This is a genomic window from Pseudomonas sp. SWRI22 (assembly GCF_014268395.2).
Classification (GTDB): domain Bacteria; phylum Pseudomonadota; class Gammaproteobacteria; order Pseudomonadales; family Pseudomonadaceae; genus Aquipseudomonas; species Aquipseudomonas paracarnis.
On record NZ_JABWQK020000003.1, the window covers coordinates 168,462 to 225,925 of the forward strand.

51 protein-coding genes and 1 pseudogene (2 of these 52 cut by a window edge) are annotated in these 57,464 nt (G+C 60.2%); 23 read left to right on the top strand and 29 right to left on the bottom strand.

From position 1 onward, the window contains the following. The 6 genes from HU730_RS23730 to betI form a co-directional block, all read right to left on the bottom strand. Nucleotides 1-233: the 5' portion of an alpha/beta hydrolase gene (locus tag HU730_RS23730; RefSeq protein WP_096143754.1), read on the bottom strand. 658 nt of this gene lie to the left of the window's left edge; the window shows 233 of its 891 coding nt (coding positions 1-233); its start codon is at nt 231-233; the stop codon falls past the left edge of the window. A 264-nt stretch (nt 234-497) separates the two neighbouring features. Next, complete coding sequence (locus HU730_RS23735) at nt 498-1,814, bottom strand: TldD/PmbA family protein (RefSeq protein WP_186527449.1); 1,317 nt, start codon at nt 1,812-1,814, stop codon at nt 498-500. Beyond that, nucleotides 1,814-3,256 carry a TldD/PmbA family protein gene (locus tag HU730_RS23740; RefSeq protein WP_186527448.1) on the bottom strand — a complete coding sequence of 481 codons (1,443 nt, stop codon included), beginning with the start codon at nt 3,254-3,256 and terminating at the stop codon, nt 1,814-1,816. The genes HU730_RS23735 and HU730_RS23740 overlap by 1 nt, the downstream gene beginning before the upstream one ends. Nucleotides 3,257-3,484: 228 nt before the next feature. Further along, nucleotides 3,485-5,188, bottom strand: a complete 1,704-nt coding sequence (betA, locus tag HU730_RS23745) for a choline dehydrogenase (RefSeq protein ID WP_054898187.1) — start codon at nt 5,186-5,188, stop codon at nt 3,485-3,487. A gap of 194 nt (nt 5,189-5,382) precedes the next feature. After that, nucleotides 5,383-6,855, bottom strand: a complete 1,473-nt coding sequence (gene betB, locus HU730_RS23750; RefSeq protein WP_120247525.1) for a betaine-aldehyde dehydrogenase — start codon at nt 6,853-6,855, stop codon at nt 5,383-5,385. Between the two features lie 110 nt (nt 6,856-6,965). Beyond that, on the bottom strand, nt 6,966-7,559 hold the full coding sequence (gene betI / locus HU730_RS23755; protein WP_003194919.1) for a transcriptional regulator BetI: 594 nt from the start codon (nt 7,557-7,559) through the stop codon (nt 6,966-6,968). Nucleotides 7,560-7,948: 389 nt separating this feature from the next. Here betI and HU730_RS23760 point away from each other — a divergent pair, with 389 nt between their 5' ends. Beyond that, nucleotides 7,949-9,883, top strand: a complete 1,935-nt coding sequence (locus HU730_RS23760; protein ID WP_230633881.1) for a BCCT family transporter — start codon at nt 7,949-7,951, stop codon at nt 9,881-9,883. A 156-nt stretch (nt 9,884-10,039) separates the two neighbouring features. Here HU730_RS23760 and choV read toward each other — a convergent pair whose 3' ends face one another. From choV to HU730_RS23775, 3 genes are all read right to left on the bottom strand, one after another. Continuing rightward, on the bottom strand, nt 10,040-11,218 hold the full coding sequence (gene choV, locus HU730_RS23765) for a choline ABC transporter ATP-binding protein (protein ID WP_054922367.1): 1,179 nt from the start codon (nt 11,216-11,218) through the stop codon (nt 10,040-10,042). Further along, on the bottom strand, nt 11,215-12,060 hold the full coding sequence (gene choW / locus HU730_RS23770) for a choline ABC transporter permease subunit (protein ID WP_003194913.1): 846 nt from the start codon (nt 12,058-12,060) through the stop codon (nt 11,215-11,217). The genes choV and choW overlap by 4 nt, the downstream gene beginning before the upstream one ends. A gap of 69 nt (nt 12,061-12,129) precedes the next feature. Then, a complete protein-coding gene (locus HU730_RS23775; RefSeq protein ID WP_034128893.1) occupies nt 12,130-13,077 on the bottom strand; it encodes a choline ABC transporter substrate-binding protein in 948 nt (315 codons plus the stop codon). Between the two features lie 416 nt (nt 13,078-13,493). Between HU730_RS23775 and HU730_RS23780 the strand changes: the two genes are divergently transcribed. Continuing rightward, nucleotides 13,494-14,870, top strand: a complete 1,377-nt coding sequence (locus HU730_RS23780; RefSeq protein ID WP_014720257.1) for an L-serine ammonia-lyase — start codon at nt 13,494-13,496, stop codon at nt 14,868-14,870. 523 nt (nt 14,871-15,393) lie between these two features. Further along, nucleotides 15,394-16,497, top strand: a complete 1,104-nt coding sequence (locus tag HU730_RS23785) for a GlxA family transcriptional regulator (protein WP_034128892.1) — start codon at nt 15,394-15,396, stop codon at nt 16,495-16,497. A gap of 88 nt (nt 16,498-16,585) precedes the next feature. On the opposite strand, the gene HU730_RS23790 is transcribed toward HU730_RS23785, so the two are convergent. The 5 genes from HU730_RS23790 to HU730_RS23810 all read right to left on the bottom strand — a co-directional run bounded on the left by HU730_RS23790 (nt 16,586) and on the right by HU730_RS23810 (nt 20,695). After that, complete coding sequence (locus tag HU730_RS23790; RefSeq protein ID WP_034128891.1) at nt 16,586-16,849, bottom strand: hypothetical protein; 264 nt, start codon at nt 16,847-16,849, stop codon at nt 16,586-16,588. Between the two features lie 225 nt (nt 16,850-17,074). Next, the gene (locus tag HU730_RS23795; RefSeq protein ID WP_186527447.1) at nt 17,075-17,566 is read right to left on the bottom strand and encodes a thioesterase family protein; all 492 of its coding nucleotides are present in this window, start codon (nt 17,564-17,566) and stop codon (nt 17,075-17,077) included. Nucleotides 17,567-17,667: 101 nt separating this feature from the next. Further along, nucleotides 17,668-18,633, bottom strand: a complete 966-nt coding sequence (locus HU730_RS23800) for an L-carnitine dehydrogenase (RefSeq protein ID WP_034128889.1) — start codon at nt 18,631-18,633, stop codon at nt 17,668-17,670. 143 nt (nt 18,634-18,776) lie between these two features. Continuing rightward, a complete protein-coding gene (locus HU730_RS23805; RefSeq protein WP_034128888.1) occupies nt 18,777-19,664 on the bottom strand; it encodes a 3-keto-5-aminohexanoate cleavage protein in 888 nt (295 codons plus the stop codon). An 86-nt stretch (nt 19,665-19,750) separates the two neighbouring features. Next, nucleotides 19,751-20,695 carry a choline ABC transporter substrate-binding protein gene (locus tag HU730_RS23810; protein ID WP_034128887.1) on the bottom strand — a complete coding sequence of 315 codons (945 nt, stop codon included), beginning with the start codon at nt 20,693-20,695 and terminating at the stop codon, nt 19,751-19,753. A gap of 194 nt (nt 20,696-20,889) precedes the next feature. Between HU730_RS23810 and HU730_RS23815 the strand changes: the two genes are divergently transcribed. From HU730_RS23815 to HU730_RS23825, 3 genes are all read left to right on the top strand, one after another. Next, nucleotides 20,890-21,834 (top strand): GlxA family transcriptional regulator, encoded by a 945-nt coding sequence (locus HU730_RS23815; RefSeq protein WP_034128886.1) that lies wholly within the window; start codon nt 20,890-20,892, stop codon nt 21,832-21,834. Between the two features lie 68 nt (nt 21,835-21,902). After that, entirely contained in the window at nt 21,903-23,087 is a 1,185-nt protein-coding gene (locus HU730_RS23820; protein ID WP_096143760.1) for an AAA family ATPase, read from the top strand. Nucleotides 23,088-23,275: 188 nt separating this feature from the next. Next, nucleotides 23,276-23,704: a hypothetical protein gene (locus HU730_RS23825; RefSeq protein ID WP_072445575.1), complete on the top strand. Its 429-nt coding sequence runs from the start codon at nt 23,276-23,278 to the stop codon at nt 23,702-23,704. Between the two features lie 7 nt (nt 23,705-23,711). Here the strand turns inward: HU730_RS23825 and HU730_RS23830 are convergent, their stop codons facing one another. The 3 genes from HU730_RS23830 to HU730_RS23840 form a co-directional block, all read right to left on the bottom strand. Next, nucleotides 23,712-24,128 carry a DUF3010 family protein gene (locus HU730_RS23830; RefSeq protein ID WP_096143761.1) on the bottom strand — a complete coding sequence of 139 codons (417 nt, stop codon included), beginning with the start codon at nt 24,126-24,128 and terminating at the stop codon, nt 23,712-23,714. Beyond that, a complete protein-coding gene (locus HU730_RS23835; RefSeq protein ID WP_060763971.1) occupies nt 24,125-24,766 on the bottom strand; it encodes a hypothetical protein in 642 nt (213 codons plus the stop codon). Before HU730_RS23835 ends, HU730_RS23830 begins: the two co-directional genes overlap by 4 nt. A gap of 71 nt (nt 24,767-24,837) precedes the next feature. Continuing rightward, the gene (locus HU730_RS23840) at nt 24,838-25,242 is read right to left on the bottom strand and encodes a lysozyme inhibitor LprI family protein (protein WP_034128881.1); all 405 of its coding nucleotides are present in this window, start codon (nt 25,240-25,242) and stop codon (nt 24,838-24,840) included. A 218-nt stretch (nt 25,243-25,460) separates the two neighbouring features. On the opposite strand from HU730_RS23840, the gene HU730_RS23845 reads away from it, so the two are divergent. From HU730_RS23845 to HU730_RS23870, 6 genes are all read left to right on the top strand, one after another. After that, nucleotides 25,461-26,438 carry a dipeptidase gene (locus HU730_RS23845; protein WP_032879065.1) on the top strand — a complete coding sequence of 326 codons (978 nt, stop codon included), beginning with the start codon at nt 25,461-25,463 and terminating at the stop codon, nt 26,436-26,438. 78 nt (nt 26,439-26,516) lie between these two features. Beyond that, a complete protein-coding gene (locus tag HU730_RS23850) occupies nt 26,517-27,047 on the top strand; it encodes a DUF5943 domain-containing protein (protein WP_008033249.1) in 531 nt (176 codons plus the stop codon). 15 nt (nt 27,048-27,062) lie between these two features. Next, nucleotides 27,063-29,123 (top strand): dimethylglycine demethylation protein DgcA, encoded by a 2,061-nt coding sequence (gene dgcA, locus HU730_RS23855; RefSeq protein WP_014720244.1) that lies wholly within the window; start codon nt 27,063-27,065, stop codon nt 29,121-29,123. Nucleotides 29,124-29,260: 137 nt separating this feature from the next. Then, nucleotides 29,261-31,204, top strand: a complete 1,944-nt coding sequence (dgcB, locus tag HU730_RS23860; RefSeq protein WP_186527446.1) for a dimethylglycine demethylation protein DgcB — start codon at nt 29,261-29,263, stop codon at nt 31,202-31,204. Continuing rightward, the gene (locus HU730_RS23865; protein WP_186527445.1) at nt 31,204-32,424 is read left to right on the top strand and encodes an electron transfer flavoprotein subunit alpha/FixB family protein; all 1,221 of its coding nucleotides are present in this window, start codon (nt 31,204-31,206) and stop codon (nt 32,422-32,424) included. Before dgcB ends, HU730_RS23865 begins: the two co-directional genes overlap by 1 nt. 10 nt (nt 32,425-32,434) lie before the next feature. Next, a complete protein-coding gene (locus HU730_RS23870; RefSeq protein ID WP_034129070.1) occupies nt 32,435-33,205 on the top strand; it encodes an electron transfer flavoprotein subunit beta in 771 nt (256 codons plus the stop codon). Between the two features lie 843 nt (nt 33,206-34,048). Here the strand turns inward: HU730_RS23870 and gbcA are convergent. Continuing rightward, the gene (gene gbcA, locus HU730_RS23875) at nt 34,049-35,344 is read right to left on the bottom strand and encodes a glycine-betaine demethylase subunit GbcA (RefSeq protein ID WP_014720238.1); all 1,296 of its coding nucleotides are present in this window, start codon (nt 35,342-35,344) and stop codon (nt 34,049-34,051) included. 282 nt (nt 35,345-35,626) lie between these two features. On the opposite strand from gbcA, the gene gbcB reads away from it, so the two are divergent. Next, nucleotides 35,627-36,727, top strand: a complete 1,101-nt coding sequence (gbcB, locus tag HU730_RS23880; RefSeq protein WP_014720237.1) for a glycine-betaine demethylase subunit GbcB — start codon at nt 35,627-35,629, stop codon at nt 36,725-36,727. 1,028 nt (nt 36,728-37,755) lie between these two features. Here gbcB and HU730_RS23885 read toward each other — a convergent pair. The 3 genes from HU730_RS23885 to HU730_RS23895 all read right to left on the bottom strand — a co-directional run bounded on the left by HU730_RS23885 (nt 37,756) and on the right by HU730_RS23895 (nt 39,855). After that, nucleotides 37,756-38,289, bottom strand: coding sequence for a hypothetical protein (locus HU730_RS23885; protein ID WP_003194866.1), 534 nt, complete (start codon nt 38,287-38,289; stop codon nt 37,756-37,758). A 131-nt stretch (nt 38,290-38,420) separates the two neighbouring features. Next, complete coding sequence (locus HU730_RS23890) at nt 38,421-38,621, bottom strand: hypothetical protein (protein WP_034129068.1); 201 nt, start codon at nt 38,619-38,621, stop codon at nt 38,421-38,423. 193 nt (nt 38,622-38,814) lie between these two features. Next, entirely contained in the window at nt 38,815-39,855 is a 1,041-nt protein-coding gene (locus HU730_RS23895) for a low specificity L-threonine aldolase (RefSeq protein WP_003194862.1), read from the bottom strand. A gap of 90 nt (nt 39,856-39,945) precedes the next feature. Here HU730_RS23895 and HU730_RS23900 point away from each other — a divergent pair, with 90 nt between their 5' ends. The 9 genes and pseudogenes from HU730_RS23900 to fdhA all read left to right on the top strand — a co-directional run bounded on the left by HU730_RS23900 (nt 39,946) and on the right by fdhA (nt 49,924). Then, the gene (locus HU730_RS23900; RefSeq protein WP_054896755.1) at nt 39,946-40,674 is read left to right on the top strand and encodes a TraX family protein; all 729 of its coding nucleotides are present in this window, start codon (nt 39,946-39,948) and stop codon (nt 40,672-40,674) included. A 17-nt stretch (nt 40,675-40,691) separates the two neighbouring features. Further along, nucleotides 40,692-40,781: pseudogene (locus tag HU730_RS26855) on the top strand (outer membrane lipoprotein carrier protein LolA); the annotation flags it as partial. 151 nt (nt 40,782-40,932) lie between these two features. Continuing rightward, nucleotides 40,933-42,186 (top strand): serine hydroxymethyltransferase, encoded by a 1,254-nt coding sequence (glyA, locus tag HU730_RS23905; RefSeq protein WP_003194857.1) that lies wholly within the window; start codon nt 40,933-40,935, stop codon nt 42,184-42,186. 22 nt (nt 42,187-42,208) lie between these two features. Continuing rightward, nucleotides 42,209-43,459 carry a sarcosine oxidase subunit beta gene (locus HU730_RS23910; RefSeq protein WP_003176546.1) on the top strand — a complete coding sequence of 417 codons (1,251 nt, stop codon included), beginning with the start codon at nt 42,209-42,211 and terminating at the stop codon, nt 43,457-43,459. 15 nt (nt 43,460-43,474) lie between these two features. Then, nucleotides 43,475-43,777, top strand: a complete 303-nt coding sequence (locus tag HU730_RS23915; protein ID WP_003194855.1) for a sarcosine oxidase subunit delta — start codon at nt 43,475-43,477, stop codon at nt 43,775-43,777. Beyond that, nucleotides 43,774-46,791 carry a sarcosine oxidase subunit alpha gene (locus HU730_RS23920; RefSeq protein ID WP_060763979.1) on the top strand — a complete coding sequence of 1,006 codons (3,018 nt, stop codon included), beginning with the start codon at nt 43,774-43,776 and terminating at the stop codon, nt 46,789-46,791. Before HU730_RS23915 ends, HU730_RS23920 begins: the two co-directional genes overlap by 4 nt. Nucleotides 46,792-46,927: 136 nt before the next feature. Then, a complete protein-coding gene (gene soxG / locus HU730_RS23925) occupies nt 46,928-47,560 on the top strand; it encodes a sarcosine oxidase subunit gamma family protein (protein WP_014720232.1) in 633 nt (210 codons plus the stop codon). A 125-nt stretch (nt 47,561-47,685) separates the two neighbouring features. Further along, nucleotides 47,686-48,543, top strand: coding sequence for a formyltetrahydrofolate deformylase (purU, locus tag HU730_RS23930; protein ID WP_034128876.1), 858 nt, complete (start codon nt 47,686-47,688; stop codon nt 48,541-48,543). Nucleotides 48,544-48,724: 181 nt separating this feature from the next. After that, nucleotides 48,725-49,924: a formaldehyde dehydrogenase, glutathione-independent gene (gene fdhA, locus HU730_RS23935; RefSeq protein ID WP_014720230.1), complete on the top strand. Its 1,200-nt coding sequence runs from the start codon at nt 48,725-48,727 to the stop codon at nt 49,922-49,924. Between the two features lie 57 nt (nt 49,925-49,981). Here the strand turns inward: fdhA and HU730_RS23940 are convergent, their stop codons facing one another. From HU730_RS23940 to HU730_RS23970, 7 genes are all read right to left on the bottom strand, one after another. Then, nucleotides 49,982-51,199, bottom strand: coding sequence for an HlyD family efflux transporter periplasmic adaptor subunit (locus tag HU730_RS23940; RefSeq protein ID WP_186527635.1), 1,218 nt, complete (start codon nt 51,197-51,199; stop codon nt 49,982-49,984). Between the two features lie 40 nt (nt 51,200-51,239). Next, complete coding sequence (locus HU730_RS23945) at nt 51,240-52,649, bottom strand: TolC family protein (protein ID WP_233101204.1); 1,410 nt, start codon at nt 52,647-52,649, stop codon at nt 51,240-51,242. A 4-nt stretch (nt 52,650-52,653) separates the two neighbouring features. Then, nucleotides 52,654-53,853, bottom strand: a complete 1,200-nt coding sequence (locus HU730_RS23950; protein WP_186527636.1) for an ABC transporter permease — start codon at nt 53,851-53,853, stop codon at nt 52,654-52,656. Beyond that, nucleotides 53,853-54,563, bottom strand: coding sequence for an ABC transporter ATP-binding protein (locus HU730_RS23955; RefSeq protein ID WP_186527613.1), 711 nt, complete (start codon nt 54,561-54,563; stop codon nt 53,853-53,855). Before HU730_RS23955 ends, HU730_RS23950 begins: the two co-directional genes overlap by 1 nt. A 163-nt stretch (nt 54,564-54,726) precedes the next feature. After that, nucleotides 54,727-55,206 (bottom strand): hypothetical protein, encoded by a 480-nt coding sequence (locus HU730_RS23960; RefSeq protein WP_034128872.1) that lies wholly within the window; start codon nt 55,204-55,206, stop codon nt 54,727-54,729. Nucleotides 55,207-55,435: 229 nt separating this feature from the next. Further along, entirely contained in the window at nt 55,436-55,798 is a 363-nt protein-coding gene (locus HU730_RS23965; protein WP_034128871.1) for a hypothetical protein, read from the bottom strand. A gap of 325 nt (nt 55,799-56,123) precedes the next feature. Continuing rightward, nucleotides 56,124-56,582 carry an anti-sigma factor gene (locus HU730_RS23970; RefSeq protein WP_034128870.1) on the bottom strand — a complete coding sequence of 153 codons (459 nt, stop codon included), beginning with the start codon at nt 56,580-56,582 and terminating at the stop codon, nt 56,124-56,126. Between the two features lie 136 nt (nt 56,583-56,718). On the opposite strand from HU730_RS23970, the gene HU730_RS23975 reads away from it, so the two are divergent. Beyond that, nucleotides 56,719-57,291, top strand: coding sequence for a DUF2780 domain-containing protein (locus HU730_RS23975; RefSeq protein WP_054920759.1), 573 nt, complete (start codon nt 56,719-56,721; stop codon nt 57,289-57,291). Here the strand turns inward: HU730_RS23975 and HU730_RS23980 are convergent. Further along, a protein-coding gene (locus tag HU730_RS23980; protein WP_034128868.1) for an acyltransferase crosses the window boundary here: on the bottom strand, nt 57,288-57,464 show its final stretch. It continues 708 nt past the right edge of the window; 177 of the gene's 885 nt are visible here — the last part of the coding sequence; the start codon falls outside the window, past its right edge — the gene reads right to left on this strand; it ends in the stop codon at nt 57,288-57,290. The two genes, HU730_RS23975 and HU730_RS23980, sit on opposite strands and share 4 nt — an antisense overlap.

Genomic DNA, 57,464 nt, shown 5'->3' on the forward strand with positions numbered 1-57,464 from the left:
ACCAGTTCGAGGTCGGTGTTGTGCTCGCGTGACAAGCCAGAGAATGGCAAGTCGAACAGCAGCACATTGAAGTGCTCGGCCAGGCATTTGCTGGTGCGGGCAAAGGAGCGCGTGGTGGACAACGCGCCATTGACCATCAGTACGGTTTTTCTATGCGGGTCGTTACCCAGTTGCTCTACGTGAACGTTGTAGTGCTTGTACAGTTTTTCTATGACGAAACTTCCATGGTTCATGTCAACGCTCCAGCTTGCCTTTCCCGGGCAAGGTTATGCTCTCGTGGGCAGGGGTGGCGAGAAGCCATTAACCGTTATAACGAGGAATAAGCAGAGCGACAACATGCCGAACGGCCAAAGTAGGCGGGATAGAAGTTTCGTCGCAGCGCAGGTTATTGAACTGTAGGAGCGAGCTTGCTCGCGAAAAACGACAACGATAACGCAGCGCTGACAGCCAGCCCGCGGTGTCTGTACGTTCTTCGCGAGCAAGCTCGCTCCTACAGTTTATAAAGTCAGCGTCAAACGGTTTACCAAAGCGCCTGGCAACAGGTTGGAAGCGGTGTTGCGCCGGTCATAGGTACTGGCCGACAACAGCAGCTCCCGATCAGCGGTCAGCGCTTCCAATTGCGAACCGAGCAACTGATAGACACTGTCATCAAAGCGCATGGTGCTGACCGGCGCCTTGATCTCGCCGTTTTCCACCCAGAAGGTCGCAAAGCGCGTCATGCCGGTCAGGCGCGCTGCCGGCAGGTCGGAGTAGTTCAGGTACCAGAGGTTGCTGATATACAGACCGGTGCCCAACTGCTTGAGAATATCGGCCTGGGCCAGGCTGCCGGCCGCCATTTGCAGGGCGCTGGGCGACTCGTCGCTGCTGGCGCCGTTGGTGCTCAAGCCGTATTCGGCGGCGCTGCGCGAGTTGACCAACTGGCCCTCGGCTTTGCCTGCGTTGATCAGGGTGACATCCTCACGCGGGTAGCCTTCAGTGGAAAACGCCTGGCTCAGGGAGCCGCTGATCTGCTCATCCACCGTCACCAGCGGGCTCAATGACTGATCACCCGCGTACAGGCGTTGCAACGAACTGCCTTTGCTCGCGATGGCCTGGGCCGAAAAACCACCCCAGGTGATGATGCTGATGATTTCTTCCAGCGCTGCCGGCGCCAGGTAGGCACGGTACTGGCCTGGCGCCAGGTTGTGCAGCGGGCGACCGAGAAACGCCAGTTGCTCACGGGCCTGTTGGAAACGGGCGGCGAATTCGGCGCTGTTCCAGGTGTGCCCGGCGTAGCTGGCTTTTACCGCTTCGCCATTGGCGTGGAACAGGCTGAAGTCGAAATTGAAGCTGTTAGCCCGGTGCCAGCCGAACGCCCCCGATGAGCTGGCGAAACCACGGCTGATCGGGCCGGCGGCGTAGAAGCCAACCAGGTCCACGCCATCGGCGGCCTGGCTGATGTCGTCCAGCACTTGGGCCAGTTCCGGCAGCGGGCGCAGCTGTTCGTTATGGCTGTGCCAGGCGTCGGGGTTCAGCAGCAGGTACGGGTCAGGCGGCAACAGCGGCAAGGTCTCGCGCAGTTGTTGCAGGCCATTCGCCAGGCGCTGGCGATCCAACTGCGCCTCGCCGGAAAGGGTGATACCCAGGTCGGCGTGGCGCCCATCGTTGATCAGCTTGAGGTTCAGGCTGGCCTGCTGTACCTGGCCCGCCTGGCGTACCTGCGCGTGGTTGAAGCGCACGAACTCGGACGCTTCATCCGCGTAGCCGAGTTGAAAGTGTTCTTGATCGGTGACCGCCTGCTTGAGCCAATCCACCAGAGCCTTGAAGTGGTTCATCAGGCATCTCCCCCAAATACATCGACATTGCTGAATACACAGGCCGGCGACGCATGGCCGACACGGATCACCTGGTTGGGTTCGCCCTTGCCGCAGTTCGGCGTGCCCAAGACCTTGAAGGTGCTGGCGTCGCCTACCGCGCTGAGCTTGCGCCAGAACTGCGCGGAAATCGCGCGGTAGTTGGGGTTCTTCACCACGCTCTTGAGTTCGCCGTTTTCGATCAACTGGCCCCACTCGCAGCCGAACTGGAACTTGTTGCGCGCATCGTCGATGGACCACGAACGGTTGGTCGACATCAGGATGCCGCTCTCAATGCCGCCCACCAATTGCGCGAGGCTTTTATCCCCAGGTTCGATATTCAGGTTGGCCATGCGGTCGATGGGCGCACGGTTCCAGCTGCAGGCGCGGCTGTTGGCGACGCCTGGCAGGTTGGCGCGAAATTGCGATAAGGCCCCGCCCAAGGGCTTGAGCAGCAGGCCTTCGCGAATCAGAAATTGCTTGCTGGCAGGCGTGCCGTCGTCGTCATGAGCGTAGCTGGCAAGCTGTTCGGGGATGTCCGGGTCGAAGGTGACGTTGAGCAGCGGTGAGCCATATTGCAGGTGGCCGAAGTCGCTGGCTTTCACAAAACTGGTGCCGGCGTAATTGCGCTCGTCACCAAGGATGCGATCCAGCTCCAGCGGATGGCCGATCGACTCGTGGATCTGCAGGATCATTTGGTCGGGCATCAGCAGCAGGTCACGCGGGCCGTGGGGCGTATTCGGTGCGAGCAGCAATTGCAGGGCTTCGTCGGCCACCTTGCGGGCGGCGCCCACCAGGCCAAAACGCTGGATCACCCCGGCACTGCCTTGCTGGCCGAAGTTGGTACCGCCCAGGGTACGGGTCTGGCTGTCGTTGCCGTCGAAGGCGGTCACACTCAGGCCCGGAAAGACAAAACGCTGGGCCTGACGCAGTTGCGCGCCGGCGCTGTTGAGATAGATCTGTTCAACCCGCGTGGTCCCCAGGCTGACTTCCCAGCTCACCAGGCGCTCATCCTTGGGCACGGCGGCGGACTCATCGCCGAGCAACTGGTAGCAGTCGCTCAGGGATGGGAAGGGCTGGTCGAGGTCGGGCGACAGGTAGTCGGCGACGTCGCTGGACACTGGCTGCTGGTGCAGGTCGAGCAGGGCGTGAGGCTTGATCAACCGGGCTTGCTGTTCAGCGCGCTCAAGGGCGGCTTGCAGGCCGGCAAGGGAAATGTCGTTGGTCGCGGCGTAGGCTTCCACGCCGTTGAGACGCACGGTAAGCATGGCGCCTTCGTCATGGCCCAGGTGAGGCGGCTCGGCGACGTTCTTGCGTACTGACAGGTACTGACCGGATTCGCGCACGTAGCGCAGGGAGAAAAATTCGGCGGTGGTGCGCAGGGCACCGAAGTGTTTCTTGAGCGTGGCGTGGTGTTCGAACATGGGGCCTTCCTTGTGGGCGGCTCGGCGCGGGCAGGCGAACAGAGTAGGCCTGGGCGGGGAGCTGATCAAGGGAGGTTTTGTTGTGTGATCGTTCCCACGCTCTGCGTGGGAATGCCACCCTGGACGCTCTGCGTCCGCTCTTGAACGGCGTGACGCAGAGCATCACAGGATGCGTTCCCACGCGGAGCGTGGGAACGATCAAAGCTCCCTCGCCACAAGGTGTTTCGGTTACTGCGCCAATGGCCCTACTTCACGCATAGGCTTGCCACGCACCGGCGCATCGCCTGCTACGTAGTAGTCAGCGGTGCTGCGCGGCAGTGGCTTGCGGCCACGGATCTTGTCGGCGATTTTCTCGGCGATCATGATCGTTGGCGCGTTCAGGTTGCCGGTGGTGATGATCGGCATGATCGAGGCATCGACCACACGCAAGCCCTGCATGCCATGCACGCGGCCTTCGCCATCGACTACGGCCATCTCGTCGGTGCCCATCTTGCACGAGCAGGACGGGTGGAACGCGGTCTCGGCGTGCTCGCGGATGAACTTGTCCAACTGCTCATCGGTTTGCACTTCAATGCCGGGGCTGATTTCGCGGCCACGGTACGGGTCCAGTGCCGGCTGCTGCATGATTTCACGGGTCAGGCGGATGCCATCGCGGAACTCCTGCCAGTCCTGCTCGGTGGCCATGTAGTTGAAGAGGATGCTCGGGTAGTCCCGTGGGTTCTTCGACTTCAGCTGGATACGGCCACGGCTTGGCGAACGCATGGAGCCCATGTGCGCCTGGAAACCGTGCTCTTTCACACCGTTGCTGCCGTTGTAGTTAATCGCCACCGGCAGGAAGTGGTACTGGATGTTTGGCCACTCGAACTCTTCACGGGTACGGATAAAACCGCCCGCTTCGAACTGGTTGCTGGCGCCGATGCCGGTGCCGTTGAACAGCCATTCGGCACCAATTGCCGGCTGGTTGTACCAGAGCAGCGAGGGGTACAGCGACACTGGCTGGGTGCACGCGTATTGCAGGTACAGCTCAAGGTGGTCCTGCAGGTTTTCACCCACACCCGGCAGGTCGTGGACCACCGGGATGTCGAGGCTTTCCAGCAGTTTGGCCGGGCCGACACCGGAGCGTTGCAGCAGTTGCGGCGAAGCGATTGCGCCGCTGCACACCAGTACTTCTTTGCGCGCACGGGCTTCAACGCGCTCTTCGGCGGCGCCGATCAGGTAACGCACGCCCACTGCACGCTTGCCTTCGAACAGCACTTTGTCGGTGAGGGCATGGGTGACGATGGTCAGGGTCGAACGCTTTTTAGCTGTGTCCAGGTAACCGCGTGCGGTGCTGGCGCGACGGCCGTTCGGCGTGACGGTACGGTCCATCGGGCCGAAGCCTTCTTGCTGGTAGCCGTTCAAATCTTCGGTACGTGGGTAACCGGCCTGTACGCCCGCTTCAACCATGGCGTGGAACAGCGGGTTGTTGCCCGCTTTCGGCGTGGTCACGCTGACCGGGCCGTCACCACCGTGCCAATCGTTGGGGCCGATGTCGCGGGTTTCGGCTTTGCGGAAATACGGCAGGCAGTCCAGGTAGGTCCAGTCTTCCAGGCCCGGCAGCTTCGACCAGTTGTCGTAGTCCATGGCGTTGCCGCGGATGTAGCACATGCCGTTGATCAGGGAAGAACCACCCAGGCCCTTGCCGCGCCCGCATTCCATCCGGCGGCCGTCCATGTGTGGCTCTGGATCGGTTTCGTAGGCCCAGTTGTAGCGGCGGCCTTGCAGCGGGAAAGCCAGGGCAGCTGGCATCTGGGTGCGGAAGTCGAGGCGGTAGTCCGGGCCACCGGCTTCCAGCAGCAAAACGGTGACGCCTTCGTCTTCGGTCAGACGGGTCGCCAGGGTGTTACCGGCAGAGCCGGCACCCACAATGATGTAATCGTATTCTTGGGACATGAATGTACCCTCGTAAAATGGGTTCAGGCTGCTTTTGTGGCGAGGGAGCTTGCTCCCGTTCGACTGCGCAGCAGTCGCAAAATCAGCGCTCGAGTTCTGTCTGAAAGAACTACTGGGTCTGGAATGGGGCTGCTTCGCAGCCCAGCGGGAGCAAGCTCCCTCGCCACAGAGGAGCATTCCAGGCCCATAAGGTGTTAGAACACCGAGGCGTAATCGCCCAACTCAACCTGTACCGATTTGATACGCGTGAAGTTGTTCAGCGAGCTGATCCCGTTCTCACGGCCCACACCCGACTGCTTGTAGCCGCCAACCGGCATCTTCGCGTCGGACTCGCCCCAGGCGTTGATCCAGCAGATACCGGCTTCCAATTGGTGAATCACGCGGTGGGCGCGGTTCAGGTCCTTGGTCACCAGGCCAGCGGCCAGGCCGAAGTCGGTGTCGTTGGCGCGGCGGATCACTTCTTCTTCGGTCTCGTAGGTGAGGATGCTCATCACCGGGCCGAAGATTTCTTCACGCACGATCACCATGTCATCGGTGCAGTCGGTGAACACGGTCGGGGCCACGAAGGCGCCTTTGGCGAAGTCACCGTCGGTCAGGCGGTCGCCGCCGCACAGCAGGCGGGCGCCTTGCTCTTTGCCTTTGGCGATGTAGCCCAGCACGCTTTCCATGTGGGCAAAGCTGACCAGCGGGCCGAAGTTGGTGTTTTCGTCTTCCGGGTTGCCGATGCGAATACGCGCCACACGCTCGACGATCTTGGCTTCGAACGCGGCTTGCAGGTGCTTGGGCACGAACACGCGGGTGCCGTTGGTGCAGACCTGACCGGAGCTGTAGAAGTTGGCCATCATGGCGGTGTCGGCGGCGCGGTCGAGGTCGGCGTCGTCGAAAATGATCAGCGGGGACTTGCCGCCCAGCTCCATGGTCACGTCCTTGAGCGAGGAGCTCGACGCGCTGGCCATGACTTTCTTGCCGGTGTCGGTGCCGCCGGTGAAGGAGACTTTCTCAATGCGCGGGTGCTCGGTCAGCCAGGTGCCGACTTCACGGCCGCTGCCGGTCAGTACGTTGAACACGCCCGCTGGAACGCCAGCCTCGGTGTAGATCTCGGCCAGTTTCAGGGTGGTCAGCGAGGTGACTTCGCTTGGCTTGAAGATCATCGCGTTACCGGCAGCCAGGGCCGGTGCGGATTTCCACAGGGCGATCTGGATCGGGTAGTTCCACGCGCCGATACCGGCAACCACGCCCAGCGGCTCGCGGCGGGTGTAGACAAACGAGGTGTCGCGCAGTGGGATCTGCTCGCCTTCGATGGCAGGTACCAGGCCGGCGTAGTATTCCAGCACGTCAGCGCCGGTGACGATGTCGACGTACTTGGTTTCGGAGAAGGCTTTACCGGTGTCCAGGGTTTCCAGGGCGGCCAGTTCATCGTTGCGCTCGCGCAGGATGTCCACGGCACGGCGCAGGATGCGCGAACGCTCCATGGCGGTCATGGCGGCCCAGATTTTCTGGCCTTTTTCAGCGCTGACCACGGCACGTTCAACGTCGTCTTTGGTGGCGCGTTGCACTTGGGCGAGAACTTCACCGTTAGCCGGGTTGATGGCTTCGAAGGTGGCATCGCTGCCAGCGTCGCTGTAGCCGCCGTCAATGTAGAGTTTTTGCAGGTCGAAACGGGCCATAAAGTCCTCGCAAGTGCATAAGTGGTTGGCGTTACCCGCCGAACAGTGGGCCATGGGGGTGTGGCAATACTGAGCGGCGGACGTTCAGGGGTTGAGCGGTTATGTGTGCTCTAACTCACCTGCTTGGCCAATTGGAAATCCATGTATTCGTAAGCGATCCGTTGCGCCTGCTCCGTGTCGAAAGCGTCTCCCGACAGGGCGCCGCGCAACCACAAACCGTCGATCAGGGCCGCCAGGCCTCGGGCTGCTTTGCGTGCGTGCGGCAGCGGCAGCACTCGGCGGAACTGGCAGCACAGGTTGGAATACAGACGTTGATCGTTGATCCGCTGCAACCTGTGCAATGACGGGTGGTGCATGCTGGTGGCCCAGAAGGCCAGCCAGGTTTTCATTGCCGGGCCGTTGACCTGGCTGGCGTCGAAGTTGCCTTCGATGATCACCTGAAGGTGCGCCCGTGGGCTGTCATCCTTCAAGGCACGCCTGCGTTCTTGCACGTTCTCGATCAGCGCATTCATCAGGTAGCGCATCGTCGCTGCGATCAGGCCGTTCTTGTCCTGAAAGTAGTGGCTGATGATGCCGTTCGAGACGCCGGCCAGACGGGCGATCAGCGCAATGCTGGCATCTCCCATCCCGACCCGATCGATGGCCGTCAACGTGGCTTCGATCAACTGCTGGCGGCGTATGGGTTGCATACCGACCTTGGGCATGTAGCACCTCTCCTTAGGCCTGCCGATGGGCGATCCACGTCCGTCGGCTTGAGGGCCAGTCTATTTTGTTTTGATTGAACGTTCAATCAACAAAGAATAAGATCTGCGACAAATGGTCGCTGCCTACAGATGTTTCCTACCTGCGAGCTGCAACCTTCGACACCTGCAAAAACCCTTGAAACAGGCCACTTCATAGCCTGATCACCGCTTCGGCGGGCTCAAGAATTTTGGGGTGTCTTTATAACACCCGTCCGTCGACTGCCGAAAAATCGATGTCCCGGGATAACCGTTGCCTTGTGTTTCTCTCTCGCACTGCCTGGAGCATCTGCGCCATGAGTTCTGCCTCTCTTATAAAGACCCCACCGGAAAAGGTCCGGGTCAACGGTTGGGTGTTCTACACCTCCACCGCGCTGATTTTATTGTTGACCGCCATTCTGATCGTCGCCCCGCAGGAGGCCGGGCGCATGCTCGGCGTAGCACAGGCCTGGCTGTCGAAAAGCTTTGGCTGGTACTACATGGTGGTCATCGCCGCCTACCTGGTGTTTGTGGTCGGCCTGGCGTTTTCGTCCTATGGGAAACTTAAGCTGGGTGCGAAGGACGATACCCCAGACTTCAGCTACGGCGCCTGGGCCGGCATGTTGTTCTCGTCGGGTATCGGCATCTCGCTGTTGTATTTCGGTGCGTCCGAGCCGTTGGACCATTACTTCAACCCGCCCGAAGGCGCTGCCGCCAGCAATGGCGCGGCACGCCAGGCGCTGCAACTGACCTTCCTGCACTGGGGCCTTCACGGCTGGGCGATCTATGCGCTGGTCGGCCTGGCCGTGGCGTACTTTGCGTACCGTCACAACCAACCGCTGGCACTGCGTTCGGCGCTGTACCCGCTGGTGGGCGAGCGTTGGGTGAAGGGCGCGGCGGGGCATGCGGTAGACGGTTTCGGAATGTTCGTGACCCTGCTGGGGCTGGTGACCAACCTGGGGATCGGCTCGATGCAAGTGTCGTCGGGGCTGGAAAACCTGTTCGGCATGGAGCACAGCAATACCAATTTGCTGATCGTGATCATCGTGATGAGCACCGTGGCGACCATTGCCGCCGTGTCGGGTGTGGAAAACGGTATTCGTCGTCTGTCCAACCTCAACATCGTGCTGTTCAGCGGTTTGCTGATCTTCGTGCTGCTGTTCGGCCCCACCTTGCACCTGCTCAATGGCCTGGTGCAGAACACCGGTGATTACCTCAACGGTATCGTGCTGAAAACCTTCGACCTGTATGTGTACGAAGGCGACGGTGCCAAGACCGAACGCTGGATGGGCCTGTGGACCTTGTTCTACTGGGCCTGGTGGATTTCCTGGGCGCCATTTGTGGGCATGTTCATCGCGCGTATTTCCCGTGGTCGCACCGTGCGCGAACTGGTGGCTGGCGTATTGCTGATCCCGCTGGGCTTTACCCTGGCGTGGCTGTCGATCTTCGGCAACTCGGCCCTGGACCTGGTGCTTAACCACGGGGCGGTGGAGTTGGGCAAGACGGCGCTGGAGCAACCGTCCATGGCCATCTACCAACTGCTTGAGCATTACCCGGCGTCGAAAGTGGTGATCGGCGTGTCGATCTTCGTGGGCTTCGTGCTGTTCCTGACGCCTGCGGATTCCGGCGCGGTGATGATGGCCAACCTTTCCTGCAAAGGCGGCAATGTGGATGAAGATGCGCCGCACTGGTTGCGTATCTTCTGGTCGGCGGTGATCACCCTGGTGACCATCGGCCTGCTGTTTGCCGGCAACTTCGAAGCCATGCAAACCATGGTGGTGTTGGCGGGGCTGCCGTTCTCTGTGGTGCTGGTGTTCTTTATGTTCGGTTTGCACAAGGCCATGCGCCAGGACGTGGCCACCGAACAGGAGCAAGCGCAATTGGCCGAACGCGGGCGTCGTGGTTTCAGCGAGCGCTTGACGGCGCTGGACCTGCAACCGAGCCAGGCCACCGTGCAGCGCTTTATGGACAAGCACGTAACGCCGGCGTTGGAAGAAGCCGCGAGTGCGTTGCGTGATCAGGGCCTGGAAGTGCAGACCCTGCTGGGCAAATCCAAGCGCTGCATCGGCGTGCGGATCGAGATGGACGAGGGCAACCCGTTTGTCTACGAAGTGAGCCTGGATGGCTACTCGGCGGCACCGGCTGACCTGCCTGAAGAAGAGCGCACCCGTTACTATCGTGCCGAGGTGTACCTGCACAACGGGCCGCAGGAGTATGACCTGATGGGCTTCACCCAGGAGCAGATCACCCGGGATGTGCTCGATCAGTTTGAAAGCCATCGGCAGCTCCTTGGCCGGGTCTATAGCTGATAGTTGAAGCCTGGTGGTGTCTTCCCTGACATGATCGTTCCCACGCTCTGCGTGGGAACACCGCCATGGACGCTCCGCGTCCCGCTCTTGAAGTCGTGACGCGGAGCGTCACAGGGTGCATTCCCACGCAGAGCGTGGGAACGATCCAGGGTTGCCTTAACCCAGGTTCTTGCCCAGCAGGGCGTGGTAGAGCTCACTGTCTCCCAAAATCCCTACCACCTTGTTGTTGTCATGCAGCACCAGCTTGTTGCCTGTCTGGTAGCGAATCTGCAGTGCATCGCGCATGCCGATGTTCGAGTCCACCAACGTCGGTACGCGGCCCAAGCCTTCCACGGCTTGCCCTGGCGCCCAGTTCTGCAGGTTCATCGTCACGCCATTCTGGCGTGCGCCCTGGATGGTGTTGCCTTCAGCCAGGTCCAGCCAGGAGTCGCCACCCGGATCAAGGCACACCGAACCATTCACACGCGTGCAGTTATCCAGGGTGCGCATCAGGCTGCGCCCGCACAGCACGTTCAACGGGTTGGTATGGGCGACAAAGGTGCGCACATAGTCGTCCGCCGGGTTCAGCACGATCTCTTCCGGCACGCTGTACTGGATGATCTTGCCGTCTTTCATGATCGCGATACGGCTGCCGAGCTTGAGTGCTTCATCCAGGTCGTGGCTGACGAACACGATGGTCTTGCTCAATTTGCGTTGCAGTTCCAGTAGCTCATCTTGCAAGCCTTGGCGGATCAGCGGGTCGAGGGCAGAGAAGGGTTCGTCCATCAGCAGGATATCGGCGTCCATCGCCAGGGCGCGAGCCAGGCCGACGCGCTGCTGCATACCGCCGGACAACTCGTCGGGCTTCTTGTTGCGCCATTGGCTCAGGCCCACCAGTTCGAGTTTCTCGTCCACCAGTGTGCGTCGTTCTTTCTCTGGGCGGCCCTGCATCTCCAGGCCGAAGCTGATGTTCTCGCGCACCGTCAGCCAAGGCATCAGGGCGAACTTCTGGAACACCATGGCGATGCGTTTGGTGCGCATCATTTTCAGCTCTGCGGGGGTGCAGGAGGCGATGTCGATCTGACGCCCTTCATGCTCCACAAACAGCTGGCCACGGCTGACGGTATTGAGGCCGTTGATGCAGCGCAGCAAGCTGGATTTGCCTGAGCCCGAGAGGCCCATCAGCACACAGATCTCGCCTTTCTCGATATCCAGGCTGGCGTTCTCGACGCCGACGATCTGCCCGGTCTTCTTCAGGATTTCGTTACGGCTCATGCCCTGGTCCAGCAGCTTGAGCGCTTCGCGTGGGTCTTTGGAAAAGATCACGTCGACTTTGTCGAATCGGATAATGCTCATGCATCACCCCCTACTTTAGCGTCGGGTTGTTTGCAGATACGGTCGAGCATGATGGCGAGCAACACAATGGCCAGGCCCGCTTCAAAGCCCAGCGCAATATCGGCAGTGTTGAGTGCGTTGACCACTGGCTTGCCGAGGCCGTCGGCGCCTACCAGGGCGGCGATCACCACCATCGACAACGACAGCATGATGCATTGGGTAATGCCGGCGGCGATGCTCGGCATGGCGTGGGGCAGTTCAATGCGTGAGAGCAACTGGCGGCGCGAGCAGCCAAAGGCCTTGCCGGCGTCCATCAGCTCTTGCGGCACATCGCGGATACCCAGGTAGGTCAGGCGGATCGGCGCGGCAATCGCGAACACCACCGTGGAAATCAGCCCAGGCACCACACCCAGCCCGAAGAGGGTCAGGGTAGGGATGAGGTAGACGAAGGTCGGCACGGTCTGCATCAGATCGAGTACCGGCCGCATCATGGTGTAGAACATCGGCTTATGCGCGGCAACAATGCCCAGCGGCACACCGATGACCACGCAGACCAGGGTGGCGAACAGCACCTGCGCGAGGGTTTCCATGGTTTCCTGCCAGTACCCCAGGTTGAGGATCAGCAGGAAGGAGGCGATGACAAAAACAGTCAGTCCCCATTTACGTTGAATAAAGTGAGCCAGCAGCGCAATCAGACCGATCAATGCCAGTGGATTGAACCAGGTCAGCGCAAACGTCACGCCGTGGATCATCGTTTCCAGTGTCGATGCGATTGCGTCGAAGTAGTTGGCACCGTGTTGGGTCAACCAGTCGACGAAGGCAGCGATGTACTGGCCTAGTGGGATTTTCTGTTCAGTCAGCATGGTAGTGAATGTCCACATGCGAAGGGGAAAACATCCCAGGCCAGCGCACCGGCCTGGGGTCAGCGGGTGCTATTTGGCGAGGTAAGCTTTAACGGCATCGAGCCCTGGTTTGCCATCAACGGTGGTGACACCGGCGAGCCAGGTGTCGAGCACTTGCGGGTTCTTCTGCAGCCAGGCCTTGGCGGCAGCATCGGCCTTCATCTTGTCGTCCAGGACGTTACCCATCAGGGTGCTTTCCATGTCGAGGGTGAACACCAGGTTTTTCAGCAACTGACCAACGTTGCTGCATTCCTGGGTGTAGCCTTTGCGGGTGTTGGTGTAGATGGTGGCCTGGCCGTAGTTGGGGCCGAACGAGTCGTCACCGCCGGTCAGGTACTTCATCTTGAAGCGAGTGTTCATCGGGTGCGGTTCCCAGCCGAGGAACACGATGGCCTGGTTGCGCTTGGAGGCGCGTTCGACCTGGGAGAGCATGCCGGCTTCGCTGGATTCGACCACCTTGAAACCGGCGGTTTTCAGGCCGAAGGCATCTTTGTCGATCAGCGTCTGGATGGTGCGGTTGCCATCGTTGCCCGGCTCGATGCCGTAGATCTTGCCGCCCAGCTCATCCTTGAATTTGGCGATGTCGGCGAAGTCTTTCAGACCCTTCTCATACAGCGCCTCTGGGACCGCCAGGGTGTACTTGGCGTTCTCCAGGTTGGCGCGCACGGTTTCCACGGTGCCGGCATCACGGTACTGCTTGATGTCGTTTTCCATGGTCGGCATCCAGTTGCCGAGGAAGATATCCATGTTCTTGCCGTCGGCCAGGGACTTGTAAGTCACAGGTACCGAAATCATCGTGGTGCGCGGCTTGTAGCCCAGGCCCTTGAGGATCTCGCTGGTGGTCGCGGTGGTGACGGTGATGTCGGTCCAGCCGACATCGGAGAAGTTGACGGTCTTGCACTGTTCCGGTTCTGCGGCGTGTGCCACGACTGGCAGACTCAGCATGGCGGCCAACAACAACGAGGGTGAACCTTTCATGTGGGTAGACTCCTGTGTCTTTTCTGGCGGCATTCGCCGCGCTTTATAAGTGTTGCGGTTGGAGCGTGCGACAACAGCTCTGGCGCGGTGCCTTGCAAACGAGTCGAGACTGATCATGTACCAGTGAAAATCTGACGCCTACAGGGGGCGTCGTATCCAGTACAGGGAGGGTCGCATCCAGTACCGATGACGTCGCTTACAGGTTTTTCCGAAGGTAAAACTGCTGTTTTTACCCTTCTGCACCGCAAAAAACGGCCAAAACTGGCGTTCGCAAGCGAGCGCCGCTGGTGAGCATGAGTGCGTCGGTGTGAGACGCCGTGATGACGAATAAAAGCTTGATGATGCCGCCATCTGGGCGATCTGAGCGTAGCACCTCGTTCAAGCCCGGCCCGTGCTTATCGAGGAGTTCCACGTTAATGGCTATCAGCGTTTTCGACCTGTTCAAGATCGGCATCGGGCCTTCGAGTTCCCACACCGTGGGGCCCATGCGCGCCGCGGCGTTGTTCGTTCAAGGGTTGCGTGAGCGTGGGTGGCTGGAACAGGTGCAGCGTGTCGAAGTGCAACTGTACGGCTCGTTGTCGGCCACCGGCATCGGCCACGGCAGCGACACCGCCACCATCATGGGCCTGATGGGCGAGTGGCCAGACGCAATCGACCCCACGCAAATCGGCGCCCGTATCCACACCCTGCGCGAAACCGACACGCTGCTGCTGGACGGGCGTTTGCCGGTGCCCTTTGTGTGGGCGCGGGATATGCGCCTGCTCGATGAGAACCTGCCGTTCCATCCCAATGCCATGACCCTGGTGGTGTTTGGCGAAAACGGCGAGTTGCACCGCGACACCTATTACTCGGTGGGCGGCGGTTTTGTGGTGGATGAAGCCCAGGCCCAAAGCGGTGTGGCGGACATGGACCGCACCGAGCTGCCTTATGACTTTTCCAGTGCCGTGGAGCTGTTGCAGTTGTGCAAGACCCACAACCTGCGCGTTGCCGAACTGATGCTGGCGAATGAAAAAACCTGGCGCAGCGAAGAAGAAATCCGCAGCGGCCTGATGAAGCTCTGGCGCGCCATGCAAGATTGCGTGGAGCAGGGCCTCAAGCACGAAGGCATCCTGCCCGGCGGCTTGAACGTGCGCCGTCGCGCTGCCAAGTTGCACCGCAGCTTGCAGGAGCTGAACAAGCCCAATGTGATCGGCTCGACCTTGAGCGCCATGGAATGGGTCAACCTGTTCGCCCTGGCGGTCAACGAAGAAAACGCCGCCGGTGGGCGCATGGTCACGGCGCCCACCAACGGTGCGGCGGGAATCATCCCGGCGGTGTTGCACTACTTCATGAAGTTCAGTGAAGAAGTCACCGAAGCCAACGTGGTTGACTACCTGCTGGGCGCGGCGGCGGTGGGCATCCTGTGTAAAAAGAACGCCTCGATCTCCGGTGCCGAAGTCGGTTGCCAGGGCGAGGTCGGTTCCGCGTGTGCCATGGCCGCAGCCGGGCTGGCGGAGATCCTTGGTGCCACGCCGGAGCAACTGTGCAACGCCGCCGAAATCGGCCTGGAACATAACCTCGGCCTGACCTGCGACCCGGTGGGCGGCCTGGTGCAAGTGCCGTGTATCGAGCGCAATGCAATTGCGGCGGTGAAGGCGATCAACGCGGCGCAAATGGCGTTGCGGGGCGATGGCCAGCACTTCATCTCGTTGGACCGGGTGATCCGCACCATGCGTGATACCGGGGCCGATATGCATGACAAGTACAAAGAGACATCACGCGGTGGGTTGGCGGTGAGTGCGGTTGAATGTTGAGTCAGTGACATGGTTGTTCCCACGCTCCGCGTGGGAATGCCGCCCTGGACGCTCCGCCCATGGGTGACGCAGAGCGTGACAGGATGCATGCCCACGCAGAGCGTGGGAACGAGCTGAAGAGGAGCATCATTGCTCACAAAGTGAACACCCCAGCCAAAATCGCCACCTTTTAGCGCGTCGCAAATAGATAAGTAGCTTCCGAACGAATTCCTACACGATCACACGCCTGATGTGCTTTGGGTGACAGACTCCTCCTACGCCCGCAAAGCGCCTTCCCACAAGTGCTACCGATCTGCTCACCCCCCTTGAACCCCGCCCGTTATGCGTCATATCCCGCACTTCACGCGTGGGCTCATATAGACGCATAAACAGGTCGTTTTCAGGAGTTCTTGAATAGCCATTCAATTTTAGGCATGGCATTTGCTCTATCAATTACAAAGCCTCTCCTTTTCAGGACGAGCGCAATAACAAGAGCCTCGCCTGAGGCCGCCACCCGCTTTGTGTGATGTGAGGAGATACCGCGATGACGTCGACCAACTCCGGGGCCCAACCCCAGAACCGTGCGCCTCAATCCATCGGCTTTTTGCTGCTGGACAATTTCACGCTGATTTCCCTGGCGTCAGCCGTGGAGCCACTGCGCATGGCCAACCAGCTGTCCGGCCGCGAGCTGTATCGCTGGACAACCCTGAGTGTCGACGGCAACCAGGTGTGGGCCAGCGATGGCCTGCAAATCACACCCGATGCCTCCATGCACAAAGCACCCGTGCTGGACACGGTCATCGTGTGCGGCGGCGTGGGTATCCAGCGCACCGTCACCCGTGAACATGTGTCGTGGCTGCAAAGCCAGGCACGCCAGTCTCGTCGCCTCGGCGCAGTGTGCACCGGCAGCTGGGCCCTGGCCTGCGCCGGCTTGCTCGACGGCTTTGATTGCAGCGTGCACTGGGAATGCCTGGCGTCGATGCAGGAAGCCTTCCCGCGGGTGGCCATGAGCACGCGCCTGTTCACCCTCGACCGCAACCGCTTCACCAGCTCCGGTGGTACCGCGCCCCTGGACATGATGTTGCACCTGATCAGCCGCGACCACGGCCGTGAATTGTCGGCCGCCATCTCCGAGATGTTCGTGTACGAACGCATCCGCAACGAACAGGATCACCAGCGTGTGCCGCTCAAGCACATGCTTGGCACCAACCAGCCGAAGCTGCAGGAAATCGTCGCGCTGATGGAAGCCAACCTCGAAGAGCCAATCGATTTGGACGAACTGGCGGTGTATGTCGCCGTGTCGCGCCGGCAGTTGGAGCGGCTGTTCCAGAAATACCTGCACTGCTCGCCGTCGCGCTACTACCTCAAGCTGCGCCTGATTCGTGCGCGGCAGTTGCTCAAGCAAACGCCGATGTCGATCATCGAAGTCGCCTCGGTGTGCGGGTTTGTGTCTACGCCGCACTTTTCCAAGTGCTACCGCGAATATTTCGGCATTCCGCCACGGGATGAACGTGTCGGCTCCAACACCACCCAGCAAGTGGCGATGATGCCGATTCCGCAGGCATTGGTGTTGTCACCGTTGTCGGGGCCGATGTCGGCGTTGAGCCAGGCCAGGAACGAGTCGACGTTTGCCAGTGTAAGGCTCTAAACCGAGTCGTCTGCATCGCAGGCAAGCCAGCTCCCACCTTGGAATGCGTTCTCCTGTGGGCGCTGGCTTGCCTGCGATAGCGGTATTTTCAGGCGCCGGAGTTCTGTTTGAATTGCATCAGCGCCGGCAACAACTGCTTGTCGATCGCCTGGCGCACCGCCGGCAAAATGGTCGCCTTGCCGGTGTACATTTGCTCCACCATTCCCTTGAGCGCCTTGGCCCGCGCTTCGCTCAAACCGCGCACTGCACATTCACACGCCTGCTCGGCGCTGGCGCCGCTGGACACTTCAAAACCCAGCGAGCGCAGTTGGCTCAGCAGGTCATCCTGATCAATCAAATCCGCGTGCATCATGACGTTTATCCTGGTGTAGGGAACAGGGATTGACCTGGATTCTGGTAGGCCCTTGCTGGGTGGGCAAGAGCAGAATCGAGCGATGGCTTGGATGGCTATGAACAGGTCGTTTTCGGGTCACTTGGCAATACGGTTAATAGGCACACTGAACCCAGGCACGCAGCTTGACGGTTTGGTCACCCTCCAGATGCACAGCTCACACAAGGCCCCTCTGCCCCGATCCAGTCACGGCTGGCTCGGGGCTTTTTTTGCCGGTAAACCGATGACACGGCCAAGCAGGGCAGGCCTTGGCAGCTCGGCCTGGGCAGCGCTGATCGCGGCAAGCCGTTGCAGCGTGGCCTCGGTGAACAGCGTGGCCTGCGGCCCGGCCAGGTCGACGTGCAACAGCATCTGTTCATTGCCGGCCAGTTCCTCGTCGTCTCCCACCCGGTGCAGGCTGTGATAAAGGTGCAGGCGCTTGGCGTCATGGGCGATCAGTTGGGTATGCACCTCAACCTCGGCCCCGAGCTTGACCTCATGCAGGTAGTTCAGGTGCAGCTCCAGGGTGAACAGCGAGTGGCCACTGGCTTCGCGGTTTTCGCTGTCCAGCCCCAGCGCGTCCATCAGCGCATCGGTGGCGTAGCTGAAGATCAGCAGATAGAACGCGTCACGCAGATGGCCGTTGTAGTCGACCCAGTCGGGCAGGATTTTCGTGGTGTAGGTGGTCAGTGCGGGCATGGCATGAATCCAATTCAGTGTGCGGTCAAATGTGCTGGCCGGCCTGCGATAGCAACGGTGAGGCCAACACCGCCATCGCAGGCAAGCCAGCTCCCACAGGGTTATTCGGCGAAGTTCATGCCGTGCTTGGCCTTGGTTGTTTTTACGGCCTCCAGCACCGCCAGCAGGCAGTCATCACGATAGCGCTCCAGCGCCGAGATGCTGTGGTTACCCAACTGCTCAGCGGTGCCATCGACCACATCATCAATCAGCTTTTCAGTCAATTCAGGCGCCGGTAGATAAGTCCATGGCAGCTGCAACGCCGGGCCGAACTGTGCCATGAAGTGGCGCATGCCGGCGTCGCCGCCCGCCAGTGTGTAAGTGAGGAAAGTGCCCATGAACGACCAGCGCAACCCGGCACCAAAACGAATGGCGTCGTCGATTTCGCCGGTGGTCGCCACCCCGTCATTGACCAGGTGCAGCGCCTCACGCCACAGCGCTTCCAGTAGGCGGTCGGCAATAAACCCCGGCACTTCCTTGCGCACATGCAAAGGACGCATGCCCAGGGATTCATACACCGAGATCGCCGCCTGGATTGCCTCTGGCGCGGTGTTTTTGCCGCCCACCACTTCTACCAGTGGCAACAGGTAGACCGGGTTGAAGGGGTGGCCGACCACGCAGCGTTCCGGGTGGGTAGAGCTTTCATAGAATTCGCTGGGCAATAGCCCTGAGGTGCTGGAGCCGATCAATGCGTTCGGCTTGGCCGCGGCGCTGATCTGGCTGTGCAATTGCAGCTTCAGCTCCAGGCGTTCCGGGGCGCTTTCCTGGATGAAGTCGGCGTCTTTTACGCAGTCTTCGATGGTAGTGACAAAGCGCAGGCGGTCCTGGGAGGCACCTGCCGCCAGGCCCTGTTGTTCAAGGGCGGGCCAGGCGTTGGCGACGCGTTTACGCAAGGCCGCCTCGGCACCGGGCGCGGGGTCCCAGGCCACCACATCCAGACCATGGGCAAGGGCACGGGACACCCAGCCGCTGCCGATGACACCGCTGCCCAACGCGGCGAATGTTTTGATTTCGGTGATAAAGCGCATGGCATATTCCTAAAGTGTTCGATGATCCTTTGTGGGAAGCCGGGCTTGCCCGCGATGGCGGCATTGCAGGCTACAAAGATGTGGCAGATTTACTGGCCTCATCGCGGGCAAGCCCGGCTCCCACAGGAGTGGTGGTGTCTGTGTTAGCCGCGTTGGGTCAGGCCCATCTTGATGCGGCCTTCGGCTGGGGTCAGGACCCTTGCGCCTAACCGGCTGAGAATTTCACTGGCGCGTTCCACCAACTGCCCATTGGTGGCGAGCACGCCCTTGTCCAGCCACAGGTTGTCCTCCAGGCCCACCCGTACGTTGCCGCCCAGCAGCACCGCCTGCGCGGCCATTGGCATTTGCATGCGGCCAATGCCGAAGCCGGCCCACACCGCGTCGGCGGGCAGGTTATCGACCATGGCTTTCATGGTGGTGGTGTCGGCCGGTGCCCCCCAGGGAATGCCCAGGCACAGTTGGAACAGCGGGTTATCCAGCAGCCCTTCCTTGATCATCTGCTTGGCGAACCACAGGTGGCCGGTGTCGAAAATTTCCAGCTCGGCCTTTACGCCCAGTTCCTGGATACGTTTGGCGCCGGCACGCAGCTGCGCCGGGGTGGACACGTAAATGGTGTCGCCATCGCCGAAGTTCAGCGTGCCGCAGTCCAGGGTGCAGATTTCCGGCAGCAGTTCTTCGACGTGGGCCAGGCGGGTCAGCGGGCCCACCAGGTCGGTATTGGGCCCGAACTCCATGGGATTCTCGCCGCCACCGATCTCCAGGTCGCCACCCATGCCGGCGGTGAGGTTGACGATGATGTCGATGTCGGCCTCGCGGATGCGCTCCATCACTTCGCGGTACAGCGCAACGTCGCGACTGAACTTGCCGGTCTCGGGGTCGCGTACGTGGCAATGCACGACCGTGGCGCCGGCCTTGGCGGCTTCCACGGCAGCGGCGGCGATTTGCTTGGGAGTGACCGGCACGTGGGGGCTTCTGGCGGTCGTGTCGCCAGCACCGGTGAGTGCGCAGGTGATGATGACGTCGTGGTTCATGGGGCGGTTCCTTACAGGCGGGTGATTTCAAGGCGCAGGGCGCCGTTCGCAACCTTCAGGGGTTGCGAAGCGGTGATCTGGATGGGTTATTTCGTGGTCAATTGCAGGTTGGCGGCAGCCGGTTTGCCGTCGAAGGTGGTCACACCCTCCAGCCAGCGCGCCTGGTCTTGCGGGTGATCCTTGAGCCACTGCTTGGCGGATTCGATGGCATCCTTGTGGTCCAGCAGCGGTTGCATCATGCGGCTCTCGTCGGCGGCGGTGAACGTCAGGTTGGTCAGCAGCTTATGCACGTTGGGGCACTGCTCGGCGTAGGCCGGCGCGGTCACGGTCCACACGGTGGCCATGCCTTCGTTCGGGCCCAGGGCGTCTTCGCTGCCGGTGAGGTAAGTCATCGCCACATTGACGTTCATCGGGTGCGGTGCCCAACCAAAGAACACCACGGCTTCCTTGCGGCGCACGGCACGGTCTACGGCCGCCAACATGCCGGCTTCGCTGGACTCCACCAACTGGAACTTGCCCAGGCCGAACTGGTTTTTGGCGATCATCGCCTTGATCTGCGTATTGGCCCCCGAGCCCGGCTCGATGCCATAAATCTTGCCGCCCAGCTCTTTTTCGAACCTGGCGATGTCAGCAAAGGTTTTCAGGCCCTTGTCGGCCAGATAAGTCGGCACCGCCAGGGTGGCGCGGGCGTCTTCCAGGCTGGGTTTTTCGAGGACCTTGACTTGCTTGGCGTCGACGAACGGCGTGATGGTCTGGGTCATCAGCGGGTTCCAGTAACCCAGAAACAGGTCCAGGCGCTGGTCGCGGATGCCGGCAAAGATGATTTGCTGCGAGGCGCTGGTTTGTTTGGTCTTGTAGCCGAGGCCATCGAGCAGCACCTGGGCCATGGCGCTGGTGGCGATGACGTCGGTCCAGTTGACCACGCCCATGCGTACGTTCTGGCATGAAGCGGCATCCGCTGCCAGGGCGTTAGTGCTCAAAATGGCGCTGGCGCTGAGTGCAAGTACGCAGCGGCTGATCAGTCGGTTCATGGGTGGAGCCCTCGGCAGTCGTTATTGTGGGTGCCGGCGTCTTTGTGCACCGTGGGATCACGTTACGCAGCTTGGCGCCCCGCAAAGCGCACGGCGGCGACCCACTCTTGCACTGCAGCGACCTGGGCTCTTGAATGGCCGGTTGAACTGGCGTATCACAGTGAGCACGCTGCCCGTACGACGAGAGCGCCACCATGTCCCAGGATGTCTATTTCTTGCTGATGCCGGGGTTCTCGGCCCTCGGTTTTATCTCCGCGCTGGAACCGTTACGCGTGGCCAATCGCTTTCGCGGCGAGCTGTACCGCTGGCACATCTTGAGTGCCGATGGCGGCGCGGTACTGGCGAGCAACGGCATGTCGGTCAACGCCGATGCCGCGCTGGAACCGTTGAAAAAAGGCGCGACCTTACTGGTGGTGGCCGGCTTCGAACCCCTGCAGTTCGCCACGCCCGCCCTGGAGCATTGGCTGCGCCGCCTCGACCATGAGGGTGTGACCCTCGGTGCCATCGACACCGGCGCCTGCGTGCTGGCCGAGGCGGGCCTGCTTGACGGCCACCGCCTGACCTTGCACTGGGAAGCCATCGACGCCTTCAAGGAGGCCTATCCGCACCTAAGCGTGACCCAGGAACTGTTCGAAATCGACCGGCGCCGCATCACCTGCGCCGGCGGCACCGCGTCCATCGACTTGATGCTCGATCTCATCGCCCAGGCCCACGGCCCGGCACTGGCGATCCAGGTTTCCGAGCAATTCGTACTCGGCCGCATCCGCCCGCGCAAGGACCACCAGCGCATGCAGATCGCCACGCGCTACGGCATCAATAACAAGAAACTGGTGCACGTGATCGGCGAAATGGAACAGCACACCGAACCGCCCCTGAGCACCTTGGCCCTGGCCGAAACGATCAAGGTCACCCGGCGCCAACTGGAGCGGCTGTTTCGCCTGCACCTGAACGATACGCCGAGCAATTTCTACCTGGGCCTGCGCCTGGAAAAAGCCCGCAAACTGCTGCGCCAGAGCGACATGAGCGTACTGGAAGTGAGTATTGCGTGCGGGTTTGAGTCACCGTCGTATTTCACCAGGAGCTATCGCGCAAGGTTTGCCAAATGCCCGCGGGAGGATCGGCGGCGGGAGGTGGTTTGACGGACAATTATAGTAAATTATACTCTTGGCTATAATTTATAGTCCTTTCCATAATTGAGTATAAAACCATGTCCAAGCACAGCGGCTTTGTGTTTCGCCGCCCCACCCTGGCAAGCAGTATTGCCGATGGCCTGGTGGGGGCCGGTATTCAGGATTTCACCTCCGGCCTGTTTCTCGCGGCGCCCCGACGCACGGGCAAAAGCACTTTTTTGCGCGAAGACCTGATTCCGGAATGTCAGCTGCGGGGCTGGCTGGCGGTGTATGTCGACCTGTGGGCCGACAAGGAAAAAGACCCCGCCGAGCTGATCGCAGGTGCCATTGCGGGGGCGTTGGTGCCGTTTGAAAAGGGCATTCGCAAACTGGCAAAGAGCATTGGCATCGAGAAACTAAGCTTTCTGCGTACGCTTTCCTGGGACTTTACCAAGCCACGATTGCCTGTCGGTGCGACGCTGACCCAAGCGTTGGAATTGCTCCATAGGGCTGCAGAAAAACCCGTTGTACTGGTGATTGACGAAGCACAGCACGCATTAACCACCGAGTCAGGTATCAATGCGATGTTCGCGTTGAAGGCTGCCCGGGATCAGCTCAACCAAGGCCGTGACGAGGAGGGCAGCGGTTTGCGCCTGGTGTTTACCGGCTCCAATCGCGACAAACTCGCCCATTTGGTATTGGGTAAAAGCCAGCCATTCTTCGGTTCCAGCATCACGCCGTTTCCGCTGCTGGGCAAAGCGTTCACCCAGGCCTACACCGTGCACCTCAACGCGCACCTGGCCAAGAACAACCAATTCAACGCGGCTGACATTGATGAGGCGTTTGAGCTGGTAGGTCGGCGTCCCGAGATGTTGCGCACGATCATCGGTGAAGTCGCATTGGAGCTGGGCGAGGCGAGCAATCTTGGCCAACTGCTGCACAGTCGCGCAGAACTGCTGCGCGCGGGTGTATGGACCGAGTTCGAAAGCGCCTGGAACGCCCTGACCATCCCGCAACGTGCGGTGTTGCAGGTGATGGTGGTGCGTTCGCAAAGCAATGAGCCATTTGCGCCGTTTACCGACAGCACGATTACCGCAGTCAGCAAGGCATTGGAGGTTATGCGCAGCGATGTGGTGCCCGGGACCCAGACCATTCAGGCCTGTATCGATGCCCTGCGCGACAAGGAATTGGTATGGAAGTCGAGCCGGGGAGGGTATGCCCTGGAAGACAAGTCGTTCGGGGATTGGCTGCTGCACAAAACCCGCATACCGACTAACGAGTGAAACCCGATGTAGCGCAGTTTATAAGGGAATCATGGAAGGTGTAGGAAGTTTCTTTTTTTCATCGCTAACGGAGACTTATAGCCAAGGACTGCTAACGTCCTATGGGTCTTAGAAGTGGCTCTTGACCAAATGCTTTTGAAATGAAGCGCGCAGGCCAGGAAGCCACTACTTAACCAGAAGAGGTTGGCATGCTTAGAAAACTAGTTACTGTCATCGCGTTCGCGACCACCCCGGCGTGGGCAGCCCAGGCGTCTGCACCTTTCACCGGAGCCGACTACAGCGGGCGCTATGAATGTACCGGCCAGGATAAACATATAGGCAGCTATAAGGGTGTTGTTGATATGGCGCTCGACGCCAAGCAAAGTACTGGCAAGTACGCCGCCTACACCTTCACCTTGACCTTGGAAGACAAGTCCCGTTATGACGGAATGGCCGCCGGGACTTCGGACGCGCTGGGCGTTTATTTTGCTCACACCGACCCTGTCTTGAAAGACTTCGGCGTGGGGGTCGCACAAATGACGTCAACCCCGGAGGGCAAAGTGTCCTTCGTTAAGTACTACTACACGCCTGAATACGAAGGCGGTGGTCACGGCTTGGAACACTGCGTCAAAAGCTGATGGGTAATTACTTTTTCATCAGGGTTGAGCAGGCTGTTTTATAAGCTTCATGCTGATACTTGTTCAACGTCGTCGGCAGATCAAAGCTGTGCTTCTTGTTTTGCGCATTGATGGTCTGCGGCGACAGCAGCGTCACCTCCACCCCATCCAGCAACTGAAACACCCCTTCGATCTTGAACGTCGTCGGGCCACCGGCGAACTCGCCTTTTTTACTGCGTTTCTTGATGGCAATGCGCGTGATGCCGTTGGCTTGAACGAACGCCTTCACCTGGGCGGCGAAAGCTTTTACGTTGGCCGCATCATCGTCGTCTTCAAGGGCGATTTTCTTGGTGGCCAGGGCGACGTGGGTCAGCGCCTGGTTGTCCAGGGAGGCGACGGCGATGATGGCTTCGCTGCCTTTGATTTCGATGCCGCAGATGGTCATGAGCGGGTCCTTTGCGAGGGAGAGGCTTCAGGAAAGGGCTTATTGAAATGCAATTCAAAGAGCTGCTCTATTGTCTTGCTCATTGGTTGAAGTTGGGAAATTTCTATCTTAAGTTTCAATAAGCTTGCTTCTTTGATTTTAATATCTAGCTCATTCAGTACTTCGCCGGGCTTTTGTATTTTCTGAAACCAGCGGCTAAAACCTATCACCGTGCACAGTGACGTGAGCGTCGCGTACAGACCTATGAAAATATAAAACTCTTTTTCGTGGACGAGCAGATAGTCCATGAACGTGTCGAGGTTATCTTTCTCTCGTTCTTTGTATGTAGAAAGTTTTCTTTCTTGTATAACGAGGCTGTTCTTCAGGAAGGTGACGTCGTTGTTGAATGAATCCGGCAGATCTGCGATTTTATGCAGCTCCGGTGTGCCTTTCTCAAGTGCTTCAATGCGTTTAGTGAAGTCGTTTACCATTTGCTCCGTTTGCGAATGGTGGCTTTCCTCGCGTGTTTCTTTTTGGAACCTGTAGTCCAGATAAGAAAAAATAGACACCAGTGTCAGCGCACCTGCAATTAGCCATAAACCAAATACAGCAAGCAACTTATAAATATTGTCGGTGGGTGGAGATGGAAGCCATTGCATGCCGAAAATTCCTTAAATCAGCGTCAGGTAGCGAAAAGCGACAGTGGGACGCTTCTATTGTAGGAATATAGTTACTGTTCTTGGCCAATCGACTCCAAAAACTCCGAACGCTCATCACTCATGCGCGCCAGGCAGTCGTTGTGCGCAATCGCATAGGCCTTGGTGCCGGTCACTGCCGGGAAGGTGTCCACTGCACAATCGGCGTCGCGCAGTTTTTCCCACTTCTGCTGCGCATCCTTCAGACGGGCGGTAATGTCCGCCAGTTTGGTCTTGTCGCTGCCGTAGGTCGAACCCATGCGCTCCAGCAACCCCTGATAGTTATCTTTGAGCAATTGCTCGGCGGTGGTCTTGTTGTAGGTGGCGCATTCCAAGGTTTGCTGGTCGTTCTCGATACCGTCGCACGGCGTGCTGTCGGTGTCTTCGGCCGCGTGGGCGGTGGTTGCGATGAGTGCCAAAGCCAGGAAAATCGATTTCATTGCGCCGTCTCATATCACGTGATGCGCAATTCTGGCTCAAGCGTAAGACAAAGAACAGCCGACCGTGGGGCCTGTCTTCGCAGGCTTTGTCGCGGATTGACGCTTTCGGCAATTCCCCTGTCGTTTTTGCACCCGGCTCCGTCGGTCCCTGGGCATATGCTGGCCCCAAAGCGCCGGCAGACGATTCGGCGCATGAATCGCCAATAAGGGGACGCCTGATGAGCCCAGCCGAGTTGCACGCCGACAGCATCGTTATCGACGGTCTGATTATTGCCAAGTGGAACCGCGACCTGTTCGAAGACATGCGCAAAGGTGGCCTCACCGCCGCCAACTGCACGGTGTCGGTGTGGGAAGGCTTCCAGGCCACGATCAATAACATTGTCGCCAGCCAGACCCTGATCCGTGAGAACAGCGACCTGGTGATCCCGGTGAAAACCACCGCCGACATCCGCCGCGCCAAGGAGCAGGGCAAGACCGGCATCATCTTCGGCTTCCAGAATGCCCATGCCTTTGAGGACCAGCTCGGCTATGTCGAGATCTTCAAGCAGCTCGGCGTGGGGGTGGTGCAGATGTGCTACAACACCCAGAACCTGGTGGGCACCGGCTGCTACGAGCGTGATGGCGGCCTGTCGGGTTTCGGTCGCGAGATCGTCGCCGAGATGAACCGCGTCGGCATCATGTGCGACCTGTCCCACGTGGGCTCCAAGACCAGCGAAGAGGTCATCCTCGAATCGAAAAAGCCGGTGTGCTACTCCCACTGCCTACCGTCCGGGCTTAAAGAGCACCCGCGCAACAAGTCCGATGAAGAGCTGAAGTTCATTGCCGACCATGGCGGTTTTGTCGGCGTGACCATGTTCGCGCCGTTCCTGGCCAAGGGCATCGACTCGACTATCGACGACTACGCCGAAGCCATCGAATACACCATGAACATCGTCGGCGAAGACGCCATCGGCATCGGCACCGACTTCACCCAGGGCCATGGCCAGGATTTCTTCGAAATGCTCACCCATGACAAGGGCTACGCCCGCCGCCTGACCAGCTTCGGCAAGATCATCAACCCGCTGGGCATCCGCACCGTGGGTGAGTTCCCCAACCTCACCGAGACCCTGCTCAAGCGCGGCCACAGCGAGCGCGTGGTGCGCAAGATCATGGGCGAGAACTGGGTCAACGTGCTCAAGGACGTCTGGGGCGAATAAGCCACTGCTCGCTTAATCCTTCACCCGCCGCCATCCGCGTGGCGGGCATCAAAACGAATTTTCTGGAGTTAAGTTTCCATGGCCAAGATCGCCCCGCAATTGCCAATTGAAGTCGACAGCGAAACCGGTGTCTGGACCTCCGACGCCCTGCCGATGCTGTACGTGCCACGCCATTTCTTCGTCAACAACCACATGGGTATCGAAGAAGTACTGGGGGCCGACGCCTACGCCGAGATCCTCTACAAGGCCGGCTACAAGTCCGCCTGGCACTGGTGTGAAAAAGAAGCTGAATGCCACGGCCTGGAAGGCGTCGCGGTGTTCGAGCACTACATGAAGCGTCTGTCGCAACGCGGCTGGGGCCTGTTCAAGATCCAGGACATCGACCTGGATAAAGGCACCGCTAGCGTCAAGCTGGAACACTCGGCGTTCGTCTACGTGTACGGCAAGGTCGGCCGCAAGGTGGACTACATGTTCACCGGCTGGTTTGCCGGCGCCATGGACCAGATCCTTCAAGCGCGTGGCAGCAAGATTCGCACTGTCGCCGAACAAGTCTACGGAGGCTCCGAAGAGGGCCACGATGATGGTTTGTTCACCGTCAAACCGTTGTAAGCCGAGGACCGTGCCATGGCTTTCGAAGCAATGTTCCAGCCGATCCAGATCGGCAAACTGACCATCCGCAACCGGGTGCTCAGCACTGCGCATGCCGAGGTGTATGCCACCGACGGCGGCATGACCACCGACCGCTATGTGAAGTACTACGAAGAGAAAGCCAAGGGCGGTATTGGCCTGGCGATCTGCGGTGGCTCCTCCGTGGTGGCCATCGACAGCCCGCAGGAATGGTGGGCGTCGGTGAACCTGTCCACCGACCGCATCATCCCGCACTTCCAGAATCTGGCCGATGCCATGCACAAGCATGGCGCCAAGATCATGATCCAGATTACCCACATGGGCCGGCGCTCGCGTTGGGACGGCTTCAACTGGCCGACCCTGATGTCGCCGTCCGGCGTGCGTGAGCCGGTGCACCGTGCCACCTGCAAGACCATCGAGCCAGAAGAAATCTGGCGTGTGATCGGCAACTACGCCCAGGCTGCGCGTCGGGCCAAGGCCGGTGGCCTGGACGGGGTGGAATTGTCGGCCGTGCACCAGCACATGATCGACCAGTTCTGGAGCCCGCGGGTCAACAAGCGTACCGACGAGTGGGGCGGCAGCTTCGAGGGCCGCATGAAGTTCGGCCTGGAAGTGTTGAAGGCCGTGCGTGCCGAAGTGGGGGATGACTTCTGTGTGGGCATGCGCCTGTGCGGTGACGAGTTCCACCCGGACGGCTTGTCCCACGAGGACATGAAGCAAATCGCCAAGTACTACGATGACACCGGCATGCTCGATTTCATCGGCGTGGTGGGCTCGGGTTGCGACACCCACAACACCCTGGCCAACGTCATCCCGAACATGAGCTACCCGCCGGAGCCGTTCCTGCACCTGGCGGCCGGCATCAAGGAAGTGGTCAAGGTTCCGGTGCTGCACGCGCAGAACATCAAGGACCCGAACCAGGCCACGCGCATTCTGGAAGGCGGCTATGTGGACATGGTCGGCATGACCCGTGCGCATATCGCCGACCCGCACCTGATCGCCAAGATCAAGATGGGCCAGATCGACCAGATCAAGCAGTGCGTGGGCGCCAACTACTGCATCGACCGCCAGTACCAGGGCCTGGATGTGTTGTGCATCCAGAACGCTGCGACCTCCCGTGAATACATGGGGGTGCCGCACATCATCGAGAAGTCCACCGGGCCCAAGCGCAAGGTGGTTGTGGTGGGGGCCGGCCCGGCCGGGATGGAAGCCGCGCGCGTGGCGGCTGAGCGTGGCCACGACGTGACGCTGTTCGAGAAAAAGGAGTTTATCGGCGGGCAAATCACCACGGCATCGAAAGCGCCGCAACGTGACCAGATCGCCGGTATCACCCGTTGGTATCAACTGGAGCTGGCGCGTTTGAAAGTCGACCTGCGCCTGGGTGTTGCAGCCGATGCCGAGACCATCCTGGACGTGCGTCCGGACGTGGTGGTGCTGGCGGTGGGCGGGCACCCGTTCATCGAGCAGAACGAACACTGGGGCGCCGCCGAAGGCTTGGTAGTGAGCAGTTGGGACGTGCTCGACGGCAAGGTTGCGCCGGGCAAGAACGTGCTGGTGTACGACACCATCTGTGAATTCACCGGGATGTCGGTGGCCGACTTCCTGGCCGACAAAGGCAGCCAGGTGGAGATCGTCACCGACGACATCAAGCCAGGCGTGGCAATCGGCGGTACGTCGTTCCCCACGTACTACCGCAGCATGTACCCCAAGGAAGTGATCATGACCGGCGACATGATGCTGGAAAAGGTCTACCGCGAGGGCGACAAGCTGGTGGCCGTGCTGGAGAACGAATACACCGGCGCCAAAGAGGAGCGGGTGGTCGACCAGGTCGTGGTGGAGAACGGCGTGCGTCCGGACGAGGCCATTTACTACGGGCTCAAGGAAGGTTCGCGCAACAAGGGCCAGATCGACGTTGAAGCGCTGTTTGCGATCAAGCCGCAGCCATGCCTGAGCGAGGCGGGCGAGGGGTACTTGCTGTTCCGCATTGGTGACTGTGTGGCCCAGCGCAATACCCACGCCGCCATCTATGACGCCCTGCGCTTGTGCAAGGATTTCTGACGCACCTGATCGTTCCCACGCTCTGCGTGGGAATGCCGCCCTGGACGCTCCGCGTCTGCTTTTAAGGTCGTGACGCAGAGCGTCACAGGATGCATGCCCACGCAGAGCGTGGGAACGATCTTAGTGGGAGCTTCACCATGCTGAATACCCTTCTTCCCATCCTGCTTTTTGCCGCCCTGGGCCTCGCCGTCCTCGGCGCCTTGCGCCGGGTGAACATGTGGCGCCGTGGCCGCTCATCCAAAGTCGACCTGCTGGGTGGCCTCTTGGCCATGCCCAAGCGCTACATGGTCGACCTGCACCACGTGGTCGCCCGTGACAAATACATCGCCAACACCCACGTAGCGACGGCGCTGGGCTTTGTGCTGTCGGCGCTGCTGGCGATTGTGGTGCACGGTTTCGGCCTGCAGAGCCGCATTCTTGGTTATGCCCTGCTGCTGGCGTCGACATTGATGTTTTTCGGCGCGATCTTCATGTACCTGCGCCGCCGCAATCCGCCTGCCCGCCTGTCCAAAGGCCCGTGGATGCGCCTGCCGAAAAGCCTGATGGCCTTCTCGGTGAGCTTCTTCCTGGTGACCTTGCCGGTGGCCGGGATTCTGCCCGCCGATTTCGGCGGCTGGCTGCTCGCGGCATTGCTGAGTGTGGGCGTGTTGTGGGGCGTGTCCGAGATGTTCTTCGGCATGACTTGGGGCGGGCCGATGAAACACGCGTTTGCCGGAGCCCTGCACCTGGCCTGGCACCGTCGCGCCGAACGCTTTGGCGGCGGCCGCTCCACCGGTTTGAAACCCTTGGACCTGAGCGATAAAACCGCGCCACTGGGCGTGGAAAAACCCAAGGACTTCACCTGGAACCAACTGCTCGGCTTCGACGCCTGTGTGCAGTGCGGCAAGTGCGAAGCGGCGTGCCCGGCGTTTGCCGCGGGCCAGCCACTGAACCCGAAAAAACTCATCCAGGACATGGTGGTCGGTTTGGCCGGTGGCACCGATGCCAAGTTCGCCGGCAGCCCGTACCCCGGCAAACCGGTGGGCGAACACGGCGGCAACCCGCACCAGCCGATCGTCAACGGCCTGGTGGACGCCGAGACCCTGTGGTCGTGCACCACCTGCCGCGCCTGCGTGGAAGAATGCCCGATGATGATCGAGCACGTGGACGCCATCGTCGACATGCGTCGCCACCTCACCCTGGAAAAAGGCGCGACGCCGAACAAGGGCGCTGAAGTCCTGGAAAACCTGATCGCTACCGACAACCCCGGCGGGTTTGCCCCCGGTGGGCGCCTGAACTGGGCGGCAGACCTGAACCTGCCGTTGCTCAGCGACAAAGGCAGTTGCGATGTGCTGTTCTGGGTCGGCGATGGCGCCTTCGACATGCGCAACCAGCGTACCCTGCGCGCTTTCGTCAAAGTGCTCAAGGCCGCCAAGGTCGATTTCGCCGTGCTCGGCCTGGAAGAACGCGACAGCGGTGACGTGGCGCGGCGCCTCGGTGACGAAGCGACATTCCAGTTGCTGGCCACGCGCAATATCCAGACCCTGGCCAAGTACAGCTTCAAGCGCATCGTCACCTGCGATCCGCACAGCTTCCATGTGCTGAAAAACGAATACGGCGCCTTCAACGGCAACTACCGCGTGCAGCACCACAGCACCTTCATGGCCGAGCTGATCGGCGAGGGCGCGCTGAACCTGGGCCAGCACAAAGGCAACAGCGTGACCTACCACGACCCGTGCTACCTGGGCCGCTACAACGGCGAATACGAGGCGCCGCGCCAAGTGCTGCGGGCTTTGGGTATCGAGGTCAAGGAAATGCAACGCTCGGGCTTCCGTTCACGCTGCTGCGGTGGCGGTGGCGGTGCGCCGATCACTGACATCCCCGGCAAGCAACGTATCCCCGATATGCGTATGGACGACATCCGCGAGACCGGTGCCGAACTGGTGGCCGTGGGTTGCCCGCAATGCACGGCGATGCTTGAAGGCGTGGTCGAACCGCGCCCGTTGATCAAGGACATCGCCGAACTGGTAGCCGACGCGTTGCTTGAAGACGCCGCGCCGGCCAAAGCCCCCTTCAAGCGTGAACCTGCGGAGGTGCACTAATGAGCGATATTATCCGCCGCGACCCCCGGGCCGAATGGATCGCCCGTAACCGCCTGCACCCGTTGCACGCGGCGATGCAGCCGGTGCAACACAGCTGGATGGGGCCCAACGGCATCATTCGCAAAAACGTGCATGGTGTCGGTTTTATCGGGCCCAACGGCATCAAGCGCATCGACCGCAGCGGTGCCCAGCAGGGCGGCGCGGCCAAGCGCACCGCGGCAGTGGAAGTGCAATTGCCGCTGCATCAAGTGCCGACCCCGGCGTTCTACATCAACGTGGTGCCGGACATGGTCGGTGGCCGCCTGAGCAGCCACGACCGTGACCTGCTTGGCTTGGCGCGCCAACTGGCCGGCAATGACGGCGCGGTGTTGGCAGTGGTGTTCGGTGAACACAAGGAAAGCGCCTTTGCCACGGCCGGCGTCGACCGGCTGCTGGTGCTGGAGGGGCATGAGTTCGAGGGTTATGCACCGGAGCAACGCGTGCAGGGCCTGCGCGCTGTGGATAACCAATTCAGCCCGCGCCACTGGTTGCTGCCAGACAGCCGCAGCGGTGGTGGTGAGCTGGGGCGGCGCTTTGCCGCCAGCCTCAAGGAACGCCCGGCGACGCGGGTGTGGCAGATCAAGGGCGAGGAATGCATCGGCCGTGCCGGTGCCGGCCAGGAAGACCTGGCGCGGCCGTTGCCCCGTCTGATCCTCGCTGCCGCCGAATGTGCCGACCCGGTCAGCGAGACCCGCCACGAAGTCTTGCCCTTGGAGTTATCCACAAGCCTGGCGCGCAGTTTGCCTCGTATCGAAGACCTCGGCGCGGTGGCGGTCGATCCGGCAGCGATTCCGATGGCCGAGGCAGAGTTCATTTTCTCCGGTGGCAACGGCGTGAAGGATTGGGCGCTGTTCCACCAGACCGCCGCGGCCCTGGGCGCTACTGAAGGCGCCTCGCGGGTGGCAGTGGACGATGGCTTCATGGCGCGTGATCGCCAGGTCGGCGCCAGCGGCACCTGGGTGACTGCGCGGGTGTACGTGGCGGTGGGCATTTCCGGGGCGATCCAGCACCTGCAAGGCATCGGTGCCTGCGACAAGGTGGTGGCGATCAACCTCGACCCAGGGTGCGACATGATCAAGCGTGCCGACCTGTCGGTGATCGGCGAAAGCGCCGCGATACTGCACGCCTTGATCGCGGCGGTCGAGACCTACCGCAACGGCGCCAAGCGCGATGCAGCCTGAGGATATGACCATGACGAACACTGTATTCAGCCTGGTGTCCATCGGTGCTCACCCCACCTCCGGGCGTCCACGCCGCGCCGAGCAGGATGCGCGCGCGGTTGAGCTGGGGCTGCAACTGGCTGGGGATAAGTTGCAGGTGCTGCACGCTGGTGATGTCAGCGAGCCGACCCTGCGCAGCTACCTGGGCATGGGCCTGCCGCAACTGCAGGTACTGGAACAACCGGCCGGCTCGGACGCCTTGCCGGTGCTCAGTGAGTATCTGCGCGACGCCGGTGCTCAAGTGGTACTGACCGGGAGCCAGGCAGAAACCGGCGAAGGTTCGGGAATGCTGCCGTTCCTCTTGGCCGAGCAACTGGGCTGGCCGCTGATTGTGGGGCTGGCCCAGGTGGAGTCCATCGACGCCGGCGTAGCCCTGGTGCTGCAGGCGCTGCCTCGCGGCCAGCGACGGCGCTTGAAGGTGCGCCTGCCGTTTCTCGCCACTGTGGATAACGCCGCGCCCAAGCCACGCCAGAGCGCCTACGGCCCGGCGCAACGGGGTGAACTGGCCGCCCATGACGTTGAGATTGAACACGACGAGTTATTCACAGGCGCACTGTTGCAACCGGCCAAGCCACGGCCAAAGCGCCTCAAGGTGATCAAGGCCAAGAGTGGTGCCGACCGTATGAAGGCCGCAACGGCCAAGGCCAGTGGCGGCGGTGGGCAGGTGCTCAAGGGCGTGAGCGCTGAAGAGGGCGCGCAAGCGATTCTCAAGCTTCTGGTAGACGAGGGCGTCGTACGCTGAACCCTGACCACCACCAAACCTTGTGGGAGCTGGCTTGCCTGCGATAGCGGTAGGTCAGCAACCCATGCATCCGTTGACGTATTGCAATCGCGGGCAAGCCCGCTTCCACATTTTCCTGCTTTATCTTGGGCTTACCCACAATGCCTGTTGATCCGCCTGTGGATAACCTGTTCGCGGGTGTCCACAAGCCCGGCATATCAAGCTCTGCAGCCCTCTGTACGAAAAATAACCAACCTAACTTGCGGTTTTTGCTCGGGTTTTCACCGGGTTTAGGCCTCGACTTGCCCCCAAAGTCTGTTGGCGCTTTTGTGGATAAGATGTTCGCTATCCGCTACAAGCCTTATAAAACGTGGCTTTCGAGGGGTTGGTCAATAATTGATCAAATCTCACATATTCGCCGTTTAAACGGCTGGATATCCCCGATTCATGAGGGTTTCAAGGGCTTTTCCACAACCCGAACAAAGTTGCCCCCAAAGTCTGTTGGTGCATCTGTGGATAAGGTGTTCGCTTACCGCTGCAAGCCACGCCAAACAAGGCTCTTGGAGGATTGATCAATAAATGAGCTGCTCAAGATAAAACCCGCAAGTTTGAATAAGTCACGGATTTTATTGATTTAATTTGCGAGCACGGCGCACTTGCCCGCAATTGCTGTGGGTGGCTTTGTGGATAAGTTGTTGGGTAAAGGCTGGAGGGCAGGGCGCTAGGGGCTTGCGCGAGAACTGATGTAGGAGCGAGCTTGCTCGCGAAAAACGTCAACGATAACGCGTGTTTCCTGGATGAACGCGGTGCCTGTGAGTTTTTCGCGAGCAAGCTCGCTCCTACATTGTGATCTATGGGGGGCAGTTATTCGTGTGCGGCCACACCTTTTAGGTACGGCGCCGGAGCAGCGCCCAGGTTGCTCAACATGCGCTCGCTGTACCAATCCACAAAATTCACCACGCCAAACTCATAGGTCTTGGAGTAAGGGCCTGGCTGGTAGGCGGTGGAGTTGATGCCGCGCTGGTTCTCTTCGGCCAGGCGGCGATCCTGGTCGTTGGTGGCATCCCACACCTGGCGCATGCGTTCCACGTCGTAGTCCACGCCTTCCACGGCGTCCTTGTGCACGATCCACTTGGTGGTGACCATGGTTTCCTGGGCGCTGATCGGCCACACGGTGAACACAATGATGTGGTCGCCCATGCAGTGGTTCCAGGAGTGCGGCAGGTGCAGGATGCGCATCGAGCCCAGGTCCGGGTTCTTGATGCGGCCCATCAGTTTGGCGCAGCCCTGCTTGCCGTCCAGGGTCATCGACACAGTGCCCTTGAGCAGTGGCATGCGCACGATGCGGTTACGCAGGCCGAAGCTGGCGTGGGCGTAAGGGATTTTTTCGGCATCCCAAGCGGCGGCGGACGCGGCTACGTGATCCTTGAACGCCTGGTCGGCGCGCGGGTCGGTAACGTCGTCCCACTCCAGCAGGGTTTTCAGCAGTTCCGGGTGCGAGGCGTTGCAGTGGTAGCACTCGCGGTTGTTTTCCAGCACCAGCTTCCAGTTGGCTTTTTCGAACAAGGTGGTCTGGATCGCCACCTTGGTGTTCTCCATGTCGTAGGGCTCCATGTAATGGCTGAGCGTCGACAGGAAGTCATCAATGGCCGGTGGATTTTCGGCCAGGCTGATAAAGATGTAGCCGCCAGCAGTCTTCACGTTCACCGGCTTGAGGCCGTACTGCTTCATGTCGAAATCGGCGCCCATCTCGGTGCCGGCGAACAGCAGGCGGCCGTCCAGCTCGTAGGTCCACTGGTGGTAGTGGCACACCAATTTGGCGACCTTGCCCTTCTCGCTGGTGCACAAGCGCGAACCACGGTGGCGGCAGACGTTGTGGAACGCATGCACCACGCCGTCGGCACCCCGGATCACGATGATTGGGTTCTTGCCCACTTGCAGGGTCAGGTAGTTGCCCTTGGTGGGGATTTCGCACGTCATGCCGGCGATCAACCACTCTTTCTGGAAGATCTCCTGCATGTCGATATCAAACAACCGCTCATCAGAGTAGAACGGCTGCGGCAGCGAAAAAGTGCGCTCGCGCTCTTGCAGCATTTGCGCAGTGGCCTTGCGTGCGGGTTCCAGCGGATCGCCCAAGCTTAAGGTTGCGGTGACGTCCATCGTGTGTGTCCTCATGGCCATTCTGTGTGGCCGGCGAATAGTGGCTACGGTTGGTGCTGTGCAAGGCGTAAAGAACGCGTCTTTGTTGGGAGCGAGTGTGGGCCCGGCGTAACGTCGAACCTTATCCATGGGCGACATGGCCCAATCTGATCCCGACGCGCAAGCCCCTGTCTTTGGGGGCTGGTCGCCGTAAGTATGTGAATGTCGCAGATAGGTAAATGGGTGGTTCTCGCGTTACGCAGAATCGCCACCATAAGGCCGACGTCGGCGGTGGAGAACAACATGTCCAATAATTTCCTGAATCCGGTAACCACCCAGACCTGGGCCAATGGTCGGCACATCGTCCGCTGCGTCAAAGTCATCCAGGAAACCTGGGATGTGCGCACCTTCTGCTTCATGGCCGATCAGCCGATCCTGTTCTTTTTCAAGCCAGGGCAATTCGTCACCCTGGAGCTGGAAATCGAAGGCCAGCCGATCATGCGTTCGTACACGATTTCCAGCTCACCGTCGGTGCCTTACAGCTTTTCGGTGACCATCAAGCGTGTGCCGGGCGGCCGGGTTTCCAATTGGTTGCACGACACTTTGCACGAAGGCCAGGAGCTGGCGGTGCACGGGCCGGTCGGGCTGTTCAATGCCATCGACTTCCCGAGCCCGAAAGTGCTGTACCTCAGCGGCGGCGTTGGAATTACGCCGGTGATGTCCATGGCGCGCTGGTTCTACGACACCAACGCGAACGTCGACATGACCTTTATCCACAGCGCCCGCTCGCCCAAGGACATCATCTATCACCGCGAGCTGGAGCACATGGCGTCGCGGATCGACAACTTCAGCCTGCACCTGATTTGCGAAAAACACGGCCTGGGCGAGCCTTGGGCCGGGTATCGCGGCTATCTGAACCACAAGATGCTGGAGCTGATGGTGCCGGACTTCCTGGAGCGCGAAGTGTTCTGCTGCGGCCCTACGCCGTACATGAACGCGGTGAAGCGTTTGCTGGAAGTTGCCGGTTTCGACATGACGCGTTATCACGAAGAATCCTTTGGCGCGACACCGCCCGAAGCCCGTGCCGATGCGGTGGAGCAGGCCGAGCAAGCGGCGGATGCGCCGGAGATCGACCTGGCAGACCTGCATCAAGTGGAATTTATCGCGTCCGGCAAGAGCATTCGCGTGGCGCCGGGGGAAACGGTGCATGCTGCGGCGGCCAAGCTCGGCCTGCTGATCCCCAAGGCCTGCGGCATGGGCATCTGCGGTACGTGCAAGGTCATGAAGCTGGGCGGCGAAGTAGAGATGGAGCACAACGGCGGGATTACCGAAGAGGACGAAGCCGAAGGCTATATCCTGTCGTGCTGCAGTGTGCCGAAGGGTGATGTACGCATCGAATTCTGATCTGCTCGTTCCCAACGCTCTGCGTGGTAACGCCTCCCAGGACGCTCCGCGTCCCGTCGCAACTGAAGGGTGACGCGGAGCGTCACGGGCTGCATTCCCACGCGGAGCGCGGGAACGATCTTTCCGGCAGCAGGCACCTGCTCGTTCCCACGCTCCGCGTAGTAACGCCACCTGGGACGCTCCGCGTCCCGTCGCAACTGAAGGGTGACGCGGAGCGTCACGGGCTGCATTCCCACGCAGAGCGCGGGAACGATCTTTCCGGCAGAAGGCTACATGCTCGTTCCCACGCTCTGCGTGGTAACGCCTCCCAGGACGCTCCGCGTCCCGTCGCAGTTGAGGGGTGACGCGGAGCGTCACGGGCTGCATTCCCACGCGGAGCGCGGGAACGATCCTCCGGCAGAAGGCTACATGCTCGTTCCCACGCTCTGCGTGGTAACGCCTCCCAGGACGCTCCGCGTCCCGTCGCAACTGAAGGGTGACGCGGAGCGTCACGGGCTGCATTCCCACGCGGAGCGCGGGAACGATCTTTCCGGCAGCAGGCACCTGCTCGTTCCCACGCTCTGCGTGGTAACGCCTCCCAGGACGCTCCGCGTCCCGCCGCAGTTGAGGGGTGACGCGGAGCGTCACGGGCTGCATTCCCACGCGGAGCGCGGGAACGATCCTTCCGGCAGCAGGCACATGCTCGTTCCCACGCGCTGCGTGGTAACGCCTCCCAGGACGCTCCGCGTCCCGTCGCAACTGAAGGGTGACGCGGAGCGTCACGGGCTGCATTCCCACGCGGAGCGCGGGAACGATCCTTCCGGCAGCAGGCACATGCTCGTTCCCACGCGCTGCGTGGTAACGCCTCCCAGGACGCTCCGCGTCCCGCCGCAGTTGAGGGGTGACGCGGAGCGTCACGGGCTGCATTCCCACGCGGAGCGCGGGAACGATCTTTCCGGCAGCAGGCACATGCTCGTTCCCACGCTCTGCGTGGTAACGCCACCTGGGACGCTCCGCGTCCCGTCGTAAGGGAAGGGGCACGCGGATCTTCAGAGCCAAGGTTGGATGTCGATCAGGCCTGGCATACCTGCATAGTTGCGCGCGCTGGAGTAACGCCAGTGTTCAGCCAGGTCCACATAGCCCCGCTTTATGGGGTTGTGATGGATGTAATCAAGCTTCTGGCGCATGACTGCCTCGCTGTAAACCAACTCCGCATGTGAACCTTCCTGCCACAGTTGATAAACACGATCTGTCTTGTGTGCACGCTTGCAGAAACGCAGGCGCTGCAATACCCGCTCCGCGCCTTTGCTTTGCAGGTCGTCAATGATGGTGCGGGCGGTGAAGGATTTGAATTGGCTGACGCACTTTCCCAGATCGGGCGCTTGAGCAATAAAGTGCAGGTGATTTTCCAGGATGACGTAACCAAACAAGTTTAAAGCGTGGTTGCTTTGTTGATATCGCCAGCAATCCAGAAGATGGTCCACCAGGTAGTTGCGGGTGAAGAGAGGGAGCCATTCCATGACAGTGCAGGTGAGGAAGTGGGGTTTTTCGGGTTCGGTGATGACATAGCGGCTTCTGCCCACGTGTTCATCCTTGATTTCGGGTGGGCGCGGAGCGTCCGAGGAGGCATTCCCACGCGGAGCGTGGGAACGATCATGATTCAGCGTCGCGTCGCAGGTCGGGAATCTGCGACGCGAGCCTTAGGTGTTAACAGTTATTGGGCATAGATATGGACAACGAAGTGCTGGCCTGAGTTTGTCAATTCGTAGGCTTTGTCGTAGATGGTCAGCGTTCTGGATGACTCCTGAATGGTGTCCCCGACCTTGGCGTGTTTCCTGAACTCATCCCAGTCAATGACCGTGGTGCTAGTGCTGCCGCCGCTTTGCAGTGTGTTGCCATTGCTTTGATATTCCATGATAAAGCTCTCCATTGATGTGCCTTTGCCGCCGATTATTCGGCTGGCGGTGAAACCCGTAAGGAGGCAGTTACCGCTGCGTTTTCCTTGCGGGTAACGAGAGGCTAGACAATGAAAACGAGCTGCGTGGCTCTCAGAAATATCAAAAAACAGTCTCAGCAATCGGCCAGTACCAACTGGCCGAATTCGTACGTTAAGCGTTCATCACTTCCCGAATATCGGCAGCCAATTCCCTTACACGCTCTTCCTCGGTATCCCACGCACACATGAAGCGCGCACCGCCTTTGCCGATGAAGGTGTAGAAACGCCAGCCCTTGGCAGTCAGCGCTGCAATCGCGGGCTCGGAGAGTTGCAGGAACACGCCGTTGGCCTGTACCGGGAACATCAATTCCACGCCGGGAATATCCGCTACCAGGCTGCTCAGCAATTGCGCGCAATGGTTGGCGTGGCGTGCATGCTTGAGCCAGGCGTCATTTTCCAGCAGGCCCACCCATGGCGCAGAAAGAAAGCGCATTTTCGACGCCAACTGACCGGCCTGTTTGCAGCGGTAGTCGAAGTCTTCAGCCAGTTTGTGATTGAAGAACAGGATGGCTTCACCCACCGCCATGCCGTTTTTGGTACCACCAAAGCACAGCACGTCGACGCCGGCTTTCCAGGTCAGGTCGGCCGGGGAGCAACCCAGGAATGCGCAGGCGTTGGCGAAGCGTGCGCCGTCCATGTGCAGGTTCAGGCCCAGCTCCTTGCAGGTGGCGCTGATGGCACGGATTTCTTCCGGGGTGTACACGCTGCCGACTTCGGTGGCCTGGGTCAGGGTCACGACGCGGGGTTTGGGGTAGTGGATGTCCTGGCGCTTGAGGGCGATCTCACGGATCGACTCCGGGGTCAGCTTGCCGTTTTCGGTGCGGGCAACCAACAATTTGGAGCCGTTGGAGAAAAACTCCGGCGCGCCGCATTCGTCGGTCTCGACGTGGGCGGTTTCCGAGCAAATCACGCTATGGTAGCTCTGGCACAACGAGGACAGCGCCAGGGAGTTGGCAGCTGTACCGTTGAAGGCGAAGAACACCTCGCAGTCGGTCTCGAATAGATTGCGGAAACCGTCGGCGGCGCGGTGGGTCCATTCATCATCGCCGTAGGCACGTTGATGGCCCTGGTTGGCTTGTTCCATGGCGGCCCAGGCTTCCGGGCAGATGCCGGAATAGTTGTCGCTGGCAAATTGTTGGCTCTTGTCGGTCATGGCCCGTTCCTGTGGTCGATGTTGGTGCGCACTTTACCCAAGATTGCCGGGGGCACGCACGCACTGTAAATGCAAAGTCGTTGGGGAATTATGCACGGTACTGAAACCTTGCCTGTCGGACCTGTCCGAGATGGCGCTTTGGATCTGCTCAAGTGGCTGGCGCTGTTGAGTATGGTGCTCGATCATTTGCGCTATGTGGGGCTGAGCCTGGATGGGCTATATGTGCCGGGGCGCCTGGCGTTTCCATGGTTTTGCCTGGCGATTGCGGCTAATTTGCACCGTGTCCGTTACGCCCCAGTGACGGGCCATTGGCGCTACCTGGGTTGGTTGCTGCTGTTCAGCGTGATCAGCGAAGTGCCTTATCGGATGTTCATCGAAGATGCCGATACCTTGAACGTGTTGCCGACCCTGGCGCTGGGCATGCTGGTTGCCCGAGGTTGGCAGCAAAAGGCGTTGGTTGATCGAGGATTGGCGCTGATCGCCGTCACAATGGCGGCCGTGTTTTCACACCAGTTGATGTTCGGTTTCTTTGGTGTATTGCTGCCACTGGCGATATTGCTGGTGTTTCGCCGGCCCTGGTATTTCAGCGTGCTGCCGGGTTTAGTCTGCGTCGCCGCCAATCAGTGGCAGATTCTGCTCAATAGCGGCACGCTTGTGGCGCTGTCGGGGTTGGCTGCATGTCTGATTGCGCCGCTGGCAGGATTGGTCTTATTGCGACATGGCAAAAACGCCAACCCCCCCGCCATGCGACGCTGGGCCTATGCCCTGTATCCCATGCATTTTCTTCTGTTGCTACTCGTTCGCAAGCTCATTGCCTAGCCCTTGTAGGGGCGAGCTTGCTCGCGAAAAACGTCAACAATAACGCGGGCTGCCTGATTGAACGCGGCGCCCTCAGGTTTTTCGCGAGCAAGCTCGCTCCTACAGTTTGTAGGCACCCAGTTAGCATTTGCTCAGGCCATGTCGTAAACGCACCTTTGCGTGGCGTGCGCAGGCATTTGGCCCGCACGCGCCAGCCCTACCATCGCATCAAAGGGCCCTGCGAGGGCCTCAACAATACGAAAGGCTGGGAGAGACGCGATGTTCAGCAAACAAGACCAGATCCAGGGATATGACGACGCACTGCTGGCGGCGATGAATGCCGAGGAGCAGCGCCAGGAAGATCATATCGAGCTGATCGCGTCGGAGAACTACACCAGCAAGCGCGTGATGGAAGCTCAAGGCAGTGGCCTTACCAACAAATACGCCGAAGGCTACCCGGGCAAGCGCTACTACGGCGGCTGCGAGCATGTGGACAAGGTCGAAGCCCTGGCCATCGAGCGCGCCAAGCAGCTGTTCGGTGCCGATTACGCCAACGTGCAACCGCACTCCGGTTCCTCCGCCAACAGCGCCGTGTACCTGGCGCTGATCAATGCCGGCGACACTATTCTGGGCATGAGCCTGGCCCACGGCGGTCACCTGACCCACGGCGCCAAAGTGTCGTCCTCGGGCAAGCTGTATAACGCGGTGCAGTACGGCATCAACACCGACACCGGCCTGATCGACTACGACGAAGTCGAGCGCCTGGCGGTCGAGCACAAGCCGAAGATGGTTGTGGCAGGTTTCTCGGCCTACTCCAAGACCCTAGATTTTCCACGCTTTCGTCAGATCGCCGACAAGGTCGGCGCGCTGCTGTTCGTCGACATGGCCCACGTCGCCGGCCTGGTCGCCGCTGGCCTGTACCCGAACCCGCTGCCTTACGCCGACGTGGTCACCACCACCACTCACAAGACCCTGCGCGGTCCACGGGGCGGTTTGATCCTGGCCAAGGCCAACGAAGAAATCGAAAAGAAACTCAACGCTGCGGTATTCCCCGGCGCCCAGGGCGGCCCGCTGATGCACGTGATCGCTGGCAAGGCCGTGTGCTTCAAGGAAGCGCTGGAGCCCGGCTTCAAGGCTTACCAGCAGCAAGTGATCGATAACGCCCAGGCCATGGCCGAAGTGTTCATCAAGCGTGGCTACGATGTGGTCTCCGGCGGCACCGACAACCACCTGTTCCTGGTCAGCCTGATTCGCCAGGGGCTCACCGGCAAAGAGGCGGATGCCGCCCTCGGTCGCGCCCACATCACCGTCAACAAGAACGCGGTGCCGAATGACCCGCAGTCGCCGTTCGTGACCTCGGGCCTGCGCATCGGCACCCCGGCGGTGACCACCCGTGGCTTCAAAGTGCCGCAGTGCGTCGAGCTGGCCGGCTGGATCTGCGACATCCTCGACAACCTCGGCGACGCCGACGTCGAGGCCAACGTGGCCAAGCACGTGTCTGCCCTGTGCGCTGATTTCCCGGTTTATCGCTGAGCGCGGTTTTGGAGTAATGACTATGCAACGCTACTCAGGCTTCGGCCTCTTCAAGCACTCCCTCAGCCATCACGAAAACTGGCAGAAGATGTGGCGCACGCCGACCCCTAAAAAGGTCTACGACGTGGTCATCGTCGGCGGCGGCGGGCATGGTCTGGCGACCGCTTACTACCTGGCCAAGGAACACGGCATCACCAACGTGGCGGTGGTCGAGAAAGGCTGGCTGGGCGGCGGTAACACCGCGCGCAACACCACCATCGTGCGTTCCAACTACCTGTGGGACGAGTCGGCGCACCTGTACGAACACGCTATGAAACTCTGGGAAGGTTTGTCCCAGGACCTGAACTACAACGTGATGTTCTCCCAGCGTGGCGTGTACAACCTGTGCCACACCCTGCAGGACATCCGTGACTCCGAACGCCGCGTGAGCGCCAACCGCCTCAACGGTGTGGACGGCGAGCTGCTGAATGCCCAGCAAGTGGCCGACGAAATCCCGTATCTGGATTGCTCCAAGAACACCCGTTACCCCGTGCTCGGCGCCACCGTGCAACGTCGCGGCGGCGTGGCCCGTCACGATGCCGTGGCCTGGGGCTTTGCTCGCGCTGCCGACGCCTTGGGCGTGGACCTGATCCAGCAGACCGAAGTGATCGGGTTCCGCAAGGAAAACGGCGTGTGCATCGGTGTGGAAACCAACAAGGGCTTTATCGGCGCCAAGCGCGTCGGTGTGGTCACTGCCGGTAACTCCGGGCACATGGCCTCGCTGGCGGGCTTTCGCCTGCCGATCGAATCCCACCCGCTGCAAGCGTTGGTGTCGGAGCCGATCAAGCCGATTATCGACAGCGTGATCATGTCCAACGCGGTGCACGGTTACATCAGCCAGTCCGACAAGGGCGACCTGGTGATCGGCGCCGGTATCGACGGCTACAACGGTTACGGCCAGCGCGGTTCGTACCCGGTGATCGAGCACACCATCCAGGCCATCGTCGAGATGTTCCCGGTGCTGTCGCGGGTGCGCATGAACCGCCAGTGGGGCGGCATCGTCGACACCACGCCGGACGCCTGCCCGATCATCTCCAAGACGCCGGTACCGAACATGTTCTTCAACTGCGGTTGGGGCACCGGTGGCTTCAAGGCCACCCCAGGCTCAGGCAACGTGTTTGCCGCCAGCCTGGCCAAGGGTGAAATGCACCCGCTGGCCGCACCTTTTTCCATCGACCGTTTCCACAACGGTGCGTTGATCGACGAACACGGCGCTGCGGCCGTCGCCCACTAACAGGAGAAATCCCCTATGTTGCATATCTTCTGTCCTCACTGTGGCGAACTGCGCTCCGAAGAGGAATTCCACGCGTCCGGCCAAGCGCACATCCCGCGCCCGCTGGACCCGAATGCCTGCACCGACGAGCAGTGGGGCGACTACATGTTCTTTCGCGATAACCCGCGCGGCCTGCACCACGAACTGTGGATCCATGCCGCCGGTTGCCGTCAGTATTTCAACGCCACCCGCGACACTGTGACCTACGAAATTCTTGAAACCTACAAGATCGGTGAGAAGCCTCAGTTCACCGCCAAGGCCTCTGGAGAGAAGGTATGAGCCAGATCAATCGCCTGTCCAACGGTGGCCGCATCGACCGTAATAAAGCCCTGACGTTTACGTTCAACGGTCAGAGCTACAAGGGCTTTGAAGGCGACACCCTGGCCGCAGCCCTGCTGGCCAACGGTGTCGACATCATAGGCCGCAGCTTCAAATATTCGCGCCCACGGGGCATCTTCGCCGCGGGCGCCGAAGAGCCGAACGCGGTGCTGCAGATCGGCGCCACCGAAGCCACGCAGATCCCCAACGTGCGCGCCACCCAACAGGCGCTGTACCAAGGCTTGGTTGCTACCAGCACCAACGGCTGGCCGAGCGTGAACAACGACATGATGGGGATTCTCGGCAAGGTCGGCGGCAAGCTGATGCCGCCGGGTTTCTACTACAAAACCTTCATGTACCCGCAATCGTTCTGGATGACCTACGAGAAGTACATCCGCAAGGCGGCGGGCCTTGGTCGCTCGCCCACCGAGAACGACCCGGACACCTACGACAACTTCAACCGTCATTGCGACGTGCTGGTCGTGGGCGCAGGCCCTGCGGGCCTCGCGGCTGCGCTGGCCGCTGCGCGCAGCGGTGCCCGTGTGATCATCGCCGACGAGCAGGAAGAGTTCGGTGGTTCGCTGCTCGATTCCCGCGAAAGCCTCGACGGCAAGCCGGCCACTGAATGGGTTGCCAGCGTCATTGCCGAATTGAAAGCGCTGCCGGACGTGGTGCTGCTGCCCCGCGCCACCGTCAACGGTTACCACGACCATAACTTCCTGACCATTCACGAGCGTCTCACCGACCATCTCGGTGACCGTGCGCCGATTGGGGTGGTGCGTCAGCGTATCCACCGCGTACGTGCCAAGCGTGTGGTGCTGGCCACCGGTGCGTGCGAGCGTCCGCTGGTGTATGGCAACAACGATGTGCCGGGCAATATGCTCGCGGGTGCGGTGTCTACCTACGTGCGTCGCTACGGCGTGGCACCGGGTAAAAAGCTGCTGCTGTCGACCAACAACGATCATGCCTACCGCGTTGCGCTGGATTGGTTCGATGCGGGCCTCACCGTTGTTGCGGTGGCCGATGCGCGCCACAACCCACGCGGGGCTCTGGTTGAAGAAGCTCGCGCCAAAGGCATTCGCATCCTCACCGGCAGCGCCGTGATCGAGGCCCGTGGCAGTAAGCACGTGACCGGTGCCCGCGTGGCAGCCATCGACGTCAAGGCGCACAAAGTCACCAGCCCCGGCGAGTGGCTGGACTGCGACCTGGTCGCCAGCTCCGGCGGTTACAGCCCGGTGGTGCACCTGGCCTCGCACCTGGGCGGCAAGCCGACCTGGCGTGAAGATATCCTCGGGTTTGTACCGGGCGAAGCACCGCAAAAACGCGTGTGCGTGGGTGGCATCAACGGTGTCTACGGCCTTGGCGATTCCCTCGCCGATGGCTTTGAAGGCGGCGTGCGTGCGGCCAGCGAAGCCGGTTTTGCCCCGGTTGAAGGCACGCTGCCAAAAGCCTTGAGCCGTCTTGAAGAACCCACCCTGGCGCTGTTCCAGGTGCCCCACGAAAAAGCTACCGCACGGGCGCCAAAGCAATTTGTCGACCTGCAAAACGACGTGACCGCCGCCGCCATCGAACTGGCCACCCGCGAAGGTTTCGAGTCGGTGGAGCACGTCAAACGCTACACCGCGCTGGGCTTCGGCACTGACCAGGGCAAGCTGGGTAACGTCAACGGCCTGGCCATCGCCGCCCGTTCGTTGAACGTGACCATCCCGCAGATGGGCACCACCATGTTCCGTCCCAACTACACGCCGGTGACGTTCGGCGCCGTAGCGGGCCGTCACTGTGGGCATATCTTCGAGCCGGTACGCTACACCGCGCTGCAGGCCTGGCACGTGAAGAACGGCGCCGAGTTTGAAGACGTCGGCCAGTGGAAACGCCCGTGGTATTTCCCGCGTAACGGTGAAGACCTGCACGCCGCAGTGAAGCGTGAATGCCTGGCCGTGCGTGACAGTGTCGGCCTGTTGGACGCGTCCACCCTCGGCAAGATCGACATTCAGGGCCCGGATGCCCGCGAGTTCCTCAACCGCATCTACACCAACGCCTGGACCAAGCTCGACGTGGGCAAGGCGCGCTACGGCCTGATGTGCAAGGAAGACGGCATGGTCTTCGACGACGGCGTGACGGCCTGTCTGGCCGACAACCACTTCCTGATGACCACCACCACCGGCGGCGCCGCCCGCGTGCTGCAGTGGCTGGAAATCTACCAGCAGACCGAATGGCCGGACCTCAAGGTGTACTTCACCTCGGTCACCGACCATTGGGCAACCATGACCCTGTCGGGCCCCAACAGCCGCAAGCTGCTCAGTGAAGTCACCGACATCGACCTGGACAAGGACGGCTTCCCGTTCATGACCTGGAAGGAAGGCCTGGTGGGCGGCGTGCCGGCGCGAGTGTTCCGTATCTCGTTTACCGGTGAGCTGTCGTACGAAGTCAACGTGCAGGCCGACTACGCCATGGGTGTGCTGGAAAAGATCGTCGAGGCCGGCAAAAAGTACAACCTGACCCCGTACGGCACCGAGACCATGCACGTACTGCGCGCTGAGAAGGGCTTCATCATCGTCGGGCAAGACACCGACGGCTCGATGACCCCGGACGACCTGAACATGGGCTGGTGCGTTGGCCGTACCAAGCCGTTCTCGTGGATCGGCTGGCGCGGGATGAACCGTGAAGACTGCGTGCGTGAAGAGCGTAAGCAGTTGGTGGGGCTCAAGCCGATCGACCCGAACGTGTGGCTGCCGGAAGGCGCGCAGTTGGTGTTCGATCCGAAGCAGACGATTCCGATGAAGATGGTGGGTCACGTTACCTCAAGTTATGCGCATAACTCCCTGGGCTATTCGTTTGCCATGGGTGTGGTGAAGGGCGGCTTGAAGCGCATCGGTGAGCGGGTGTTCTCGCCGCAAGCGGATGGCAGCGTGATCGAAGCCGAGATTGTGTCTTCGGTGTTCTTTGACCCCAAAGGTGATCGGCAGAACGTCTGACACCTGATCGTTCCCACGCTCTGCGTGGGAATGCATTCCGGGGCGCTCTGCGCCCCAAGGGCGGACGCAGAGCGTCCATGGCGGCATTCCCACGCAGAGCGTGGGAACGATCAACAGAATTCAGAACAGGTGCTTTATGACAGCAGCCAATGTTTACCAACAACGCCCCACCACCGGCGCCAAGGCCGAGTCGTCGCTGCACCATGCCGACCTCGCCAGCCTGGTCGGCAAGGGCCGCAAGAATGCCGGCGTGACCGTGCGTGAAAAGAAACTCCTCGGCCACCTGACTATCCGCGGCGATGGCCATGATGCCGCCTTCGCCGCCGGCGTACACAAGGCCGTCGGTATCGAACTGCCAGGCCCGCTGAGCGTGGTCTTCAAAGGTGAAACCAGCCTTCAGTGGCTCGGCCCGGATGAGTGGCTGTTGATCGTGCCGAGCGGTGAAGAGTTTGCCGCCGAGCAAAACCTGCGCGCCGCCCTGGGCGACCTGCATATCCAGATCGTCAACGTCAGCGGCGGCCAGCAGATTCTTGAACTGAGCGGCCCGAATGTGCGCGATGTGCTGATGAAGTCCACCAGCTACGACGTACACCCCAACAACTTCCCGGTCGGCAAAGCCGTGGGTACGGTGTTCGCCAAGTCGCAACTGGTGATCCGTCATACGGCTGAAGACACCTGGGAACTGCTGATCCGTCGCAGCTTCTCGGATTACTGGTGGTTGTGGTTGCAGGATGCCTCGGCTGAGTTCGGCCTGAGCGTTGTCGCATGATGATCATTCCCACGCTCCGCGTGGGAATGCATACCGGGACGCTCTGCGTCCCAAAAGCGGACGCAGAGCGTCCATGGCGGCATTCCCACGCAAAGCGTGGGAACGATCAGCCTGAGGAGTGACCCATGAGCCGCGCACCCGATACATGGATTTTGACCGCCGACTGCCCCAGCGTGCTCGGCACGGTGGACGCGGTCACCCGCTACCTGTTTGAGCAAGGCTGCTACGTCACCGAGCACCATTCGTTTGATGACCGCCTCTCGAGTCGGTTTTTCATTCGTGTTGAGTTCCGTCAGCCTGACGGCTTTGACGAACAGGCGTTCCGCGATGGCTTGGCCACCCGTGGTGAAGCCTTTGGCATGATCTTCGAACTGACGGCGCCGAACTACCGGCCCAAAGTGGTGATCATGGTCTCCAAGGCCGATCACTGCCTCAACGACCTGCTGTATCGCCAGCGCATCGGCCAGCTGTCGATGGACGTAGTCGCGGTGGTGTCCAACCATCCCGATCTGAAGCCCTTGGCTGATTGGCACCAGATTCCCTACTACCATTTCCCCCTCGACCCCAACGACAAACCGTCCCAGGAGCGCCAGGTGTGGCAAGTGGTGGAAGACACCGGCGCCGAACTGGTGATCCTTGCGCGCTACATGCAAGTGCTGTCACCAGAGCTGTGCCGCAAGCTGGACGGCAAGGCCATCAACATTCACCACTCATTGCTGCCGGGCTTCAAGGGCGCCAAGCCTTATCACCAGGCGTACAACAAGGGCGTGAAACTGGTGGGCGCCACGGCGCATTACATCAACAACGATCTGGATGAAGGGCCGATCATCGCCCAGGGCGTGGAAGTGGTGGATCACAGCCACTATCCCGAGGATTTGATTGCCAAGGGGCGGGATATCGAAGGGCTCACATTGGCGCGGGCGGTGGGGTATCACATCGAGCGGCGGGTGTTCTTGAACGCCAATCGCACCGTCGTTCTTTAGATCCCTATCGCAGGCAAGCCAGCTCCCATTCCTGAATGTGTGAACCCGATCCACTGTGGGAGCTGGCTTGCCTGCGATGAGGCCCTTACAAGCAACACAAGAAACAGCATCTGTACCCGAGCACTTAACGCGCTGCCCCAAGGGCAACGCAGTTCCATAAAAACAACAGCGAGGTGAAAGCATGTCTGGTAATCGTGGTGTCGTGTATCTCGGCAACGGTAAGGTCGAAGTACAGAAAATCGACTATCCCAAAATGCAGGACCCCCGTGGCAGGAAGATTGAGCACGGCGTCATCCTGCGCGTGGTCTCTACCAACATCTGCGGCTCCGACCAACACATGGTGCGTGGGCGCACCACGGCCCAGACCGGCCTGGTGCTCGGTCATGAAATCACCGGTGAAGTCATCGAGAAGGGCAGCGACGTCGAGAACCTGAAAATCGGCGACCTGGTGTCCGTGCCGTTCAACGTCGCGTGCGGCCGCTGCCGTTCGTGCAAGGAACAACACACCGGCGTCTGCCTGACCGTCAACCCGGCCCGTGCCGGTGGCGCCTACGGCTACGTGGACATGGGCGACTGGACCGGCGGCCAGGCCGAGTACGTGCTGGTGCCGTATGCCGACTTCAACCTGCTGAAACTGCCGGACCGTGACAAGGCCATGGAGAAAATCCGTGACCTGACCTGCCTCTCCGACATCCTGCCCACTGGCTACCACGGCGCTGTTACTGCCGGCGTCGGCCCAGGCAGCACTGTCTACATCGCGGGTGCCGGCCCGGTGGGTCTGGCGGCTGCCGCCTCCGCTCGCTTGCTGGGTGCAGCGGTGGTGATCATCGGCGACGTCAACTCGATCCGCCTGGCCCACGCCAAGGCCCAGGGTTTTGAAGTGGTCGACCTGTCCACCGACACCCCGCTGCACGAACAAATCGCCGCGTTATTGGGCGAGCCCGAAGTGGACTGCGCCGTTGACTGCGTGGGCTTCGAAGCACGCGGTCACGGCCACGACGGCGTCAAGGCCGAAGCCCCGGCCACCGTGCTCAACTCGCTGATGGGCGTGGTACGTGTGGCAGGCAAGATCGGTATCCCAGGCCTGTATGTGACCGAAGATCCAGGTGCTGTCGATGCCGCCGCAAAAATGGGCAGCCTGAGCATTCGCTTTGGTCTGGGCTGGGCCAAATCCCACAGCTTCCACACCGGGCAGACGCCAGTGATGAAGTACAACCGCCAACTGATGCAGGCGATCATGTGGGACCGTATCAACATCGCTGAGATCGTCGGCGTGCAGGTGATCAGCCTTGATGATGCGCCACGTGGCTATGGCGAGTTCGATGCGGGTGTACCGAAGAAGTTTGTGATTGATCCGCACAAGCTGTTCAGTGCGGCGTAAAGGCAAAGCAAACAAAGGGCGACCCGCGGGTCGCCCTTTGTTTAACAAAGACGCGCCTCATTCTCGCGATGAGCTGCCAAGGCTCACCTGCCCGGGTGCAAGACCAAAAACTTCTACGCCCTCGGCGTTGGCATGGCCCACCTCTACGATCCGGCGTTCAATCGGCTGGCCCTCGCCTTTACGGTAAATCACGACCATTTCACTGCCTTCCTGGCTTATCGCTTCGGGCGCCACGATGATGGCCTGTTCATTGTGGTAGGCCGTGATGTTCAGGCGTGCGCTCATACCGGGACGGATACGCTTGGCCTGTCCTGGCGTCAATGCCGCCACGCTCAGTGTGACGGGAAACAGTGCACTGTTGCCGGGGTCATCGCTGGGCAAGGCCAAGTTGCCGACCGCTTGCACATGGCCAAGCAGCGGCTCGCCGAGAAATCCATCACCCAGGATTTCAACGCGCTGTCCCGGTTGCAGTTGGTTGATATCCAGCTCGGATGCCGTAGTGACGATCTTCAGTGTTTCGGTATTGGCCAAACCCAGCAGAGCCTGATTCTGACTGACCCTTGAGCCGGTCTGTACGAGAGGCGTTACTCCGGCCCCTTGTGCGGCATTTACAGGAACAATAACGCCGGTGAACGGTGCTACCACGACCTGTTTGGCAATCAACCGTTGCAGCTGTTCGTACCTCACCGTGGCATTGGTCAGCTCCATTTCGGCAATCTGCCGAGCCTGGCCTTTCCCTTCGTCTAATAACGCGTTCAGCTCGTTTTGAGCGCTGCTGCGTTCAAGTCGTTGCAACTTCGTTTGCTGCTCCAGTTCGTCAAGTTCGTTGCGCGCAATAATGCCGCGTTCGAACAGATGGCGGTTTTCTCGTAGCCTGCCTTCCAGGTTGCTCAGTGAGATGTCGGCGGTGCGTAACGCACGACGCGCTCGTGTGACTTGAGTGCCGTTTTCCCAATTGTTCAACTCGTGCACGGTTCGTTGGGCTTTGAGTTGCCCGGACAGGGCTTCGCGTAACTGCAGCTCGATCAGCGTAGGGTCCATGCTCAGAAGCGCTTGGCCTTTCTGTACCCACTGGCCCTGTTCGGCTTCGAGGGACTGGATAACGCCTTCGAATGGTGCGTTGAGCACGATGGTTTGGATAGGCTCGAATTTTCCGACCAGGCCGATATGTAGCGTCATTGGCTTGGTTTGCACGCTCACCCATTGCGGTGCGGGGGGCGGCGCAATCGCAACTTTTTTCACGATCAATGCAGCGCCAATCAACGCTATCAGCATCATCGAACCTATGCGCCAATAGTGCGAGTGACAGGCCTTTTCAGTGTGGGCCTTCAAGTGCAATCTCCCATTTTTCCAAGGTCATGCCGAGGGTTTCGTCCAATTGCGTCTGGGCGTTCAGATAAGCGATGAGTGCGTTGATACGTGCATTTTCCGCATCGCGCAGATCGTTTTCGAAACTGATGATTTGAAAATTGCTGGAGCGCCCGACGCTGAGTTTTTCGCGCTCGATGTCCAGCTTGCGCGTGGACAGTTCGTTGGCACGCAGGGCGATTTCATATTGACGCCAGCGGGTGCCCAGTTCGCGCACTACGTTGCTGACGTTGCGTTCCAATTCTTGACGGGCGTCGGCGATTAGCAACTGCTGTTGTTCTACATTGATACGCGCACGTGTCTGCGCTTGGCGGGTGCTGATGTCGCCAATGGGGATTTCCAACTGAAGGCCGGTATAGCTTTCCCAGCGCCGAGCAGAGCCGGTGCCTGGGTGCTCACGCACCTGACTGGCACCCGCCACCAGAGAGAGGTCCCAGCGAGCGGCATCCTTGGCGAGGATCATGTCCAACGCGGCCTGCTGGCCATTGAGCAATGTGGAGAGGTACTGAGGTTGCTGAGCTTGCGCCAGGTGTATGGCTTGTGGCAGATCGACCTCCAGTGGAGTTGCCTGTACGGCCTCGGTGGCCTGAATGTTCGTGGACAAATCCAGTGCCAGCAGGCGCAGCAGGGCGAGGCGTTGAATATCCAGCTGGTTTTGCGCTTCTTCGACACTCAGTTCCTGGACGGCGATGTCAGCTTCGGTCTGCACGATTTCAAATTGAGCCATGCGCCCGGCGTTGATCAGTGCTTTGTTCACCGTCAACAAGGCCTGCGCCCTTTGAAGCGACGCCTGGACGATGCCCAGTTGCTCCTGAGCCCTGATCAGCTCCCGATAGGTTGTGATGATGGTGGAGACCGTTTGAGAAATATTCGCCTTGAGGTTCAGGCGGTTGGCTTGCTCTGACAGTCTTGCGAGCCGCAGGGGGGCGGTGGTGACATCCGGGCCGGATCCGCGCAATAACGGTTGGATTATTTCCAGGTTTATCCCGTCGCTGCGCAGGTGGCCCACCTGCTCGGAATGGTTGAGCTGCTGGGTCCATCCCACGTTCAAGCGCGTGCCGTACTGTCCGAGCAACGTAGCCGTGGGGGTAAGTGCGAGTTGACGAGCTTGGTCTTCGCTGCTTCTGATGTTTGTGTATTCACTCTTGAGCAAGAGTTTTGGCTTGAACGCGTCCTCAGCCACGCGCAGGTCGAATTTTTGGCCCTCCCTTTGCAAGTAAGCGCTGCGTATTTCACGGTTGTTGCGCAGGCCAAGGTAAAGGGCATCCGCCAGACTCATGCCGATAGTCTGCTCGCTTAACAGCGAGGAGGCTTTGGCATTCTGGACACACAAGAAAAACGCTGCGGTCAGCACCAGGTATCTACTCGTCTTCACGCAGCGCTTCCACAGGTTGTAGCCGCGAGGCGGAAAGGGCGGGGTAAAGCCCAAAAAACATACCGACTACTATCGCGCTGCCAATGCCCAACGGCACCGACATTGGCGACAGCGCGAAGCTCCATCCCGATACACGGGCATAAATGAGGGCCAAGCCGACGCCCAGGATGGCTCCGGTAAGTGCTCCCAAGGTGGTCATGGTCAGAGCTTCGATCATGAACAGGTTGCGGATATCGCGGGGACGAGCGCCCATGGCCATGCGCAAACCGATTTCTCGACGCCGTTGCGCGATGCTCATCAGCATGACGTTCATCACCCCGACACCACTGGTGATAAGCGAAATGCCAGCGAGGGCGGCTAGCAGATAGGTGAAGGTTCGATTCTGTTGGGACAGGCCGTCGATGATCTGCTGGGGGACCAGAACGTCGATGTCCTGGCCGGGAAATAGCTGTCTTAATCCGTGTTTGAAGTCGGACGCCACGCTACCCATAGGACGCGCGCCCGGAGCACGTGCGAAAACGTGGGTGACTGGCGCCCAAGCTTGTAGTCGGCTGACACCTTGCAGTGGAATAAACATGGAGGTGTTGGGGTCGAACGGAGCAATCGCCGACGCAAACCGTGGATGCAGAACGCCTATGACTTGGAACAGTGCATGTTGCACTCGTAGTGTGTCGCCTATGCGCACCGGCGTGCCAGCGCTGGAGAGTTCATCGGCGAGCTGGCGGCCTATCACTGCATGAGTGGCTTGGTCATCGAATTCGCTCAGAAAACGCCCTTCATGCACTTCCAAGCCCAACGCCTGTTTCAGTGGGGGCGTTGAGCCGATCAGTTGGATAGAAATGTCGCGCCCCTTGAACGTCACTGAGTTGCCCATCAGGGCAACGGGTGCAATGTTCACTAAATCAGGGACTTTATTGCGCAGTTGAGTAATGCCTGCGGGCAGCGGCGAGGTTTGCCTCGTATCTGCGGCATTTGAAACCTGTGCAACTAGTGTATCGACACCCATTCCCTGGAAGATTGCAGCGGCTTCTTCGGCGGCGTTGTGACCGATATTGATGAGGGCGACCACCGAGCAGCTCCCCATGACGACGCCGAGAAGGGTGAGCACTGCGCGTTTGCCCAAGGTCCGCAGGTTTGTTCTGACGTCATGTATCAGGTCGCGAAAAGTTTGGCTCCCGCCGCTCATCAGTTCTGACACGGTTCGTGCTCACGCAGGGTTCGGTCCTGAACGAAGAGTTGTCTGTCCAGGCGCGCGGCGATGTCTAAATCATGGGTGACGACAATCAGCGTGACGCGGTGCTCACGATTGATTGCCAGCAACAATTCCAGAATGTCGTTTGCCGTGCGGCTGTCCAGATTGCCAGTGGGCTCGTCCGCGAGAATCAGGGAAGGCTCCCCCACGAGAGCTCGCGCAATTGCGACTCGCTGTCGTTGGCCGCCAGACAGATCGGCGGGGAGGTGATGTGCCCGGTGGCTGAGGCCGACCTGGTCGAGTCTGTGCATGGCACGCTGCAGGGCTACTCGCCGGCCAAGGCCACGGTAGGAGAGAGGCAAGGCGACGTTGTCCAGTGCGCTGAGGCGTGGCATCAGGTTGAAGTTCTGGTAGATGAAACCTAGGTGTCGGTTGCGTAACACGGCCAGTTGATCCGGTGTCGCCTTGGATGTGTCGTGTCCGTAAAACTCATACCGCCCTTCATCAGCCCGGTCCAAGAGGCCGAGTATGTTAAGTAATGTGCTCTTACCTGAGCCCGAAGTGCCAAGCACGGCACAGTGGTCACCTGCGTATATCTGCAAGTTTATGTTCTCAAGAATTGAGATGGGCTGTTTGGCAAGTTGATAATGCTTGCATACGCCCTGCAGCGAGAGGGCGAGCGGGGGGGCAGGAATCACGAGCATTTGAAGTTCAGGATGTTCGATAAAGGAGGCGGGATCGCGACAATGTATTTGACTGTTCGCATGCAAACAAAAAACCGTGTGCGAGTTGTCTTTTCATTGGGCTAGGTGCCTGACGCCGGTGCTTTTGTAAATGCAAGAGCACCAGCGGCGAACAATCAGCGGCTTAGATCGATATAAAGCATCTAGGGTCGGACCCGGACTTATCAAATATCATCTCAATTTCTGCACTTCGCAAACCGGGGTTATAGTTGGCCATTTTCAAATCATGCCATTGCCTGTCCTGCTTCATGGCATCTGCTGACTTTGTCACGCGGGTTTCATTTCGGCTGACGGTCTTGATATTGACATTGGCTTTGCTTCTGTCGGTGTGCCCGTCGGTTTTCACAATTCGGTACTTGTCTACGCGCACGTAATGTATGGTACTTCCGCTACCGGCAATAACGCCTTGAACGTAGCCGACAAAATTCCCGGTGCTGCATGAACGAGAAAATGCTGATTCAGTGACAGCTTGATTTGAGAAAGAATTTCCAATCGGAACAGTGATGGTGCCGATAGCGCTCGCTAACCCGCTCGCACTTGCAACGGCCGGAAGGCCGAACAGCGCAATTGCAAGTAGTCCGGGTTTTAAGAAGGATTTAAACATGTCGTTCTCCGAAAAATTCATTGCTGTTTTCGGCACTTCGTGAGGGGCCTGGCCCGTGGCTTGGTTGTTGTTAGAACGGGTTGGCTGCAGTCTGATAGTTTTCTATTGTTAGTTAAGTAGGACTTGTCTGAGGTTTGCTATTTCCAGCAAACCCGCTTCTACAGGTTCTTTGGAAACTGCCAGTTGATGCGCAAGCAAACAAAGGGCGACCTTCGAGTCGCCCTTTGCATCACTTAAGCGCCGTCAACCGCAAATAGGGATCGGCCACCTCACCGTTTTTTATCAAACGTTTTCCACCGTAATCACAGTGCACCTTACCGTCGCGCACGTTGATGGCTTCTGCCTGCAGTGCGTATTCCGGGTCCAGAAAATCATCGTTGGTCCCGGCGGTTTGCCCCGTCCATGTTTTGCCTTGGGTTTGGGCTGAATACTGATAGCCCTCGCCATAGGGCGGCGGCAGGTCGGGGTCTGTGTAGGGTTTTGAATGGATGTCGCTGACGGCAGGGCATTGGCCCGTGTCGACGGCCGCGTTGCGGGCTGGCAGGTTGTAGGCGGTGACTAGGGAAAAGAGATTAGGTACCCATCCGATCATCGTTATAACTCCTTGTCCACGAGGTAGTCCTCCCTGCTCTGCGTTGGGAGGCCGATCTGGGTGGGGCGTTACACGGGTTAGGTTCCTTGGAAGCTGCTACAGCAGGTTACGGGACATGCAACGGGTCGGCCGGTGAGTCTGCAAATGAGACCATCTCTGGGAGCAGGCTCGCCCGCGAAGGCGATGTGTCAGTCACTGCATTATCGCTTTCGCAGGCAAGCCAGTTCCCACATTTGATCTTTGTTGCTTTGAACATTGCGTTCGCTTAACGGATCGGCATCAGGGCAAGCCCACTCCTACATTTAAACCGAGTGTCAGCCGGTGATTAGCGCGTGGCCAGGGCGCCTTGGTAGACGGTCGGCCCTGTCGGTTGCTTGCTCACCGAGCCACCCTTGGTTTCCGAACTCACCATCAGCTCCACCGGCTTGCTGATGCTTTCTTGCTGGCGCGGATTCAGGCCGATGATGCCTTTGCCATCCTCCGGCAGCAGGCCAAGGGATACCGGAGTGCCGTCTTTGGGAATCGCCCAGAGTTCAAGGCTTTGGTCCGGTGCAGGCGCCGTGGAGGCAATCGGCTGGACTTCCAGGTAATCCTTGTGGGCCATGATTTGTGCGGCTGGCTGCTGGGTCGTGGTCACCAATGTCGCCGCGGATTTGACGCTGTCCTGGGTGTAGAGCGCGCCGCCGATACCGGCAACCACCACCACGCAGGCGCCGATGAACAGGCGAGGGCGGCTCCAGAACGCAGGCTTGTGCTCAATCACTGGGGGTTGGATCGCAGTCATAAGTCTCTTCTCGACAAATTTTGTAGTCAGTTCATGGACCCGCTTATCCCCGATGGGTTCCTCAGGGGCTCCGGAACAACCGACGGGATACCCAGTCCAACGCCTGCGTTTACCCCTATACCCAGAGGTTGTTTCGATGAAGATTTCACGCGGTTTTGCCCTGTCCTGCCTGTTGACCGTGGCCGCCGGCCCGGTGTTCGCCGCAGGTTTCAGCCTTGGCGATGCAGCCAATGCCATTTCCGGCATGCAGGGTGGCAACAACAAGGCTGCCGCCGCCGCGCCCACCTCGGAGACGGCCGACCTGCTGACGGCCTTGACCTCGCAACTGAACATCACCCCCGAGCAAGCAGTGGGCGGCACGGGCGCCATGCTGGGTCTGGCCAAGAACAAACTGAGCGGCAATGACTTCTCGCAGCTGAGTAACAGTGTGCCGGGCCTCGACAAGCTGTCGGGTGATAACGCATTGGGCAGCCTCGGTGCCTTGAGCGGGATGCTCGGCCAAACCGGTGGCAGCAAGACCAGCGGCCTGGACGGCCTGTTGGGCAACGTGAAAAGCACCAATGACTTGAACACCGCCTTCAGCGCATTGGGCATGGACAGCGGCATGGTCGGCCAGTTTGCCCCGGTGATCCTGAAATACCTGGGCGGCGAGGGGGCCAGCAGTTCCGTGCTGGGCAAATTGGCTCAGGCCTGGGGTACCGGCAGCTAAGGCTCTTGGCGCAGTTGTTCGATGCGCGCATCCTTTTCCATCCAGAGCTGGTTGACCCAGTTCTGGACGGTCTGGCGAAACGCCGGATCGTTCTCGTAATCCCCTTGCCACAACGCCGGGTCCAGTTCGCGGGTACGGATATCCACGATCACCTTCGGCACTGCGCCGCTGAT

Bases quoted from the DNA above. Each gene is read 5' to 3' on its own strand.
- betA (WP_054898187.1), bottom strand. From the start codon at position 5,188: ATGTCCCAAGAATACGATTACATCATTGTGGGTGCCGGCTCTGCCGGT.
- HU730_RS23775 (WP_034128893.1), bottom strand. From the start codon at position 13,077: ATGAAAGGTTCACCCTCGTTGTTGTTGGCCGCCATGCTGAGTCTGCCA.
- HU730_RS23845 (WP_032879065.1), top strand. From the start codon at position 25,461: ATGAGCCCAGCCGAGTTGCACGCCGACAGCATCGTTATCGACGGTCTG.
- HU730_RS23960 (WP_034128872.1), bottom strand. From the start codon at position 55,206: ATGTTTAAATCCTTCTTAAAACCCGGACTACTTGCAATTGCGCTGTTC.
- HU730_RS23790 (WP_034128891.1), bottom strand. From the start codon at position 16,849: ATGATGCACGCGGATTTGATTGATCAGGATGACCTGCTGAGCCAACTG.
- HU730_RS23900 (WP_054896755.1), top strand. From the start codon at position 39,946: ATGCACGGTACTGAAACCTTGCCTGTCGGACCTGTCCGAGATGGCGCT.
- HU730_RS23825 (WP_072445575.1), top strand. From the start codon at position 23,276: ATGCTTAGAAAACTAGTTACTGTCATCGCGTTCGCGACCACCCCGGCG.
- HU730_RS23780 (WP_014720257.1), top strand. From the start codon at position 13,494: ATGGCTATCAGCGTTTTCGACCTGTTCAAGATCGGCATCGGGCCTTCG.
- HU730_RS23890 (WP_034129068.1), bottom strand. From the start codon at position 38,621: ATGGAATATCAAAGCAATGGCAACACACTGCAAAGCGGCGGCAGCACT.
- HU730_RS23865 (WP_186527445.1), top strand. From the start codon at position 31,204: ATGAGCGATATTATCCGCCGCGACCCCCGGGCCGAATGGATCGCCCGT.
- HU730_RS23795 (WP_186527447.1), bottom strand. From the start codon at position 17,566: ATGCCCGCACTGACCACCTACACCACGAAAATCCTGCCCGACTGGGTC.
- HU730_RS23820 (WP_096143760.1), top strand. From the start codon at position 21,903: ATGTCCAAGCACAGCGGCTTTGTGTTTCGCCGCCCCACCCTGGCAAGC.
- glyA (WP_003194857.1), top strand. From the start codon at position 40,933: ATGTTCAGCAAACAAGACCAGATCCAGGGATATGACGACGCACTGCTG.
- HU730_RS23735 (WP_186527449.1), bottom strand. From the start codon at position 1,814: ATGAACCACTTCAAGGCTCTGGTGGATTGGCTCAAGCAGGCGGTCACC.
- HU730_RS23835 (WP_060763971.1), bottom strand. From the start codon at position 24,766: ATGCAATGGCTTCCATCTCCACCCACCGACAATATTTATAAGTTGCTT.
- HU730_RS23840 (WP_034128881.1), bottom strand. From the start codon at position 25,242: ATGAAATCGATTTTCCTGGCTTTGGCACTCATCGCAACCACCGCCCAC.
- HU730_RS23850 (WP_008033249.1), top strand. From the start codon at position 26,517: ATGGCCAAGATCGCCCCGCAATTGCCAATTGAAGTCGACAGCGAAACC.
- HU730_RS23975 (WP_054920759.1), top strand. From the start codon at position 56,719: ATGAAGATTTCACGCGGTTTTGCCCTGTCCTGCCTGTTGACCGTGGCC.
- HU730_RS23970 (WP_034128870.1), bottom strand. From the start codon at position 56,582: ATGACTGCGATCCAACCCCCAGTGATTGAGCACAAGCCTGCGTTCTGG.
- HU730_RS23800 (WP_034128889.1), bottom strand. From the start codon at position 18,633: ATGCGCTTTATCACCGAAATCAAAACATTCGCCGCGTTGGGCAGCGGT.
- soxG (WP_014720232.1), top strand. From the start codon at position 46,928: ATGACAGCAGCCAATGTTTACCAACAACGCCCCACCACCGGCGCCAAG.
- HU730_RS23810 (WP_034128887.1), bottom strand. From the start codon at position 20,695: ATGAACCGACTGATCAGCCGCTGCGTACTTGCACTCAGCGCCAGCGCC.
- HU730_RS23740 (WP_186527448.1), bottom strand. From the start codon at position 3,256: ATGTTCGAACACCACGCCACGCTCAAGAAACACTTCGGTGCCCTGCGC.
- HU730_RS23920 (WP_060763979.1), top strand. From the start codon at position 43,774: ATGAGCCAGATCAATCGCCTGTCCAACGGTGGCCGCATCGACCGTAAT.
- HU730_RS23895 (WP_003194862.1), bottom strand. From the start codon at position 39,855: ATGACCGACAAGAGCCAACAATTTGCCAGCGACAACTATTCCGGCATC.
- dgcB (WP_186527446.1), top strand. From the start codon at position 29,261: ATGCTGAATACCCTTCTTCCCATCCTGCTTTTTGCCGCCCTGGGCCTC.
- HU730_RS23785 (WP_034128892.1), top strand. From the start codon at position 15,394: ATGACGTCGACCAACTCCGGGGCCCAACCCCAGAACCGTGCGCCTCAA.
- HU730_RS23940 (WP_186527635.1), bottom strand. From the start codon at position 51,199: ATGCTGATAGCGTTGATTGGCGCTGCATTGATCGTGAAAAAAGTTGCG.
- HU730_RS23915 (WP_003194855.1), top strand. From the start codon at position 43,475: ATGTTGCATATCTTCTGTCCTCACTGTGGCGAACTGCGCTCCGAAGAG.
- HU730_RS23950 (WP_186527636.1), bottom strand. From the start codon at position 53,853: ATGAGCGGCGGGAGCCAAACTTTTCGCGACCTGATACATGACGTCAGA.
- HU730_RS23870 (WP_034129070.1), top strand. From the start codon at position 32,435: ATGACGAACACTGTATTCAGCCTGGTGTCCATCGGTGCTCACCCCACC.
- fdhA (WP_014720230.1), top strand. From the start codon at position 48,725: ATGTCTGGTAATCGTGGTGTCGTGTATCTCGGCAACGGTAAGGTCGAA.
- choV (WP_054922367.1), bottom strand. From the start codon at position 11,218: ATGAGCATTATCCGATTCGACAAAGTCGACGTGATCTTTTCCAAAGAC.
- gbcA (WP_014720238.1), bottom strand. From the start codon at position 35,344: ATGGACGTCACCGCAACCTTAAGCTTGGGCGATCCGCTGGAACCCGCA.
- choW (WP_003194913.1), bottom strand. From the start codon at position 12,060: ATGCTGACTGAACAGAAAATCCCACTAGGCCAGTACATCGCTGCCTTC.
- HU730_RS23830 (WP_096143761.1), bottom strand. From the start codon at position 24,128: ATGACCATCTGCGGCATCGAAATCAAAGGCAGCGAAGCCATCATCGCC.
- gbcB (WP_014720237.1), top strand. From the start codon at position 35,627: ATGTCCAATAATTTCCTGAATCCGGTAACCACCCAGACCTGGGCCAAT.
- HU730_RS23815 (WP_034128886.1), top strand. From the start codon at position 20,890: ATGTCCCAGGATGTCTATTTCTTGCTGATGCCGGGGTTCTCGGCCCTC.
- betI (WP_003194919.1), bottom strand. From the start codon at position 7,559: ATGCCCAAGGTCGGTATGCAACCCATACGCCGCCAGCAGTTGATCGAA.
- HU730_RS23805 (WP_034128888.1), bottom strand. From the start codon at position 19,664: ATGAACCACGACGTCATCATCACCTGCGCACTCACCGGTGCTGGCGAC.
- betB (WP_120247525.1), bottom strand. From the start codon at position 6,855: ATGGCCCGTTTCGACCTGCAAAAACTCTACATTGACGGCGGCTACAGC.
- dgcA (WP_014720244.1), top strand. From the start codon at position 27,063: ATGGCTTTCGAAGCAATGTTCCAGCCGATCCAGATCGGCAAACTGACC.
- HU730_RS23910 (WP_003176546.1), top strand. From the start codon at position 42,209: ATGCAACGCTACTCAGGCTTCGGCCTCTTCAAGCACTCCCTCAGCCAT.
- HU730_RS23965 (WP_034128871.1), bottom strand. From the start codon at position 55,798: ATGATCGGATGGGTACCTAATCTCTTTTCCCTAGTCACCGCCTACAAC.
- HU730_RS23955 (WP_186527613.1), bottom strand. From the start codon at position 54,563: ATGCTCGTGATTCCTGCCCCCCCGCTCGCCCTCTCGCTGCAGGGCGTA.
- purU (WP_034128876.1), top strand. From the start codon at position 47,686: ATGAGCCGCGCACCCGATACATGGATTTTGACCGCCGACTGCCCCAGC.